Genomic DNA, 57276 nt, shown 5'->3' with positions numbered 1-57276 from the left:
CCGAACACTTCATCGGCATCGCCAATATCGTCTCCAAGGACGAAGCCGAAGTGGCCAAGGGCTACGAGCGCGTGATCCGCCCGCGCTTCGCCGATGCCAAGTTCTTCTTCGACGAAGACCTCAAGCAGGGTCTATCTGCGATGAACGACGGCCTGAAGACCGTGACCTACCAGGCCAAGCTGGGCAGCGTGGCCGACAAGACCGTGCGCGTCGCCGCGCTGGCTGAAATGATCGCGCCGCAGATCGGTGTGGATGCCGCACTGGCGAAGCAAGCCGCATTGCTGTCGAAAGCCGATCTGCAGTCGCGCATGGTCAACGAGTTCCCGGAACTGCAGGGCATCGCCGGTCGTGACTACGCGAAGCTCGATCCGGCGCTCGCCGATTTGTCCAACGAAGATCGCGCCTCGCTGGCGAACGCCCTCGACGAAGCCTGGCAGCCCCGCTTCGCCGGCGACGACATCGCCCTCTCGCCATTGGGCAAGGTGCTGGCGATCGCCGAGCGTCTCGATACCCTGGCCGGCGGCTTCGCCGCGGGTCTCAAGCCGACCGGCAACAAGGACGCGTTCGCGCTGCGGCGCAATGCGCTGGGGTTGGCGCGGACGTTGATCGAGAGCGGGTTCGATCTCGACTTGACGGACCTGATCGACAAGGCAGTCGTTGAACTGCCGGCAGCCGTCCAGCCGCATGCCGATCGGAACACCGAAACGCTCCGGCTCGATCTCTACGACTTCATCCTCGACCGCCTGAAGGGCTACTACGCCGACAAGGGCGTGACCGTGCAGCAGTTCAACGCCGTGGCCGCGCTGCAGCCGAAGTCGCTCTACGACCTCGACCGTCGCATCGACGCCATCGGCACCTTCGCCGCATTGCCCGAAGCGGCCGCCCTCGCCGCCGCCGACAAGCGCATCCGCAACATCCTGCGCAAGGCGGACATCACGATTCCGGGCACCGTCGATCCGGCGCTGCTGCGCGAGCCGGCCGAAGCCGCGCTGGCGGAGGCGGTGGAAGCCGTCCAGGCCGAAACGGGTCACGCGCTGGCCCATGGCGATTACGTCTCGGTGCTGACGCATCTGGCGCGGTTGCGTCCACAGGTCGACGCGTTCTTCGACGGGGTGATGGTCAACGCCGACGATACCGCGCTGCGCGCCAACCGGCTCGCGCTGCTCAAGCGGCTGTCCGAGCGGCTCGGCAGCGTCGCCGCGATCGAGCACCTGTCGAACTGACGTGCAGGCGGCGCCGGGCGGACCCGCGCAGCGGGACGTCCGGCCCGCTCATGCCGCGTACGCATCCGCGCGGAAGCGGCAACGCGCCGTCCCCGTTAATCGACTCTTGACGTGCCTCCGGTATCCTCGCGCGATGCCTCGTGTCTCCGTGTATCTCGCCGCCGCCCTCCTTCTGTTGTCGTCGGCCGCGGCGCAGGCCGCGCGTGTCGAACGCGTCGACATCGTGGGCCTCGACGAGGAAATGACCCAGAACGTCCGCGTCTCGCTCGCGCTCTACGACGCGATCGGCCGCGACATCTCCGGCCGGCGCATGGCGTATCTGATCCGCGAGGCGGAGCGCGAGACCCGCAAGGCACTCGAGCCGTTCGGCTACTACTCGCCCACCATCGACGTGCAGCGCGATCGCGCGGGCGACGTGATGGCGGTGCGGGTGGTCGTCGATCCGGGCCAGCCGGTGCGGGTGCGCAACAGCGACATCGCGATCATCGGCGAGGGCGGGCAGGACCGCTACCTGGCGCGTGACATCGCCCGCTTCGTGCCGAGCGAAGGCGCGGTGTTCAGCCATCCCGACTACGAGTCGAGCCGCAACCAGCTCAGCCGGCGCCTGACCGAACGCGGATATTTCGATGCCGAGTTCGCATCCCGCCGGGTCGAAGTGACGCGTGCCGATTTCGCTGCCGACATCGATGTGGTCTGGAACAGCGGCGACCGCTACAACATGGGACCGACCACGTTCGAGCAGACGCCCCAGCAGATCGTCAACGACGATCTGCTCGAGCGACTGGTCTATTGGCAGGAAGGCAGCTACTACCACCAGGGCCGTATCGATCGCCTGCGGTCATCGCTCGGGCGCCTGGATTACTTTTCCGACATCGACATCCAGCCGCAGGTCGATCAGGCCAACGAACGCCGCGAAGTGCCGGTCAAGGTCACGCTCACCCCGGCCAAGCGCAGCATCTACACCTCGGGCCTGAGCTACGGCACCGACAGCGGCGCCGGTATCCGGCTCGGCGTCGAGCGGCGCTACGTCAACATGCGCGGCCACAAGGCGCTCGCGCAGATCGACTACGCGCAGCGCCGCAAGACCGCGACGGTGCAGTACCGCATTCCGGCCTTCGCCTGGCTCGACGGCTGGTACACCGCCAGCCTGCAGGTCGCCGACGAACAGACCGACTACATCGACTCGCGCCGGGTCGAGCTGGTGGGCAGCCGCAGCGGCCAGTACAACGAGTTCCTGAACCTCATCGCCTCGTTCCATGTCCTGCGCGAGCGCTGGGCCTACGCGCCCGAAGAAGATCCGGACAGCCCGATTCGCGACGGCGACGAATTCGACGGCGCGCTGTATCGCTATGCCACGTTCGCCTATCCCTCGCTGCGCGCCGAATACATCGACGTCGACGACCGCCTGTTTCCGACCAGCGGCATCGGCGGTTCGGTGATGCTGCGCGGCGGCCTCGAAGGCGTGGGCTCGGATGCGTCGTTCGGACAGATCCATGCCCGGGCCAGCTGGTTCCGCGGCATCGGCGAGTCCAACCGTCTGATCGTGCGCGGTGAGCTGGGCCACACCTTCACCGATGCGCTGGTGGCGATACCGCCGAGCCTGCGTTTCTATGCCGGCGGCGACCGCAGCATCCGCGGCTACGACTGGCGCGAGGTCGGTCCGCGCATTCCCGCGCGCGATGGCCGCCGCGCATTCGCGATCGGTGCCAAGAACGTGGTCACGGCCAGTGTCGAGTTCGAGCGCTATTTCACCGACACGATCGGCGCGGCGGTGTTCGTCGACAGCGGCGACGCGTTCGACGGCAGTTCGCCGCAATGGCGCACCGGCGTCGGGATCGGTGCGCGCTACAAGTCGCCCGTGGGCCCGCTGAAACTCGATATCGCGCGCGGTCTCGACAATCCCGATTCGTCGTTCACGATCGGCCTGTCCATCGGCGCGGAGTTCTGACATGGCCTTCGGTCGCCACCGCCTGCCCAGTGACCTGACCCCGGAAGAGCGCGAGGTGCGCATCGCCGAGTTGCGCGCGCGTCGCCGCGCGCGGGCGCGCACGCTCGCCATTCGCAGCGCGATCGGCATCGCCGCGCTGGTCGTGCTGCTGATCATCGTCGTGTGGTGGCTGCTGACGACGTTCGGCGGCCGCGATTTCCTGCTGGGCCAGGTGGCCTCGCGTCTGCCCGCCGGCACCGAACTGACCTGGCGCGCGGCCGAAGGTCCCGCCTCCGGGCCGCTGACGATGGTCGACGTGCGTTACGTCCAGCGCAGCTGCCCGGACGTCGAAGAACAACCCGTGCCCTACGGCGAGTGCGACGAACCGCGCGTGCTGCTGTTCGAAGCGGCGCGCGTGACGGTGGATCCGGCGGTGATGCCGCTGGTCGGCCGCCGCCTGCGCCTGGATGTCCTCGACATCGACGATGCGGTGCTCTCGATGCCGCCGCCGGTCGAAACCCCGTTCGAACTGCCGCGCTGGCCGGATTCGCTGCCGCGCATCGATCTGCCGCTGTCGCTGCAGGCCGACACGATCCGCATCGACGGCTTCCGTGTCGAGCAGGCAGGCGAGTCCCTGATCGACATCCGCAGCGTGCGTGGCGGTCTCGACGCGCAGCAGGGCGAACTGAATTTCGCGAACGTCGTCGTCGACAGCGACCGCGGCCTGTTCGCCGCGAACGGCGTCTACGCGCCCGACGACGACTACCGCATGGACGTCACCGCCAGCGCGCTGATGCCCGCGCCGCCGGCGCGCACGCGTCCGCGGATCGGTCTGGTCGCGCGTGGCGATCTGTCGCGGCTGGACATCGCGGTGGTCGGCCATGTGCCGGAACCTCTGAAAGCCGTGTTGACCCTGCGTGGCCGCGAGAATCCCGGCTGGGCGCTGCGCGCCGACAGCACGCGCCTCGATCCCGCACTGCTGACGGGCGGCGGCGCGCCCGGCACGCCGCTGGCGTTCGACATCCGCGCCGATGGCCAGGGCGGCGCCGCCGACCTGCAGGGCACGGCCACGTACGGCGAGTCCGACGCCAACCCGATCCGCGTCGTGCTGCAGCCGTCCAAGGTGAAGCTAGAGGACCAGCGTCTGGACCTCGACCCGCTGGTCGTCGACATCTTCGACGGCCGCGTCACGCTGCGCGGTTTCGCCGACGTGACCGAACCGGGCGACGTGCGGTTCCGCTTCGCGACCAATGCGCGCGGCCTGCAGTTCGGCGCCGATCCCGACGCCGCCGAACCCGCACCGCCGATCACCGCCGACGCCGATCTGGGCTTCGCCGGCAGCACGGCCGCGTGGGCGGCGATCGGCAAGGCCACCGTCGAACGCGACGGCCTGCGGGCGAACGTGGATTTCGACGGGCGCGGCGATGCGGAGCGCATGCGCCTGCAGACCGCGCGCGTGACGATGCCGACCGGCACGCTCGATGCCAGAGGCGATGTGGCGTGGGCACCGTCGCTGCAGTGGGATCTCGACGCGACGCTGGCCGGCTTCGACCCCGGCTACTTCGCCCGCGACTGGAAGGGCGCACTCGACGGCACGTTCGCGACGACCGGCAGCACCCGCGACGACGGCGGCCTCGAAGTGGCGGTCGACGCCAGCGATCTGGGCGGTACGCTGCGCGGTCGCCGGCTCGATGGGCGTGCGACGTTCGCGATGCACGGCCCGGCCACCGATGCCGGCGACGCCGGCCGCACCGATTTCGAAGGCGAGGTCGCGCTGTCGCTGGGCGACAGCCGCATCGACGCGACCGCCCGCGTGACCGATCGCCTCGACATCGATGCGACGCTCGCACCGCTGCAGCTCGCCGATCTGCTGCCCGACACCGGCGGCGTGCTGCGCGGCACCGTCCGCGTGACCGGCGCGCGCACTGCGCCCGACATCGCCGCCGACCTCACCGGCAGCGCCCTGCGCTACGGCGACTACGCTGCCGCCAGCGCGCGCATCCAGGGCACGCTGCCGTGGCGCCGCGATACCGGTTCGCTCGATGTCGTCGCGACCGGCGTCAATGCGGGCGTCGCCCTCGACGAAGTACGCCTCGCCGCGCGCGGTGCGGTCGAGACGCTCCAGCTCGACGCCAGCGCGCGCGGCGAGATCGGCACGGTCGATCTGTCGGGCAACGCCGAGCGTCGCAACGGCAACTGGCAGGGCACGCTCGCGGACCTGCGTCTCGCGCCGGCCACCGGTGCGCGTTGGGCGCTGCAGTCGCCGGCGCAGTTCCGGCAGATCGGCACGCGCTACACGCTGGGCGAGAGCTGCTTCGCCTCCAGCGGCGGCGGCTCGCTGTGCGCGAGCGCCGACTGGCCGCGCCAGGGCGTGTCGATCACCGGCACCGGCCTGCCGCTCGCACTGGCCACGCCGTATCTGCCCGAGCAGGACGGCGGACGTCCGTTCGTGCTGCGTGGCGAGATCGCACTCGACGCCAGCGCACGTCCGGTCGGCAACGGCTTCGTCGGCAGCGCCAGCGTCCGCTCCGCCAGCGGCGGCGTGCGCACGTCCGAGCGCGCACGCAACGACGTGGTGACCTACGACGACTTCCGTCTCGATGCCGAGTTCGATGCCAACCGGCTCAGCGCCACGCTGTCGACGACGCTCAACGAGGTCGGTCGCGTGCAGGCCCAAGTGACCAACGGCTGGGATGCGTATGCGCCGCTGTCGGGCTCGCTGGTCGCCAACGTCGAGGACCTGACCTTCGTCGAGCTGTTCTCGCCCGACATCGTCGAGCCGACCGGCCGCCTCACCGCCGACGTCACGATCGGCGGCACGCGCTCGCAGCCGACGATCGGCGGCCAGGCGCGTCTCGCCGATTTCGCCACCGAAATTCCGTCGCTGGCGATCGCGCTCGAAGACGGCAACATCAACCTCGATGCGTTGCCCGACGGCACCGCGCGCCTCGCCGGCAGCGTGCGTTCGGGCCAGGGCACGCTGAACATAGGCGGCGGCATCGGCTGGCAGGGCGAAGGCACGCCGGTGGTGCTCACGATCAGCGGCACCGACGTGCTGGTCTCGGACACCAGCGACATGCACATCATCGCCTCGCCCGATCTGACCGTGCGCTACACCGCGCTGCAGCCGCTCAACGTCACCGGCAAGGTCTTCGTCGATGTCGCACTGCTCGATCTCGAAGGCCTGAGCGAGGGCGTCTCGGTATCGCCCGACGTCGTCGTGCTCGACCCGGTCGATCCGGAGGAGAACAGCACCGCATCGGCGCTCGAACTCGATCTGACCCTCACCGTGGGCGACAACGTCGGCCTGCGCGGCTTCGGTTTCGACGGCCGCATGAAGGGGGCACTGCGCGTCCGCGCGGTGCCGGGTCGCGAGATGACCGGCAGCGGCCGCCTCGCCGTCGATGGACGCTACAAGGCCTACGGCCAGGAACTGCGGGTCACCCGCGGCAACCTGATCTTCAACAACGGCCCCGTCTCCGACCCGCTGCTCGACGTGCGCGCCGAACGCCGCATCGAGGCCGAGGACATCACCGCCGGCATCGATGTCAGCGGCCGCGCCTCGGCGCCGAGCGTCAACGTCTGGACCAATCCGTCGAGCGATGCGTCGCAGGCGCTGTCGTATCTCGCACTGGGGCGTTCGGCCTCGAGCCTGACCAGCGACGAGGGCCAGCAGATCGACGCGGCCGCCGCCGCGCTCAATGCCGGCGGCAACCTGGTGGCCGGGCAGCTCGGCAGCAAGATCGGCCTGGACAACGCCGGCATCAGCCAGTCGCGCGCACTCGGCGGCAGCGTGCTCGGCTTCGGCAAGCAGATCTCGCCCAAACTCTACGTCGGCTTCGGCGTGTCGCTGCTGGGCACCGGCCAGGTGCTGACGCTGAAGTACCTGCTGCGCGCGGGCTTCGACGTGGAGATCGAATCGAGCACGCTGGAGAACCGCGGGTCGGTGAACTGGCGACACGAGCGCTGATCGGACACGCGGGGCCTGCGGCGCGCGCGCCGCGTCGCCACCGCGGCGTGTGTCCTTCGGGACCAGGGCCGCTCCCGCCGAAAGAGATCGATGCGCATCGCGCGTCAGGTGCGCGCCGACCCGTCCCTGACGCGATTACGACGCGCGTCCTCCGTCCGCTTTCCGGGTGCCCCGTTCGAGTACGGGACAGGTGCGTCGCCCGCAGGTAGAAACTCTCGTCCGACGTGAACGCGAACGCCCGGGCTCAACGCCCATCCGGTACCGCGAGCGCATCCTCGCGGAACACCGCGACATGCGGCACGCCGTCGGCGCCGATCCAGCCGCGGTACATGCCCGGCGTATTGAACGGAAACGCGACGCGGCCGTCGGCATCGAGTGCGATCGCGCCGCCGTTGCCGCCCGCGGCGGGAATCTCGCGGTCGATCACCGCGTCCGCCGCCGCGCGGATGTCGTCACCGCGCAGGCGCACGCGCGCGCAGATCTCGTGCGCGGCGGCAGCGCGGATGTAGTACTCGCCCCAGCCGGTGCCCGACACCGCGCAGCGCGCGTCCGCCCAGGTGCCGGCGCCGATGAGCGGTGCATCGCCGACCCGGTTGTAGCGCTTGTTGGTCATGCCGCCGGTGGAGGTGCCAGCGGCCAGCCGGCCGTCGGCGTCGAGCGCGACCGCTCCGACGGTGCCGAAATAGGGCCGCGCATCGCCGGTCAGCACCGTGGCCTGCGGCTGCGCGGTGCGCTCGGCCTCCAGTGCGCGCTGCAACTGCTGCCAGCGGCGCTCGGTGCGGAAGTACGCGGGATCGACCAGCGCGATGTCCTGCGTGGCCGCGAACGCCTCGGCGCCCGCACCGACCATCATCACGTGCGGCGAGGCTGTCATCACCGCATCGGCCAGCAGGATCGGGTTGCGCACGCGGGTCACGCCGGCGATCGCACCCGCCTGTCCACTGGCGCCATCCATCACCGCGGCGTCGAGCTCGTTGCGGCCGTCATGGGTGAACACGGCGCCCTTGCCGGCGTTGAAGCCCGGCGCATCCTCCAGCACGGTGATCGCGGCCTTGACCGCGTCCATCGCCGGCGCACCGGCCTGCAGCTTGGCGTGGCCTGCGCGCAGGGCGGTCTCCAGCGCCGCGCGCGCGTCTGCAAGCTCGGCCGCGTCGAGATCGCCGCGCTCGACGCCCGCGCCACCGTGGATCGCGAGGACCGGGGTGCGCACCGCCGGCGATACCGATGGGCCATCGTGCCCAGGCGTTGCGGCCTGGGCCGTTCCGAACGCGGCCAGGAGGGCCACCGCCAATCCAGCGCGCTGCATCCGCACGTATCCCGTCATATCCCGCTCCGTCCGCCTCTGTGGTGCGCGCACGCTAGCGCACAAGCCCGCCGCCTGTCGCGAGGCGGCGTGAGGCGGCACGTCGCAGGCGCGCGAGCGCGCGCCTACCCGGCGCGGCCCAGTGCCTGCCGCAGAAACGGCGCCGTCCGGCTCTTCTTCGACTTCGCCACCTCGGCCGGCACGCCCGCAGCGACGACCTGCCCGCCCGCGTCGCCCGCACCCGGGCCCATGTCGATCAGCCAGTCGCTGGCCGCGGCCACGCGCATGTCGTGCTCGACGACGACCACCGTGCTGCCCGCATCCACCAGCCCACTCAATTGCTGCATCAGTGTGTCGACGTCTTTCGGATGCAGGCCGGTGGTCGGCTCGTCGAGCACGTACACCGTGCCGCGGCGCTGGGCGCGCTGCAGTTCGCTGGCGAGCTTGATGCGTTGTGCTTCGCCACCCGACAGTTCGGTCGCCGGCTGGCCGAGGCGCAGATAGCCCAGGCCCACCTCCAGCAACACCTGCAGCGGACGCGCGATCGCGGCATCGTCGGCGAAGAACTCGGCGGCCTCGGCCACCGTCATCGCCAGCACGTCGGCGATGTGCTTGTCGCGCAGCGTGACCTCGAGCGTCTTCGCGTCGTAGCGGCTGCCGTGACAGGTCGGGCACGGCGCGTAGACGCTCGGCATGAACAGCAGTTCCACGCTGACGAAGCCTTCGCCGTCGCAGGTCGCGCAGCGGCCCTTGGCGACATTGAACGAGAAACGCCCGGCGTCGTAGCGACGGCGTTTCGCCGCCGGGGTGTCGGCGAAGCGTCTGCGCACGTGATCGAACAGGCCGGTGTAGGTGGCGAGGTTGGAGCGCGGCGTGCGGCCGATCGGCTTCTGGTCGACGCGCACCAGTCGTCTGATCGCCTCCGCGCCGCCTGCGATGCGACCCTCGAGCGGCACCTCGACGCCGCGCTCGAGCGGATCCAATGGCGTGTCCTCCTCGTCGCGCGCACCGCCCAGATGCGCGCCCAGCAGCTCGACCAGCGCCTGGCTCACCAGCGAGGATTTGCCCGAACCACTGACGCCGGTGACGGTGGTGAACACGCCGAGCGGAATGTCCACGTCGAGATCGCGCACGTTGTGGCGGTGGATGCCGCGCAGCTGCAGCCAGCCGTCCGGCGCGCGCGGGGCGTGCGCGATCGAGGCCGCGTCGTCGTCGAGATAGCGGCGCGTCGATGACGCTTCGATCCTGGACAGGCCCGCGCGCGGTCCGCTGTAGAGCACCTGCCCGCCGTGCTGGCCGGCCGCCGGCCCGACATCGACGATCCAGTCCGCGTGCCGGATCACTTCGATCTCGTGTTCGACGACGAACAGCGAGTTGCCGGCGGCGCGCAGCTGGTCGAGCGCACGCAGCAGCGCCTGGGTGTCGGCCGGATGCAGGCCGGCGGAGGGCTCGTCCATGACGTAGACCACGCCGAACAGCTGCGAGCGGATCTGCGTGCCCAGACGCAGGCGTTGCAGTTCGCCGGGCGACAGCGTCGGCGTCGCCCGCGCGAGCGTCAGATAGCCGAGGCCGAGGTCCTGCAGCACCCGGATGCGCGCGCGCAGATCCTGGGCGATGCGCTGCGCGGCCAGCGCCTGCTCGGGATGCGCCTTCGCATGGGTCCTGCCGGCCGCGGCCGGTGCCAGCAGTTCGGCGAGTTCGTCGAGTGGACGCTGCGAGAACGCGGCGATGTCGAGACCGGCGAACGTCACCGACAGCGCCTCGCGCCGCAGCCGCTTGCCGTCGCATTCCGGACACGCGGCGCTGACCAGGTACTGCGCGGCACGTTTCTTCTGCTGCGGGCTCTGGGTGTTGGCGAAGGTGTGCAGCACGTGGCGGCGTGCACTGGTGAAGGTGCCCATGTAGGCCGGTTCGGTCTTGCGCCTGAGCGCGTCCTTGACCTCGTCGAGATCGAAGCCGGGATACACCGGCTCCACCGGCTGCTCATCGGTGAACAGGATCCAGTCGCGGGTCTTCTTCGGCAGCTTCGACCACGGCACGTCGACGTCGATGCCGCGTGTGGTCAGGATGTCGCGCTGATTCTGGCCATGCCAGGCGCCCGGCCATGCGGCAACGGCGCGCTCGCGGATGGTCAGACTGCGATCGGGCACCATCGAGGCTTCGGTCGCGTCGTAGATGCGGCCGAGGCCATGACAGGTGGGGCAGGCGCCGGCCGGCGTGTTCGGCGAGAAGCCGTCGGCATAGATGATGGCCTGGCCGCGCGGATAGTCGCCGGCGCGCGAGTACAGCATGCGCAGGGAATTGGAGATCGTCGTCAGGCTGCCGACCGACGAGCGCGCGGTCGGCGTGCCGCGGGCCTGCTGCAGGGCGACCGCCGGTGGCAGGCCTTCGATCGAATCGACCTGCGGCACGCCGGCCTGGTCGATCAGCCGGCGCGCGTAGGGCGAGATCGAATCGAGATAGCGTCGCTGCGCCTCGGCGAACAGGGTGCCGAACGCCAGCGAGGATTTGCCGGAGCCCGACACCCCGGTGAACACCACCAGCGCGTCGCGCGGGATATCGACATCGACGTCTTTGAGATTGTGTTCGCGCGCGCCGCGCACGCGCACGCACCCGGAGACGGCGCGTGCGTCGGCATCTGGAGTCTTGGCAGTCATGGCGGTAATTATCGCTGCCGTCCGTCGCGTGTCTGTCGTCGAAGCTCAATGCGGACATTGCACGGCGCGCTCACGACCGGGCGCCCACGCTGGGCGTTCATCCCCCGGAGCCCTGCCCATGGCCAGCAAGACGCCAGCCCCTGCCACGTCCCGCAAACCGCCGTCGACCGGCAAGACACCTGCACGCGACGCCACCGATCTGCGCGGCGAAGGCGACGAGCTGCAGCAACAGGCCGGCGGTACGCATCCGCAGTTGACGACGAACCAGGGCATCCCGATCGCCGACAACCAGAACTCGCTCAAGTCCGGCGGTCCGCGCGGCCCGGCGCTGCTGGAGGATTTCATCCTCCGCGAAAAGATCACCCACTTCGATCACGAGCGCATTCCCGAGCGCATCGTCCATGCCCGCGGCACCGCGGCGCACGGCACGTTCGAGCTCACCAAGTCGCTGTCGCAGTACACCACCGCGCGCATCCTCACCGAAGTCGGCACGAAGACGCCGGTGTTCACGCGTTTCTCGACGGTCGCCGGCGGCGCCGGTTCGGTCGACACGCCGCGTGACGTGCGCGGGTTCGCGGTCAAGTTCTACACCCAGGAAGGCAACTGGGATCTGGTGGGCAACAACATCCCGGTGTTCTTCATCCAGGACGCGATGAAGTTTCCGGACGTGGTGCATTCGGTGAAGATGGAGCCCGACCGCGGATTCCCGCAGGCGGCCAGTGCGCACGACACGTTCTGGGACTTCATCTCGCTGACCCCTGAAGCGATGCACATGATCATGTGGGCGATGAGCGACCGCACGATCCCGCGCTCGCTGCGCACGATCGAAGGCTTCGGCGTGCACTCCTTCCGCCTGCTCGACCAGGATGGCAACAGCACGTTCGTGAAGTTCCACTGGCGTCCGACGCTGGGCATCCAGTCGACGGTGTGGGACGAGGCGCTGAAACTGCAGGCCGCCGACAACGACTTCCACCGCCGCGACCTGTTCGAGGCGATCCAGGCCGGTGACTTCCCCGCCTGGGACCTCGCGGTGCAGCTGTTCACCGAGGAAGAGGCCGATGCATTCCCGTTCGACCACCTGGACCCGACCAAGCTGGTCCCCGAGGAACTGGTGCCGCTGCAGGTCATCGGACGCATGACGCTCGACCGCTGGCCGGACAACTTCTTCGCCGAAACCGAGCAGGTCGCCTACTGCCCGGCCAACATCGTGCCGGGCATCGATTTCACCAACGATCCGCTGCTGCAGGGCCGTCTGTTCTCGTATCTCGACACGCAGCTCTCGCGCCTGGGCGGTCCGAACTTCCACCAGATCCCGGTCAATGCGCCGAAGTGTCCGTTCGCCAACAACCAGCGCGACGGCCACATGCAGATGCAGGTGCCCAAGGGCCGGGTGAACTACGAGCCCAGCTCGCTGCAGGGCGACAGCCCGCGCGCCTCGCGCGAAGCCGGCTACCGTCACCACGCGACCGTCGACGACGGCGTCAAGGGACGCGTGCGGCCCGACAGCTTCGCCGACCATTACAGCCAGGCGCGTCTGTTCTTCCGCAGCCAGAGTGCGATCGAGCAGGCGCACATGGCGAGCGCGCTGGTGTTCGAACTGTCGAAGGTCGAGACCGCGCACGTCCGCGAGGCGGTGGTCGGGCATCTGCGCCACGTCGATCCGTCGCTCGCGCAGCGCGTCGCCGATGGTCTGGGCATGGATGCGCTGCCGCCCGCTCCCGAGGCACGCGTCGCGCCGCAGGACATGCCGGCGTCGCCCGCGCTGCGGATCATCGACCGCATGCGTGACACGTTGCAGGGTCGCAGCGTCGGCATCCTCGTCCACGACGGGTCCGATGCCGCGACGGTGAAGGCCCTGCGCAAGGCCGCGGAAGGCGCAGGTGCGATGGTCAAGATCGTGGCGCCCAAGCTCGGCGGCGCCAAGCTGTCCGACGGCAAGCGCATGGCGGCCGACGGCCAGCTCGCCGGGACGCCGTCGACCGTGTTCGACGCGGTCGCCGTCGTGCTGTCGGCGGACGCCGGCAAGCAGCTGTCGCGCGAAGCGGCCGCGGTCGACTGGGTGCGCGATGCATTCGGACACCTGAAGGCGATCGCTGCCGACGACGGTGCCCAGGCCGTGCTCAAGGCCGGCGGCATCGCCAGGGATGCAGGCGTGCTGGATGCCGGCGATGCCAAGGGCTTCATCACCCAGGCCAAGACCCGGCAGTGGGATCGCGAGAAGAAGGTGCGCATGCTGGCCTGAGCCGGCATGTCGGGCGGGGCGTCGCCAGCCGGCGCGCCCCGGCTTTTCAATCACTCAAGACAAAAAGAAGGGTGCCTTGCGGCACCCTTTTTCATTCGTGTGATCCGGCATCGCGATCAGGCGGCTGCGGCGCCTGTCGCCAGCACAGAACCGCTCGGAGGCGCGACCGCCTCCGGGGCCGGAGCGGTCGGCGGATCGACCGGCTCGTAGCTGCCATCCGCATTGCGGATCCGCAGGATGCAGCCGCGTTCGATCACGCCCCGCACCACCTCGTCGCGCAGCGCCGTCGCCCGGCTCAGATACGTCGCCAGCGTCTGGCCCTGCGTGTCGGTGAGCACCCAGAAGCGCAGACCCATGTCGTATTGCAGCGTGTAGGTACTCATCCGTGTCTCCGCGATCATCAGCCGCGATCTTCGAATGCAGGGGATCGCCCAGGCGTGAATCCGCCGCGGTCATCTGCGATCGGCGCCGGTCGCGTTGTGCGACTGCGCGTGTCGTTCATCGCAACGCCCGTCGCAACGCATTGCGTGCCTGGCCTCACCGCTCGTGTGCCGCGCCTGCGGCGCGATGTCAGCACCTGGCCGACGATCGCGGTCGTCAGGATGCAGGCATTGGTGACGATGAAGACCGGACCAGCACGCTGTCGGTCACGACGCCCACCGATGTGTAACCCGGCCCACGAACAACCAGCGGGGACACCTTGCGCACTGCCGTCCCGGAGCTGCGTTGCGATCTCCGGATCAAGTTCGCCAGCAGCACCGCGGAAGCGGCCCAGCCGATGAGCTCAGGCGGCATGGGGGCCCGAACCCAGGTCGAAATCGGCGACAGGGGTCTCGAGCAGTGGCGACACCACTGCACGCGTACGCGCCTCGAGCGCGAGCAGGTAATCGGCGAAACCGCCTTGCGCCCGCGCGACGCGACGGGCGCTGGTGATCACCACCGGCGTGGCACGACGCGCGATGCGCGCGCCGGCGCGCTGCAGGGCATCGACCATCGCCACGTCCTCGTGCGCGGACAGCGGCGCGAATCCGCCGCAGCGCAGGTACATCGCCGCGCTGAAACCCATGTTCGCGCCGTGCACGTGCGGATGGCCGTCGCGCTGCGCATCCGGCGTTCCGAACTGCAGGCGCACGGTCTCGTCGTAATCCAGCCAGTCGTCGACGGTCACGATGCCGCAGAACGCATCCGCGTCGCAGGCGATCTGGCAGGCCAGCCAGTCCTGCGGCACGCGGGAATCGGCGTCGGTGCAGGCGACCCAGCGCGCGCCCAGGCCGATCGCGCAGGCAGCGCCCGCAGCGCGTGCACGGCCGACGTTGCCGTCGTGCAGCGCGACGCCGCGGACGCCGCAGCCGGCGACGATCTCGGCGGTGCGGTCGCTGCAGCGATCCAGCGCCACGACAATCTCGACCGCCTCGCCGGCGAGCGCCGCATGCCGCGCCGCGGCCTGCACCGACGCCAGGCACGCGGCGATGCCGGCCTCTTCGTTGTGGGCGGGAATGACGACGCCGATCACCGCAGGCCCGCCCGCTGCGCGACGGACGTGGCGTCCACCGCGAATCCGTCGAGCCGGATGTCCGCATCGGCGTATCCGAACACGCGCTGCAGGCCGAGCGCGCGGCGCAGCAGGCGATGCACGTCGCCACCGGATAGCGGCGCCTGTGCGAACGGCGCGAGCCAGTGACAGGCCACCAGCACGCCGTCGCCCTGCAGGCTGGCCGTCAGCCTGCGCGCCATGTGCGTCAGCGTGTCGGCATCGAGGTAGTAGCCCACTTCGCTGAAGACGATCAGATCGAACCGCCCCTCGGGCCAGGTGTCGGGATGGCGCGCCTGTTGCACGTCGACGTGTGCGTGCATCCGCGTGCGCCCGGTGGCGAGTGCGACCGCGCGGGCGCTCAGGTCGGTCGCCAGCAACCGGTCGCAGCGCGTGGCGAGCTCGGCCGTCAGTTCGCCGTTCGAGCAGCCGATCTCCCAGACGCGGCCGAAGCGTTTCGCCGGCAGGCTCGCGAGCAGCAGCGCACGCTTGCGCGCCTCGTACCAGCGCTCGCGATAGCCGAAGGGATCGTCGTCCGCGTAGATCGTGTCGAAGTACGCGTCCGGCGTAGCGGCGCTCATGCCAGCACCACTTCGAAATCGCGATCGAAGCGTTCGAGCACGTGCGGCGGCAGGATCGGGTCCGGCGTGCCGGGTCGGTCGTCGTGCAGCTGGGATACGAAACATCCGAGTGCGGCGGCCTTGGCGCGGCATGCGGCCGGGGTCAGCACGAGGCGCTGCGCGCCGGGTAATGGCGTCTGCGCCGCACCCGGCGACAGCCAGTGCCAGGCCCAGACCGGAAACTGCACCACCTCCGCGCCACGGCGCGCGGCCGCGCATTCGACCGCGCGCGCCGTGGCCTCATGGTCGGGATGGCCGTCGCCGCGCCAGGTCGTCAGCACGCGATCCCCCGTGTGCAGCAGCGGCGCGAGTGCATGCGCGAGTTCGGTTTCGCGCTCGGCGACGCGGCCGTCGCCGATGTCGAGCGTGTCGATCGCATCGATCTCGACGCCGAGTATCGCCAGTGCACAGTCGAGTTCCCGCCGGCGCACGGTGCGCAGCCGCTCTGCCGGCCACACAGGCGAGTCCGGATAGCAGGCCTCGCCATCGGTCACCGACACCACGTGCACCGGCAGACCCATCGCGCGCGCGGTGGCGATCAGCCCACCGCAGCCCAGCGCCTCGTCATCGGGATGCGGCGACACCACCACCACTCGCGAGGTGCCGGTGAGCCATGCCTGCGCGGGCAGTGCGGGCAACGCGGCCAGCCAGGCCGATCGACGCCACGCGGATTCCGGAACGCCGTCGCCTGCGATCCGCGGCGTGTCCGGCTGCGACGTCGGACTCACAGCCGCCATGTCGCATCCCGGCCTTGCGCCGCCGCGCCCAGGTCCGCCCAGTCGCGCTCGGCGTGACTCTGCCGCAGGAACGTCGTCAGATCCGCGCAGCGCTGCGCGTGCGCCGCGTCTTCGCACAACGGGCCCGGGCCCAGTGCGCGTCCGACGCGGTCGATGACGTCGCTGGCGGCGCGTTCGACCACGCTGCGCACGCGCGTGATCGCGGTGGCGTGCGGCGCGTCGGGTTCCAGGTCGATGACGGCGGCGGTGTCGCGCAACAGACTCGCGGCCGCGGACAGGGCCATGTCGATCGCTCCCAGGTGCGCCATCGCATGCGGGCTGTGGGCCGCGCGCGCGTGACGGCGCAAGGTCTCGGCAATCGCGGTCGCAGCACCGAACCAGCATGCGGCGATGCCGCCGCCGCCGTGCCAGAAGCCGGGCCGCGCGAGGTAGTCGCCGGCCGCGCCGATCTGCACCGCCGCGACGTTCTCGAACGCCAGGCGACCGCTGTCGACCCGCGCCATCCCGACCGCCTGCCAGTGCCCGGGCACCGGGGTGATGCCCGGCGCATCGCGCATGATCTGCACCAGCACGCGCGCGTCCCCATGATGCGCGGTGACCAGCGCCGCATCGACGAGATCGGCGCCCGAGCACCAGGCCTTGAGGCCGTCGAGCGTGCCGATGCCATCGGCGCCCGGCGTGAATGTCAGTCGTGCATCCGGCGGTTCGGCAGCCCAGACCGCATGCAGCAGCGCGCCGTCGAGCGCACGTTCCGCGGCGCCGAGTTCGTCGAGGATCGCGAGCGCGTCGTAGTGCGCCTCAAGCACCTTGATGCCGCAGACGTCCTGCGCCGCGATGTCGGCCAGATGCCGCCAGCGGCGCAGCGTGTCGCCATGGCCGGGCAGCGGGAGCGCGGATTGACGCGCCATCGCATCACGCACGAACACGTCCAGTGCGGGGAGGTCCGCGGACGTCGCCGCGACGTGCGGCGTGGAATCGGAAGGAGGCACAGCAGGTCCACGGAAGAGCGTGCGACCACGGTGCGCGTGCCACAGTGACAGCCACGCGAGTCGCGCGCGTTCATGCCGCCCCTGCGGGGCGCGCGCCATCGCGACATCACTTCAGCGCGTCTCCAATGTGCGGGACCGCACGCACGACAGCTGTCTGGAGACCGGCAGGTGTTGCGCGGGGCGCAATCGGACGGTCAGCGCACCACGCGCACGCCGCGCAGCGTCGGTGCGCCGTCGACCACATCGGTCCACACGACATAGGCCTGCCCGTTCACCGCCTGCAGCTGCGGAAAGCCGGTGCCGCGGCCCCGGCCCTGCGGACGCGCGACTTCGATGCGTTCGTACTCGGTCGCAAGGTCCGGACTGCGGCGCGACAGCCACAGCGACTGCGCACCAGCCGCGTCCTCGCGCAGCCACATCGCCCAGGCCTGCTGGCCATCGAGCGCGACGGCGACGCGTCCCTGCACGGCAGCGTCGCTGTCGAGCAAGACCGGCGCTGCGAACGTCGTGCCGGCGTCCTCGCTGCGGGCGATCTGCACCTGCGGCGTGCCGGTCGGTGCGCTGTACCAGCCCACGACGACGCCGCTGTCGAGCGCGGCCAAATCCGGGCCATTGACCGGACAGGCCGGCATCACCCAGTTGTCGGCGTGCACGGCCGTCGGCGTCGTCCAGGCGTCGCCCTCGCGGCGCGTGACCATGATGTCGCGCACCTCGCCGTCGCTGCGTCCGCGATAGACCAGCACCGGACCCTGCGCGGTGACCGCCGCGGCGGTCTGGCAGCAGTCGCAGACGCTGGCATCGATTTCCTGCTCGCCGGTCTTGCGCAGGCCTGCGTCGAAGGTCGCGGCCCGCAGCGTCATCGGCCGGCCTTCGCCGGGCGAGGCATGGCCGGCGGGCGAATCATGGCCTTCGTGACTCGCGCCCACCGTGTTGCGACCATCGAGCCAGGCCATGCCGATGCCGTCGGCCTGCGGCCACATCGACACGAAGCCGTGCTCGGTCTGCGTGCCGTCGTCGTGCGGCACGGTGTAGGCACCCCAGTTCGCGCCGCCGTCGCGCGAGCGCACCAGCGCGATGTCGTAGGCATACGGCGCATCGCCGTTCTTCTGCAGCCAGTGCGCCCACAGCGCGCCGTCGGCGGTGGCCTGCACGTGCGGGGTGTCGGCCCAGTTGACGAACATGCGGTTGCCGATCGCGATCGTCGTCGGCGCATTGCGCCAGCGCTGCTGCGCAGGATCGAAACGCGAGAACTGGAACACGTGCCGACGCCCTTCGCGCGAGTTCACCCAGCTCAGCATCAGCACGCCGTCCGGGCCGGCGACGAGATCGGGCGAGGCCGAGCCTGCGCCGGTTTCCGGCAGCGCCCAGTCGACGAGCTCGCTCGGCGCGGTCACATCCGTGGTCGCGGTGCGCGCGGCCGCCGGCTCGGGCGCGTCGCTGCCGCAGGCTGCGAGCAACAGTGCAGCGGTCGACACCGCGAGGACGTTGCGCAGGCGCGAGCGGCGTGCGGGACGATCGAAAGCAGACATGCGCCAGGCTCCACGTGAGCGTCGGATTCAGTGCGCAAGGTTACCCTCACCCGCATGTACGCGTGTCCACACAGCCACCCATGAGCGTCATCGTCGCCCGATATGCAGACCCGATCGAAGCGCAGATCGCCTGCGGCCTGCTGCAGGCCGAGGGCATCGACGTGCATCTGGGCGATGCCAACATGGCGCTGGCGAACTGGGAGTGGCGGCTGGCCATCGGCGGGGTGAAGTTGCACGTGCGCGACGACCAGCTGGCACAGGCCCAGGACCTCATCGGGCGGCTGGATGCCGGCGAGTTCCAGCTCGGCGCCGAAGACGATCCCGACGCGGACGCGCCGCTCCCGGCCACGCGCGAGAGCGGCTCCAGCCGCCTGGCGTGGATCGCGCTGATGCTGTTCCAGATTCCGTTGCCCTGGCGCCGGCGCCGCGACTGAGGCGCACGCGGACTGGACCCGCTTGTCAACGGGTACCGCCGATTGGACCGGGTTGCCACAATCGCCGCGCGGCGCTGCTGCCGCGAGCCCGTGTGGAACCCATGTCCAAGCCTGATGCCGCCCTCGCCCGTCGAATCGCCGACACCATCGCCGCCGAGATCGGCGCGCAGCCCGCGCAGGCGATCGCCGCGATCGCACTGCTCGACGAAGGCGCGACCGTGCCGTTCATCGCGCGCTACCGCAAGGAAGTCACCGGCGGCCTCGACGACACCCAGCTGCGCGATCTCGAAACGCGTCTGTCCTACCTGCGCGAACTCGAAGACCGCCGCGCGGCGATCCTGTCCAGCATCGACGAACAGGGCAAATTGACGCCCGAACTGCGCGCCGACATCGAAGCCGCCGACAGCAAGGCGCGGCTGGAAGATCTGTATCTGCCCTACAAGCAGAAGCGCCGCACGCGCGCGCAGATCGCCCGCGAAGCTGGACTGGAGCCACTGGCCGACGGCCTGCTGGCCGATCCGACCCAGGTGCCGGAGGAATTCGCCGCGGGTTTCGTCGATACCGACAAGGGCGTCGCCGATGCCAAGGCTGCACTGGAAGGCGCGCGCGCGATCCTGATGGAGCGCTGGGGCGAGGATGCGACGCTGCTTGGCGAGCTGCGCACCTGGCTCGAAGCCAACGGCGTGATCCGCGCCAGGGTCGCCGCCGGCAAGGAAGCCGCGGGCGAGAAGTTCCGCGACTACTTCGACCACGCCGAAGCGCTGGCGAAGATTCCCTCGCACCGCCTGCTCGCGCTGTTCCGCGGCCGGCGCGAGGAGTTCCTGACCCTCGAGCTCGAACCCGGCGCCGATCCCGAACAGGGCAACGCGTATGCGGAGGGCCGCATCGCGCGCCATGCCGGCATCGCCGCGCGGAATCGGAGTGCCGATACCTGGCTGCTCAATGCCTGCCGGCTCGCGTGGCGCGCGAAGATCCACCTGCATCTGATGATCGATCTGTTCGGCAAGGCGCGCGAGAAGGCCGAGGCCGAGGCGATCAACGTCTTTGGCGACAACCTAAAGGATCTGCTGCTCGCGGCGCCTGCCGGCCCGAAGACCGTGCTCGGTCTCGATCCCGGCATCCGTACCGGCTGCAAGATCGCGGTGGTCGATGCGACCGGCAAGCTGGTCGCGACTGACACGATCTATCCGCACGAGCCACGCAAGCAGTGGGACCAGTCGGTGCACACGCTGCGCAAGCTGTGCGCAGACCACGGCGTGCAGCTGATCGCGATCGGCAACGGCACGGCCTCGCGCGAGACCGATCGTCTCGCCGCCGACGTCATCAGGCTTTCGCCGGAGCTCAAGCTGCAGAAGATCGTCGTCAGCGAAGCCGGCGCGTCGGTGTATTCGGCGTCGGAAACCGCGGCCAAGGAATTCCCGAACCTCGATGTGTCGATCCGCGGTGCGGTGTCGATCGCGCGGCGTCTGCAGGATCCGCTGGCCGAGCTGGTCAAGATCGAGCCGAAAGCAATCGGCGTCGGCCAGTACCAGCACGATGTCGACCAGTACCGACTGGCGCGTGCGCTGGATGCGCGCGTCGAGGACTGCGTCAACGCGGTCGGCGTGCACGTCAACACGGCGTCGAGTGCACTGCTCGCGCGCGTCGCCGGCCTGTCGAGCGGCGTCGCCGAGAACATCGTCGTGCACCGCGATGCGAACGGCCCGTTCAAGCGCCGCAAGGATCTGCTCAAGGTGCCGCGCCTCGGCGAGAAGACCTTCGAGCAGTGTGCGGGCTTCCTGCGCATCGCCGACGGTGACGAACCATTGGATGCGTCGTCGGTGCACCCGGAAGCCTATCCGGTGGTCGAGCGCATCGCCGGCAGCAGCGGCCGCGACGTGCGCCAGATCATCGGCGACGGGGCGTTCGTGCGCGGGCTCAAGGCCGAACAGTTCACCGATGCGACGTTCGGCGTGCCGACGGTGCGCGACATCCTGAAGGAACTGGAGAAGCCGGGCCGCGATCCGCGTCCGGAGTTCAAGGCCGCGCAGTTCGCCGACGGCGTCGAGGACATCAAGGACCTGCAGATCGGCATGATTCTCGAAGGCGTGGTCAGCAACGTCGCCGCATTCGGTGCGTTCGTCGACATCGGCGTGCACCAGGACGGGCTGGTGCACATCTCGGCGCTGTCGGACACCTTCGTCAAGGATCCGCGCGACGTGGTCAAGGCCGGCGACATCGTCAAGGTCAAGGTGCTCGAGGTCGATGTGCTGCGCAAGCGCATCGCGTTGACGCGGCGGCTCGACGATGTGCCGGGCGAAAAGCCGGCGCGCGAGTCGCGCGAGGATCGCAATGCCAGCCGTGGTCCGGGCGATCCGCGTGGTGGACGTCCCGGCGGCAAGCCGCTGCAGACCGCGGCCGCGCCCGGCAACAATGCACTGGCCGACGCGTTCGCACGCGCCCGGGGCCGCTGAGCCGGTTTGCGAGGCCGCGGCGCGTGCCGCGGCCCCGCGCACGTCGCACAATGACGGACCGCCCCGACCGCCGATCGCCATGCCGACCCTCGCCACCCTCCACCGTCATGTCCGCACGATCGGCGTGCTCGCGATCGTGGTCTGCGCCGCCACCTGGGCGCTCGATCTGTCGGGCGTCGTCTACGTGTGTCCGTTCTGCCGCGCCCAGCGCAGCGTGATCGGCCTGCTCGGTCTGCTGCTCCTGTGCCCGGACCTGCGCGGCTGGGCGATCCGTTGGCTGGCCGGCGTACTCGGCGTATTCGGCGCGGTAGTGGCCGCCACCCAGCATTTCGCCGGCTGGCGCAAGATCAGCGCCGGCGAGTTCCGCTTTGCCGAGTCCTGGTGGGTGGATCCGTTCCTGCTGTCGGGCGCGGCCCTGTTCGCGATCGTCGGCCTCGTGCTGCTGCTGTGGTCCTGGCGGCCCGCATCACCCGCTGCACGTTGACGCAGCACCTGCGAGTCAGCGCAGCGCGCCGGCCGCCCGTCGTCTTCAGCGATTCGCGATGCGCCTGCTGCGCCGCCGGCTCCATCCAGCGATACCCGAGACCAGCGCCGCCGGAATCGACAGCACCGCCGCATACAGCACGCCAGCCAGCAGCAGTGGCCCTGCACCCGCGACGGCGATCACCACCGGCACCTGGGCGAACACGACGATCGGGCCCCAGAGCCAGGCGCGTGCCGGCATCGCGAAGCCGAGCACGGCGGAGACCAGCAGTGCCCCCGGATAGGCCAAGGTCCAGTACGCGGGTGCATCCCAGGGTTCGCCACCGCCCGTCATGCGGGACGCGACGGCCCAGTACGCGATGCCGATGACGGCGGCGATGCTTGCACCGAAGGTCACGGATCTTTGCGTCATGTCGGTCGTCCTGAGCGGTCGTCGCGCGTAACAGAGCACAGGCACGCGGAACACCGGATTATCGGGACGCGTGCGGGGAGGTCAACGCCCGCGTGTTCCGAAGCGCCTGCGCGCAGGCCGACAGCCCGCTCGATGCGCAACGCACGAGGTTGCGTAGGCGCACGCCGCCGCCTCGAAGTGAGGCGGCTACCGCGCGCCGTCAGGCCGCGCGCGTGCGCCGTGCGCGTTCCAGATGCACCAGCAGCAGCGAAATCGCGGCGGGTGTCATGCCTGGGATACGCTGCGCCTGGCCGACGGTGAGCGGTCGTACCTGGGTGAGCTTCTGCGCGAGCTCGGCGGAGAGGCCACGCACCTGCGCGTAGTCGAACTCCGGCGCGATCGCGGTGGTTTCCTGGCGCTGCTGGCGTTCGATCTCGACGCGCTGGCGCTCGAGATAGCCGGAATACTTGGCTTCGATCTCGACCTGTTCGGCGACATCGGCCGCTTCGACGCCCGGGCCGATCGCCTCGACGCGCATCAGATCGGCGTAGCCGAGTTCGGGGCGACGCAGCAGATCGATGCCGTTGCTCTCGCGGCGCAGTTCGATGCCCAGTGTCGCGACCGCATCACGGCCGATCGCGTTCTGCGGCGACGCCCACAACCCGCGCAGGCGCGCGGTCTCGCGCTCGACCGCTTCGCGCTTGGCATCGAAACGGGCCCAGCGCGCATCGTCGACGAGGCCGAGCGTGCGGCCCGCTTCGGTCAGGCGCAGATCCGCATTGTCCTCGCGCAGCTGCAGCCGGTATTCGGCGCGGCTGGTGAACATGCGGTAGGGCTCCTTGGTGCCGTGCGTGATCAGGTCGTCGACCAGCACGCCGATGTACGCCTGGTCGCGGCGCGGGGTCCACGCATCGAGGCCACGCACCTGGCGCGCGGCGTTGACGCCGGCGAGCAGGCCCTGCGCGGCGGCTTCCTCGTACCCGGTGGTGCCGTTGATCTGGCCGGCGAAATACAGGCCCGAAACGGTGCGCGTCTCCAACGTGTTCTTCAGCCCGCGCGGATCGAAGAAGTCGTATTCGATCGCGTAGCCGGCGCGGGTGATGTGCGCGGTCTCGAAGCCGACGATGCTGCGCACGAGCTCGAGCTGCACGTCGAACGGCAGCGAGGTCGAGATGCCGTTGGGATAGATCTCGGCGACATCGAGGCCTTCGGGCTCGACGAAGATCTGGTGGCTGTCCTTGTCGGCGAAGCGCACCACCTTGTCCTCGATCGACGGGCAATAGCGCGGGCCGATGCCTTCGATCTGGCCGGAATACATCGGCGAGCGGTGCAGCGCGCCACGGATGATCTCGTGCGTGCGTTCGGTGGTGCGGGTGATCCAGCACGGCACCTGGCGCGGATGGTCGTCGCGGCTGCCCATGAAGGAGAACACCGGGCGCGGATCGTCGCCCGGCTGGAGGGTCATGGCGGCGTAGTCGAGCGTGCGGCCATCAATACGCGGCGGCGTGCCGGTCTTGAGGCGGTCGACAACGAATGGACGTTCGCGCAGACGCGCGGCAAGCGTGGCTGCGGGCGGATCGCCCGCGCGGCCGCCGGCCGATTGCGCTTCGCCGATGTGGATGCGCCCGGCGAGAAAGGTGCCGGCGGTCAGCACCACCGCCGGCGCATCGAAGCGCAGGCCGGTCTGGGTGATCGCGCCGCGCACGGCGTCGCCTTCGATGACCAGGTCATCGACCGCCGACTGGAAAATCGTCAGGTTCGGCTGCGCTTCGACGGCGCGGCGCACGAACGCGCGATAGAGGTTGCGATCGGCCTGGCAACGCGTCGCGCGCACCGCCGGGCCTTTCGATGCGTTGAGCCGGCGCCACTGGATGCCCGCCGCGTCCGCAGCGCGCGCCATCACGCCACCGAGCGCATCGATCTCGCGCACCAGGTGGCCCTTGCCAATGCCGCCGATCGCCGGATTGCAGCTCATGACGCCGATGGTCTCGACGTTGTGGGTGAGCAGCAGCGTGCGGGCGCCGGCGCGCGCGGACGCCAGCGCGGCCTCGGTGCCGGCATGGCCGCCGCCGACGACGATGACGTCGTAGCTGTGGAAGTCGTTGGGCATGGCGACGATTATCCGCGAGTTCGGCGACGCACGGCAGTCACTGCGCCAGAGTTGGCACAGTTTCTGCGTGCGTCAGGGGGCACCCGCAGCGGCAAGCGTCGACAAAGGGGGGCGCGGCCGGAATTGGAACAGGGCTGGCCAAGCACGCTGCGGGGAAGCACGGGGCCGGATGTCGGGGGACATCCGGCCCCATCTTTTTGCGGCGCAGGCGCGGCGCGTCGAGACGACTGCGCGGATCAAGAGCCGACACCCGGCGGAGGCGGAACAGGGGGGATCCGGTATTCCCCCGCCGGGCATCGACAGTCGGTGTGACCATTTCGTCGGAAACCGACGCATCCGGTCACTCGGGCGCAAGCTTCCTCTCCCCTCACATCCAGCGCAAGGCTTAAAGCGGCTCGACTTCGCGGTGTGTGACCGTTGTCCTTCTTTCGCCGCGCGGACTCGGACGCGTCTCCGTGCGCGCCGGCGCCGGGCGGCTCACCGGCGCGGCCTGCGGCGGACGCTGGAAGCCCGGACGCGGCTGGCCTTCCGGTCGCGCCGGGCGCACACCCCCCGGACGCGGGCCCGGACGTGTCTGTCCCTCGCCACGGGGCGGTCGACCGCCCCACCCGCTACCGGGACGGCCCGGACGATCGGCATCGCCGCGATCCGGCGGACGCCCGCCGAACCCGGGACGCGGTCCGTCGGGGCGGCCGATACCCGGTCGGTCCGGACGGCCGTGGTCGGGACGCCCAGGGCGTCCATCCCCCCAGCCCGGGCGACCCGGATGGCCATGACCGTGCGGCGGCCGATCCGGCCGATGTCCGCCGGGACGACCGGGATACACCGGACGCACGATCACCGGCGGCGGCCGGTAATACCCGCCACCGTAGCCATAGGGATACCGGTTCCAGGCGTCGTAGCGCCCGTAGGGAACGCCGTATCGCGCGCCGCCGTACCAGCCATAGCCACGGCCATAGCCGAGACTGCCGTAGGGCGCGCCGTAGTGCCGGTAGGTGGTGCCGGGCGAGCCGTAGTAGTAGTCGCCGCTGCCGCCGCGGTAGCCATAGGTCGCGCAGCCGGCCAGCGTCATGCAGGCAACGAGCAGAAAAGCCTTGCGGATCATGTCGGTCCCCCCTGTCGATCAGAGGTCCACAATCCGCCCGCGGCATTGAATCGGCCCTTAAGCGTGCCGGGCGCGCGCAGGCCGCTTCATCCTGCCGTCGGCCTGTGAATCCCGGTGGTCGCTCCGTTACGCTTGCGCCATGACGGACACGATTTCCCTGCCGACACCGGACGCCGTGCGCGCCGCGGCTGCGCGCATCGCCGGCAAGGCGCATGTCACGCCGGTGCTGCAGGCCCGCACGCTCGACGATGCGGCGGGCTGCGCGCTGCATTTCAAGGCCGAGCATCTGCAACGCGCGGGCGCATTCAAGTTCCGCGGTGCCAGCAACGCCGTGTGGTCCCTCGACGACCCGACCGCCGCCCGCGGGGTGGTCACCCACTCCTCGGGCAACCATGGCGCCGCACTGGCACTCGCCGCGGCTGCGCGCAGCCTGGTCTGCCATGTGGTCGTGCCGGAAGGCGCCGTGGCGGCGAAGCTGGCCGCGATCGCAGGCTATGGCGCGGTGCTGCACCACTGCGCGCCGACACTGGCCGCGCGCGAGGCCGCCTGCGAGCGGTTGCGCGCACAGACCGGGGCGACGCTGATCCATCCCTACGCCAATGCCGACGTGATCGCCGGCCAGGGCACGGCGGCGCTCGAGCTGCTGCACGCGGCCGGGCCGCTGGACGTGCTGGTCGTGCCGGTGGGCGGCGGCGGACTGGCGGCCGGCACGGCGCTGGCACTGCAGGTCGCGTCGCCGTCCACGCACCTGATCCTGGCCGAGCCGCGCGGCGCCGACGACGCGTTGCGCTCGCTGCAGGCCGGCGCGCGCGTCGACGATCTCGAGCCGGAGACCGTCTGCGATGGATTGCGTGGCCTGCTCGGCGCGCCCAACTTCGAGATCCTGCACGCCCACCGCAGCAGCGACGGCACGCCGGTCGAGGTGATCGCGGTGGACGATGCCGACACGGTCGCGGCGATGCGGCGGATCGCGGTGCACACCAAGCAGCTGGTCGAGCCGTCGTCGGCGATCACGCTGGCCGCCGTGCTTGCCAACCGCTCGCGCTTCGCCGGTCTGCGCGTGGGCCTGGTGCTCAGCGGCGGCAACGTCGATCCCGACCGCCTGCCGTGGCTGGCGTGACGGACGCATGGCTTCCATGACACGCAAACGCCAGCCGGTGCGGCGTTTCTTCCGCCTGGTGGTCTGGCTGGTGCTGTTGCTGGCGATCTGGCTGCTGGGCGTGGCGGCGTGGATCGTCCACGTCGGCAATCGCGACGAGGCCGGCCCGGCGGACGCCATCGTGGTCCTCGGCGCGGCCGCCTACGACGCGCAACCTTCGCCGGTGTTCGAGGCGCGCATCGATCACGGTCTCGATCTCTACCGCGCCGGCCACGCGAAGACGCTGATCTTCACCGGTGGCTACGGCGGCGCGAAGGCGCGCTTCTCCGAATCGCAGGTCGCGCGGCGCTATGCATTGCGGCGCGACATTCCCGAGTCCGCGATCCTGATCGAGTCGCGCTCGCGCACGACGCAGGAAAATCTCGTCGAAACCCGGCGCCTGCTGCAGGACCACGGCCTGCACCGCGTGATCATCGTCAGCGATCCGCTGCACATGGCCCGTGCATTGCGCGCCAGCGAACGGCTGGGCATCGACGCACTGGGCTCGCCGACGCCGTCCACCCGCTTCCGCACGTTCCGTACCCAGCGCGAGTTCCTGCTGCGCGAGGTGTACTTCTTCCATCGCGACCTGTGGGACGCGGCCCAGGAGACCTTGCGTTGACGCACGAGACCACCCTGCAGCTGGTGCACGACTACTACGCCGCATTCAACGCCGGCGACCGCGCGACGATGCTCGCGCTGTTGACCGACGACGTGGCGCACGACCTCAACCAGGGCGCACGCGAAACCGGGCGCGAAGCGTTCGTCGCGTTCATGCGCCGCATGGATGCGTCCTATCGCGAACGGCTGGACGACATCGTCGTGCTGGCGTCGTCCGACGGGACGCGGGCCGCCGCCGAATACGTGGTACATGGCGAATATGTGGCCGATGATGCCGGCCTGCCGGCGGCGACCGGGCAGCGTTACGTGCTGCCGGGCGGTGCGTTCTTCGACATCCGCGACGGCCGCATCGCGCGCGTCAGCAACTACTACAACCTCGAGGCCTGGCTGGCGCAGGTCGGCTGAGCCCGACGCGGTGCCCGCAGTCGAGCGGACACCTGACGCGGCGACTCATCCCGGCGGCGACTGTCCATCGGCGACCAGCGTCAGGCCCTCGTTGAGCAGCCAGCGCGTCGCCAGCACGCGCTGCGGCTGCGGCTGGTCCTTGAGCACGTCGACGACCTGCCGGAACGAACGGCAACGGGCCTGGCGGCTTGCGTCGTCCGTGCCGGTGGCGGTCAGGCCGAGCATGAAACCGTCGTGCAGCAGCGTGGCGGTGATGGCCGCGGAGCGCAGGACCTGTTGCGCGACCGCGGGATCGTAGGGCTGCGGCTGACCCTGCAGGCCGCTCATGGCGACGTTGGTGAAGGCGTTGGCGAAGCGGTTGCGGCTCGCGGGGCCCAGCGTGTCCACGGTGCGCTGGAATGCGGCGAGGTCACGCCGCGCGTCGGGTTCGAACAATGCGCACAGCGCGCGCGATTCCTTCGGCTCGCGCGACGCGTGCAGTACCGCCTGGAACAGGTCGTCGACCGACTGTCCCGATGCGCGGCGCAGGACGTCGCCCCCGGTGGAGAGCACGGCGGCGGGGTCGAGTCGAGAAAGATCGATCTCGTACTGCTGCGCGGACGCCAGGCCCGGCGCGGCGAGTGCGAGACACAGCAGGGCGGGCGTGACGAATCGGCGCATCGCAGGGCATCCGTGGACCGGCAGGGTCGATGCTGCCGAGTCTAGGCGCGAACGCCTGAATATCCAGGGGCGCGGCGCCGGGGCGGGACGCACTGGCATCTTCTGCGTCGAGCCCTTGCAAGGTTGCGCGCAGCGGGCTCACGCGCCCATGTAGCGCCCGGGCCTGTGGTTGAACAGCAGCACGAGATTGAGCACCAGCACGCCGAGCGCGGAGTAGAGCACCTGCGCCGGCGGCACGATCGCAAGCGCGACCAGCATCAGAATGCTGTCGAAGCCCATCTGCAGCTTGCCGGCGCTCCAGCCGCGACTGCGCTGCAGCCAGACCACCACGATGCCCACGCCACCGAGGCTCGCGCGGTGACGGATGAAGGACAGGATGCCCATGCCGACCAGCGCGCCGCCGAAGATCGCCGAGAACGCCGGATGCATCGATTCGAACGGCGCCCAGCGCGGAATCGCGTCGGCGACGAAACCCGTCACACCGACCGCGAGAAAGGTCTTGAGGGTGAACTCCCAGCCCATGCGCCGCACCGCGATCCAGTAGAACGGCAGGTTGATCAGCACGAACAGCAGGCCGAAGTTCCAGCCGCTCGCGTAGTGCACCAGCAGCGAGACGCCGGCGATGCCGCCGACCAGCAGGCCGCCCGTCGCGAGGATCGACATCCCCAGCGCGCCGACCAGGCTGGCAAGCACCAGGCCCTGCACGTCCTCGATCAGCGTATGCCGCTGCGGCGAGGCTTCGGGCGCGGCGACGGCGATCGCAGCGGCGGCCTCGGCGGCGTCGTGCGGATCGGGTTGGGACGGCTTGGCGTGGATGGCGGACACGGATCGGCGGGCTTGATGTTGCGTTGCAGCATACCCGACCGGCGTGGAACCGCCGGTAACGCGACCCTACCGGCGACGTGTGCCGTTGTGACTAGCGCTGCGAGCTCGCGTACGCACGCGGTGCCGAAACACTCTGAACGCGCTAAATGTAATGTTATTACATGATAGAGTGCCGGCCCCGTTCAGCAGGCCCGGTCCGTCATGAAGCGTTGCCCCCTCACCGTCGCGATCCTCGCCACCGTCGCGACCCTGGCCGCGCCGCTCGCCCAAGCGCAGTCCCAGGGCGCCACCACGACGATGGGCACGGTGCAGGTGCAACAGGCGCGCGGCCAGCTGACCGCGCACGAGGTGCTGACCTCGGTGGATGTGCTCGGCGCCGAGCAGATCGAGGACAAGACGGTGACGCAGAGCTGGGAGCTGCTCGGGCAGATGCCCGGCATGCAGCTGACGGAGACGCGGCAGGGCGCGGAGTCCGGCAAGGTGAGCTTCCGCGCCTTCAACGGCGAGGGCTACCTCAACGCGATCAAGACGCTGATCGATGGCATCCCCAGCAACGTCAACAGTGGCAACCAGCGCTTCATCGACATGCTGTTCCCGCTGGAAATCGACTACATCGAAGTCGTGCGCGGCACCAACGATCCGCGCTACGGCCTGCACAACATCGGCGGCAACATCAACTTCGGCACCCGCCAGGGCGGCGAGTACACCGATGCGCGACTGGCCTACGGCAGCTTCGACACGCGCGAAGCACAGATCGCGGTGGGTCGGGAGCATGGCGGTTTCGCACAGAACTACTTCATCGGCACGCAGGCCTCCGACGGGTATCGCGACCACGATGCATCGGAGAAATATTCGCTGGGCGGCAAGTGGTTCTATGGCGACCTCGACGACGGCATGCGCATCGGCCTGACCGCGCGCGCCTACAAGCAGCACGCCGAGGAACCCGGCTTCATGACCGCTGACGAACTCGCGGCGAACCGGCGCGGTTCCGAGCGCCGCAATGCCAACGACGGCGACGATCGCGAGATGCGCCAGATCGGCCTGCACATGGATCTCAAGCTCGCCGAGAACCTCGTGTTCGGCAGCAAGCTCTACGACAACCGCTACGAGGACGATCGCCGCGTCACCTTCAGCGATCCGCCCACCGGCAACGCGCCGCGGCAGCGTCGCATCTGGGACGAGGCGCAGACCGGCCTGCTCACCACGCTGACCTGGGTCGCCAGCGACACCCTCACACTCGAAGGCGGCGCCAACCACGAGCAGCAGCGCAACCGCTACACGCGCCTGCGCTTCAACTACGCCGAGCCGACCGATTTCGAAGCGCCGCCGGCGCGCGTGCAGAACGACGACCGCCACAGTTTCGACAACACCGGCGCGTACGTGCAGGCAATCTGGCAACCGGTCGATGCGCTGAAGATCGTGCCCGCCTACCGCGTCGACCGGTTCGCCGGCACGACGCAACTGCCGGGCGGCGTGCGCGCGCCGCTGCAGGACTACGGCACCATCGGCCAGCCCAAGCTCAGCGTGGTCCATGCGCTGTCGCCCGAGACCAACATCTACGCGAACTGGGGCCGCACCTTCCAGGTGCTGACCGGGTCCACGCCGCCCGCGTATCTGACGCCGGGACAGGCGGCGATCCGGCCCTCGACCAACACCGGCATGGAAGCCGGCCTGCGTTTCCGCCCGTTCACCGGCAGCCAGGCCCGCATCGCGGTGTGGCAGCAGGATGCGGAGAACGAGGTCTCCAACATGCCGGCCACCGGCACGACCGTGGTGCTGGGCAAGACCCGCCGCCGCGGCGTGGACGCGCAGATCGATGCGCAGCTGGGCGAACGCTGGACGGTGCGGGCATCGCACGCCTACCAGGAAGCGAAGATCGAACGCGATGGCCGCGCGCCGGGACTGTCGATCGAAGGCAACGAGGTCGCGGCGACCCCGCGCACCATCAGCAATCTCGGCGTGGACTACCGGGCGAGCGACGCACTCGCATTCGGCCTGCAGGCACGCGCGCAGGGTGACTACTATCTGGAGGAGCGCAACGAGACCGGGAAGTTCGGCCAGTTCGCGGTGCTCGATCTCAGCGCGAAGTACCAGATCACGCCGCGCCTGCGCCTCGACCTGCAGGTCCGGAACCTCACGGATCGCGAATACGTCTACGCGTGGTACGACAGCTTCTTCCAGGACGAGGCACAGCCGATGTTCTCACCGGCGCCGGGGCGCAGCGCGTTCCTGTCGCTCAGCCTGCGGCTGTAACAGTCACACAGGCAAAGCACACGACGCCGTGCACCACCTGGGATGCACGGCGCGCTGCAGGCCTGTCAGTCAAAAGTTGTATTTCACGTGCGTATGCACGCGCTGCAGATCGCCTTCGAGGCCGTTCTCCAGGCGGCGGTCGGCCCAGCTGATCTCACCGCCGATGTCGAGCTTCGGCGCCGGCGAATAGATCATGTTCACGCGGAACGATTGCGCGCGTTCGGTGACGAAGCCGCCGGTGAGCAGTGCATCGTTGTCGAGCGAGGCGATCGAGTAGACGACGTTGCCGCGCAGCTTCGCATTGAACGCATGCCGCCACGCGGCGAATCCGCCGTAGCCGCTCTGGCTGTGCAGTCCGCCGTCCGCATCGAGCACCGTGTCGGTGCCGAGGGCGAAGCCAAGATAGCGGCCGATACCGTCGCCACCGCTGACCATGTAGCGGATGTCGTCATTGGCACCGAGGTTGAAGCGGCCGGAGACACTGAGCGCCGCGCCCGACGCGGTCGCATCGCCATTGCGGAAGCTGCGCGCAAGGCCCGCGACAGTGAAGTGTCCCCAGTCGCCGCGGGTGATCCAGCGCGCGGTCACGTCAGGCGCGCGGTTGTCGCCGCTGTTGAAGCGCGCGGCCTGCGACAGGTAAGGCGTCACCGTCGTCTGGGGATTTTCCACCGAGACCGACCACGGTCCGCGCGTGTAACGCACCTGCGCCTGGCGGCTGAACACCGTGCCTTCGGAGGGGCCGGTGAAGTCGACGGTATCGGGCAACGCCGCCACGTCCTGGAAGTTCGACCAGGTCTGGCCCGCGAGCCAGCCGTTGTAGCTGACGTAGGCCTGCCGCAGCGTCAGCGCATAGGTGTTGGTGATGGTCTCGTTGCCGGCCAGCGCGTTGCTGCCGCCGCCGTACATGTCGGCCTCGATATAGGCCTTGAGGGTGTTGCCGCTGTCGGTCCGCGTGTCGGCGCTGAACGCGAAGCGCGAGAACTGCGCATGGATGTCGCTGTAGGTGCTGCGCTCGCCCTGTCCGTCCGCCGCCACCGGCGTGGCGCCGGGGAAGTAGAACAGGCGACCGGCCGAGCCGTCGGCGATCTTGCCGTCACTGGTGCTCGTGGTCATCGCATCGAGCTTGATGAAGCCGCCGAAGGAGAAGGTCGTGCCGGGCGCCGCGCCCGGCATCGCCACAGTCTTCTGCGTCGGCGCTGCAGCCACGGGGGCGGACGCGGTGGCGGGCGTCGTGGCAACAGGCGCCGACGACTGCGCGACGGCAGGCGACACGGCCGTGCCGCCATGCGCTTCAAGCAGCGCGCGCAACTCGCGCATCTCCTGCTCCATCTGGCCCAGACGCGCTTCGACCGCGGCGACGTCAATGTCCTGCGCCGCAGCCGGCGCAGCGCAGGCGGCCGCGAGGGCCAGGGCGAGCGACAGGCGCGCGCCCTTCCGGTTCGATCTCAACATGAAGCTCCCCTCCCAGGGCGACAGCCGGCGCCGGAATGGCGCCGGACGGAACGTGTGTCGTGGATTCAGACGAAGCGCAGTCCGGTCGAACCGAGGCCGTCGATGCGGACCTGGACGTGGTCGCCGCCCTCGACCGCGACTGCGGCCGTGATCGCGCCCGACAACACCACGCTGCCGGCGGGCAGCGACTGGCCGCGCGCATGCAACATGTCGACCAGCATCGCGACCGCGCGCGCGGGATTGCCGAGCACCGCGGCGCCCGCGCCGACCTCGACCACCTGGCCATTCTTCTCGAGCACGACGCCGATCGATTCCAGATCGCGGCCGTCGACAGTCGCGGCCTTCGAGCCGATCACGTAACGCGACGCAGAGGTGTTGTCGGCGATGACGCTCGGCAGATCGAATCGGAAATTCTCGTAGCGCGAATCGATGACTTCGATGGCCGGGAGCAGGCAAGCGGTGGCCGCGAGCACCTGCTCGACCGTGCAGTCCGGGCCCTGCAGGGCGTCGCGCATGACGAAGGCGATCTCGGCTTCGACCTTGGGATGGATCAGCGCCGCGGTCTCGACCGCCGCGCCGTCGTCGACCGCGTTGTCGCTGCCGAGAAAGCCGTAGATCGGCGTGTCGACGCCCATCTGTTCCATCTTGGCAAAGGACGTCAGGCCCATCTTCATGCCGACCAGTCGCACGCCGCGCGCGAGCTTGAGGGCGCGCAACGCGTCCTGCACGCGGTAGGCCGCTTCGGTGTCGAGATCCGGCTGCGCGTCGGTGACCTTCACCACATCGCGCACGTCGCGCTCGGCGTCATGCAGCAACGTGGCGATCTCTTCGATGGTGGCGGGTAACAGGCTCATGCTGTCACCTCCGGCTGCGCGGCCGCCGTGCCACGTGCGCGCGCCACGTCCAGGGCGACGTCGACGATCATGTCCTCCTGCCCGCCGACCATGCGTCGCTTGCCGAGCTCGACCAGGATGTCGACGGCGCTGATGCCGAAGCGCTGCGCCGCGGATTCCGCATGCCGCAGGAAACTCGAATAGACGCCGGCATAGCCGAGCGCCAGGGTTTCGCGATCGACGCGCACCGGACGTTCCTGCAGCGGACGCACGATGTCGTCGGCGGCGTCCATCAGCGCATACAGATCGCAGCCGTGCTGCCAGCCGAGCTTCGAGGCGGCGGCGATGAACACTTCCAAGGGTGCGTTGCCCGCGCCAGCGCCCATGCCGGCGAGGCTGGCGTCGATGCGGTCGCAGCCTTCCTCCACGGCGACGATCGAATTCGCCACGCCCAGCGACAGGTTGTGATGGGCGTGCATGCCGGTCTGCGTGGCACTGTCCAGCACGTCCTTGAACGCGCGGAAGCGTTCGCGGATCTGGGTCATGCCCATCGCGCCGCCGGAGTCGACCACGTACACGCACGACGCGCCGTAGGACTCCATTTTCTTCGCCTGCGCGGCGAGCGCCGCCGGCTCGGCCATGTGGCTCATCATCAGGAAGCCCACGGCGTCCATGCCCAGCGCATTCGCCGCTTCGATGTGCTGGCGCGACACGTCGGCCTCGGTGCAGTGCGTCGCCACGCGCACCACGCGTGCGCCGGCGGCGTAAGCGTCCTTCAGGTCGTGCACGGTGCCGATACCGGGCAGCAGCAGCGTCGCGACCCGGGCGTGCTGCACGGTCTCGGCGACGGCCTCGATCCATTCGAGATCGGAATGCGCGCCGAAGCCGTAATTGAACGACGCGCCCTGCAGGCCATCGCCATGCGCGACTTCGATGGAATCCACCCCGGCGCTGTCGAGCGCGGCCGCGATCTGCCGCATCTGGGCGACCGTGTACTGGTGGCGCACGGCGTGCGAGCCATCGCGCAGGGTGACGTCCGAGATGTAGAGCGTCTTGTCGATCATGCCGGCGTCTCCTGAGATGCGGCCTGCAGCTGCGCGGCGATGCGTTCGCCGGTCGCGAGCGCGGCCGAGGTCATGATGTCGAGGTTGCCGGCGTAGGCCGGCAGGTAATGCGCGGCGCCTTCGACTTCGAGAAACACCGACGTCTTGAGGCACGTCACGGGCCCGAGTCCCGGCACGTTGACCGGCTGTTCGATGCGCTCGAACTGCACCGTCTGCTTCAGGCGATAGCCCGGCACATCACGCGCAACGCGCGCCACCATCGCTTCGATCGCCGCTTCGACGCGCGCGGTGTCCACGTCGTCGGACAGCACGTAGACCGTGTCGCGCATCAGCAGCGGCGGCTCGGCCGGATTGAGCACGATGATCGCCTTGCCCTTGCGCGCACCTCCGACCGCTTCGATCGCGCGCGAGGTGGTTTCGGTGAATTCGTCGATGTTCGCGCGCGTGCCCGGGCCGGCCGAACGGCTCGAGATCGACGCGACGATTTCCGCGTAATGCACGGTGGCGACGCTCGCGACCGCAGCGACGATCGGAATCGTCGCTTGCCCGCCGCAGGTCACCATGTTGACGTTGCCGGCGTCGAGGTGCGCATCGAGATTCACCGACGGCACGCAGTAGGGGCCGATTGCTGCCGGTGTCAGGTCGACGACGCGGATGTCCGGCCGCGATGCGCGCAGCACGGCGTCGTTGTGGACGTGGGCCGCGGCGGAGGTCGCATCGAACACGATCTGCACGTCGTCGAACGCGGGCGACATCGTCAGTCCGTACACGCCGGCATCGCAGGTCTCGACGCCCATCGCGCGGGCACGCGCGAGGCCGTCGGACTCCGGATCGATGCCCACCATCGGGCCCATGGACAGGGCCTGGCCGTGGCGCAGGATCTTGATCATCAGATCGGTGCCGATGTTGCCGGAACCGATGACGGCTGCCTTGACGGGCATGTGTGACTCCTCGAAACGATGAAGGATCCGGACGCGCGACGGCGCCCGAAGAAAGCGCGATCGATGCGCGTCAGACGAAGTGCAGGTCCACGGCGCCGATGCCACCGACGCGCAGACGCAGGTGATCGCCGCGGACGACCGGCGTCAGCGGCACGAGTGCGCCGGAAAGGATCGTGTCGCCGGCTTTGAGGCCACTGCCCAGCCGGCCCAGCTGGTTCGCCAGCCACACCACGCAGTTCAATGGCGAGCCGAGCGCGGCGGCGCCGGCGCCGGTCGAGAGCAGCGCGCCGTTCTTCTCCAGCGCCATGCCGCAGGTCCCCAGATCGAGTCCGATCGGTGACACGCGCGCGTTACCGGTGACGAAAGCCGCGGCGGATGCGTTGTCGGCGACGGTGTCGAGAATGCCGATCTTCCAGTCGCGGATCCGCGAGTCGACGATCTCGAAACACGCCGACACCGACTCGGTCGCCAGCAGCACGTCGTGCAGCGTGATGCCCGGACCGGCGAGGTCGCGCTTGAGATGGAATGCGATCTCGCCTTCCGCACGCGGCGCGATCATGCCGTCGACGGGAATGGCGCCAGTGCGCGAATGGTCCATGCGATCGGTCAGCACGCCGAAGTCGGGCTGGTCGACGCCGAGCATCCGCTGCACGGCGACGCTGGTCAGACCGATCTTGCGACCCACGACGGTCTCGCCCTCGGCGAGCCGGTGGGCGATGCCGGCCTGCGCGATCGCGTAGGCGCCGGCGAGATCGAGTCCGTCGACGCGACCGGTCAGCGGATCGATCGGCTGGCCGCTGCGCAGCGCCGCGTGCAGGGCATCGGCGTGCGTCGAGATCGCCACACTCATGCCGCACTCTCCGGCGCCGGATCGCTCTTGAGCCGTGTGCCGACGGCGAAGCGGTTCGCCGGCACTTCGTGAACCATGACGCGGATCGACGGCAGCGGCGCGTCGAGGGTCTCGCTGACGACGCGCGCGACCTCGCGGATGCAGGCTTCGACGCGTTCGGAATCGCGGCCTTCGACCACGGTGATCTGGATGACGGGCATGGGGTTCTCCAATCGGTGTCGGGTCAGGCGAGCTCTTGGCCCTTGGTCTCGGGCAGGAACACCCAGACGATCAGGCCGGCCAGCGCGAAGAACGCGGCCGTCGTCACCAGTCCGCTGGTGACGCCGTAGCGCGTGGAAATGAAGCCGATGAGGAACGGCGCGATGGCGGCGATCGCGCGGCCGCCGTTGTAGACGAAGCCCTGCGCGGTGGCGCGGATGGTCGTCGGGAACAGCTCGGCGAATGTCGGTGCGAAGCCGCTGTAGAAGCCGGTACCGAAGTAGGCGACGACCACGCCGAACACCATCAGCATGTCGGGAGAGCGGATGGTCGCGAAGACCGGCACGACGACGGCCGAGGCGAGGAAGAACAGCAGGAACGCCTTCTTGCGACCGATGCGGTCGGCGATGTAACCGAAGGTGATGAAGCCCGCCGCGGCGCCGACCTGCATGATCACGATCCAGATCGTCGACTTGACCAGATCCAGACCGGGGCCGCCTTCGGCGACCGGCGTGGCCAGATACGTCGGGATCCAGGTGAACAGTCCCCAGTAGCCGCACATCGCCGCGGTGGTGAATGCCAGACCGATCCAGGTGTTGCGCGCGTAGGGGCCGCCGAACAGCTCGCGCACCGTTTCGCCGAACGTCAGCCGCCTGGTCTGGCTCAGCCATATCTCCGGCTCCTTGACGTGGCGGCGCACGTAGAACGCCAGCAGCGCCGGCAGCAGACCGACTGCGAACACCCAGCGCCAGCCGGCCACCGGAATCACCAGTGCCGCGACCACCGCGGCGGCCGCGTAGCCGGCCGCGAATGCGCTCTGTACCCTGGCCATGACCTTGCCGCGATGCTTCGCCGGCCAGGTTTCGCTGACCAGCGCCGAACCCGCCGACCATTCGCCGCCGACACCGAGGCCGACGATGACCCGGAACAGCATCAGCTGGCCGAGCGTGTCGGCCAGACCGCACAGCGCGGTGCCCACCGAGTAACAGATGATGCTGAGCATCATCGAACGCGCGCGTCCGAGACGGTCGGCGAGGAAGCCGAACACCAGACCGCCCGCGGCCGTCGCCATCAACGTCGCCGACATCACCAGGCCGGCCGAGGACTTGTCCATGCCCAGGTCGACGATCACGTACTTGATGACCATCGCGAACAACATCAGATCCATGATGTCGAGCATCCAGCCGAGATAGGCCGAATTGAACGCGCGCCACTGCTGTTTGCTGGCGCCCTTCCACCAACGCCCGCCGTGGGCGTTGCTTCCCATCTCCGCACTGTTGTCTTGAGACATCGCACGCCCTCCCGAGCGAGTTGGCAGCAGGTCCGCGCCTGCATGACGGGTGTGTCACATTTGTATCGTTGATCGATACTCGTGTATCAATATACAATAAGTCTCGATCAATGATCCACATCATTCATATCGTATCGACTATCGATACGATATGTGGCCCACAAGGAGTTGTTGCATGCGCGCGCTGACCCTGCGTCTCTACGAAGACCTGTTGCCCGACGGCTGTCCACCGGTCTATCTGCCCGCGACGCCGCGTGCGCTGTACGTGGTGGATGGCGGTCTGATGGTGGAAGGTCCAGACGATGGCCAGTGGTTGACCACCGGGACGGCACGCGTCTCGCAGGACAGCACGACGCTGATCGCCGAGCGCAGTGAAGCGCGGATCTGGCGCTGGGAGCTGACGGCCGCATCGACGCCCGCAGATCACGCCTTGCTGTCGGCGCCTTCCACGTCGACCACACTGAAACTGGAAGCGGAGATCGAACTCGATCCACGTTTCGATTGGTTGATGCGCTGCGACGAAGTCGGCTTTCCGCCCGGTGGCGTCGCGCTGACCCACGTGCATCAGGGCCCGGGCATCCGCATCTGTGCGAGCGGCGAGATCTCGATCGAAACCCAGGGCAAGCGACACACGCACGCACCGGGCGAGGCCTGGTTCGAGCTCGGACCTGCACCAGTGCTCGCGCCGACCACCGAACGCACGTCGACGCACTTCGTGCGCTGCTTCCTGCTGCCGCGCGCCGTGCGGAGCCGCAGCTCGATCCGCTACGTGCGCCCCGAAGACGCGGACGCGCCGAAGGTGCAGACGTATCGCGTATTCGCCGAGCGCGACATCGACCTCCCTGCCTGAAGGCGCGCGGGTTAACCTCCGACGGCGCACGTCGCGCGATCGACTCCCAGAGCCACGCCACCGCCTCATGCAGAACGCTGACCCAGCCGCCGATCTCGGCGATGCCGCCCTTCCGACCGCCGTCGTCTCGCTGAAAGTCATCGAGGCGCTGGCCAACGCGCCGCAGGGCCTGGGCGTGACCCAGCTGTCCAACCTGCTGGGCATGCCGAAGGCACGCGCGCACAGACATCTGAGCGCACTGCGCGAACACGGCTACGTGACCCAGGACGCGACCAGCAACCACTACCGGGTCGGCTGGCAGCTGTACCTGCTGGGCCGCGCGTGCGTGGGCCGCTTCGATCTGATGACGCTCGCCAAGCCGGCGCTGCAACGCCTGCGCGACGAGGTCGGACAGACGATCGTGATCGCGTCGTACGCCGACGACTCGGTGATCGTCATCGACTTCCTGCGCGGCACCTCGCCGATCGAGATTACGCTGCGACCCGGCAGCCGCTTTCCGCACAACACCAGCGCCCAGGGCAAGGTGGTGCTGGCATTCGGTCCTGACGACGTGCGCGACGGCTTCCTGTCCGCGCCGCTGCCGCAGAGCACGCCGCTGTCGATCACCGATGCGAACGCACTGCGCGTGGAGATCGACACCGTCCGCGCACGCGGCTGGTCCGATGCACCCGAGCAGTTGTTCACCGGCATCAACGCCCTCGCCGCGCCCCTGTTGCAGGCCGACGGTTCGCTGTTCGGCACGCTCGCGATCGTCGGCTCGATCCATTACCTGCCGGCATCGCCCGATCCGCAGCACGTTGAATCCCTGCTGCGAACCTCACGCGAGATCTCGGCGATGCTCGGCTTCCAGGCGGACTGACGTCACCGATCGACGGGATTGCCTATGTGCAGGGGCGATCGCCGCCGCTGTGTTCAATCCGTCTTGCGGCGCCGCACCGGAATCGAGCCCGCATCGAAGCGCGCCAGCTCTTCCGCGCCTTCGCGGATCGGTGCGCCGTGCGGTGGTGACCAGGCCATCGCGGTGATCCATTCCCAGCTGGCCGGGAGGCCTTCGGGCGTGCGGAACTGCTCGTAGTGCGCGGCAGCGGCGGCGAAGCGCGTGCGACCGGTGAGTGCGCGCCGGCGATCGGCGCGTGCATTGGTCGCGCCGATCGCGCGTTGCTCGCGCATCAGTGCGGTCATGTCCGGATGCCAGTGCACGGCGACATCGCGGTCGAGCACCGGATTGCGGAAGCCGGCGCGCATCAGCGCATCGCCGAACTCGGCGATCGAGGCGAACGGGCTGACGTGCGCGATAGCGTCGGCGACGCCGAAGGATTCGCGCAGTTCGATCAGCGTCTGCGGACCGAAAGTCGACACCAGCAGCAAGCCATCGGGCTTGAGCACGCGGCGGAAGCCCGCGAACGCGGCCGGCAGATCCTCGACCCACTGCAGGCACAGATTGGAGAACAGCACGTCGACGCTGTTGTCGGCAAAGGGGAGCAAGCGCAGATCGGCGCACACGCGATCGACCGGCTTCTGCAGGCCGAGACGATCGCGCCAACCGGTGCGTACCGGCGCCTGCTGCAGCATCGACAGCGAGAGATCGACTGCGACAATGCGCGACTTCGGCCAGCGCTGCCGCATGGCGAGCGCTGCATGCGCCGGGCCACTGCCGACATCGAGCACGACGCCCGGCACGCGGTCGTCGAGATACTCCAGCGATTCGAGCAGCTGCGCTTCCACGCCGCGCTGCAGGGCGGCGGCGCCGGCGTAGCTCGTCGATGCGCGCGAGAACGCGCGGCGGACCTGGCGGGGATCGAAGATCGGTTTCATGGTGCGTTGAGGAACTCGAGCAGCCGCGCGGCGACCGCGTCGGCGTGGGTCAGGAATGGCGCGTGGCCGGCGTGCGCCACGGTGTGGGCGACGGCGCCGGGCACGCGCGCGGCCGCGGCCTCCATCGCACGCGGATCGACGAGCCTGTCACGACGGCCGGACATCCACAGACTGGGGACCGACAGCGCCGGCAGGTGCGCGCGCAGATCGGATGTCTCCAGCAGCCCCAGACCATCGGCCAGCACGTGCGCAGCCGGCTCGCCGCGCGCGAACACTTCCGCGCGGAGCGCGCGCAATTCACCGCGCGCATCATCGGAGCCGAAGGCTTCCAGCGCGATGAAGCGGTCCAGCGTGCCGCGGTAATCGCTGCGCAGGCCTTTCGCGAAATCGCGGAAGATCTCCGGCGACATCCCATGCGTCCAGTCGCTGCCGCGTACGAAACGCGGGCTGGCGCACAGCATGACCAGCGCGGGTACGCGATCGGGATGCAGCGCTGCGGCCTGCAATGCCATCAGGCCACCGAGCGACCAGCCGAGCCACGGCGCGGTCGGCAGGACATCGACCAGCGCATCGACGACGGGATCGATCGCCAGCGGCAAGGTGCTGTCGCGGCTCAGTCCGTGGCCCGGCAGGTCGACCAGGTACAGCGTGCGCTGCGCGCGCAGGCGTTCGACCAACGGTGCGAACACGCCGCCGTGCATCGCCCAGCCATGCAGCAGCACCAGAGGCGCGCCCTCGCCCGTCACTTCGATGTGCAGGCCGTGCGGATTGTCCAATGTGTTCATGCGCCCTTGTCTCCACGCAAGGCTTGTGTACGACGCGCGCTACCGGCCGCGGGGCGTGCAACGGCGATCGCGAACGCCACGATGCCGAGCGTCACCACGACCGCACCGATCAACGCGCGGCCCTGCGGCCACGCCTCCTGCAGGAACAGCGCCCCGAGCAATGCCGCGAACAGCAGCTCGGCCGCCTGCATCGCTTCGGCGGCGCCCAGCGCAGCGGGGTGATTGCGAACCATGCCGGTGGCCTGGAAGAACAGGATGGTCGCGATCACGCCCGCGCTCAGCGCCACGCCGGCCACCAGCCACACCTGGGGCATCGCCGGGGTGCCGGCCTCGGCGTACGCGAACGCTGCGACCAGCAGCCACAACGGCTGGCTGGCGAGCGTGAGTCCGAACACACGTTGGGTCGCATTGAGGTCTTCGCCGGTGCGCTCCAGGTGCAGCAGCAGCAGGCGATTGCCGAGCGGATACGCGACCGCCGCGGTCAGCACGCACAGCAGCGCGATCCACCCCACGCGATCGAGACTAGGCCCACCGTGGCCGAACTGCATCAGCAGCACGCCCACGAGGATGGCTGCGGCGATGCCCAGCGCGGCGGGTGGTACGCGCCGGCGCGCATCGCGGTACAGCAACGGCGCGCACAACATGCCGGCGATCACCGTGAACTGGAAACTGCCGGCGACCAGCCACGCTGGCCCGCTCGATGCCGCGAACGACAGCGCGCAATAGAACAGCAGGAAGCCGATCGCACTGCAGCGCAGCCACGCCCAGGGATGTGCGGCGATCGCGCGCAGCACCGGCCCCGCTCCGCCCTGGAAGGGCATCAATGGCAGCAGCAGCGGCAGGGTGATGAAGTAGCGCAGGCACGCCGTCCAGGCCCAGTGCCCACCGCCGCTCGCGCTCGCGCGATTCAGCACGTAGGTCAGGGTGAAGAACAACGCGGAGGCGAGTGCGATCCCGACCGCGAGCAGGGCGCGGCGGGCGTCGTGCTGCGGATCGGTCATGGCGTGGGGACGGCTGCGGCAGTGTCGGTGTGCAGCGCATGGGCGCCGGGCGCATGGACATCGCGCGCAGCGGCCAGTGCATCGACGAGTGCATCGACATCGTGGTCGGCATGCGCAGCGCTGAGCGTCACACGCAGGCGCGCCTGGCCCTCGGGCACGGTCGGCGGGCGGATGGCGGCAACCCAGAAACCCGCCGCGTCCAGTGCGCGCGACATCGCCAGCGCCGTGACGTTGTCGCCGCAGCGCAGCGGCTGGATCGGCGTATCGGACGGCATCAGCTCGAGGCCGCGCTGCCGCGCGCGCAGGCGGAAGCGCTGCACCAGGGCGGCCAGCCGTTCGCGACGCCAGTGCTCCTGACGCGCGATCCGCACGGCGGCCAGCGCGGCGCCCGCCACCGCGGGCGGCAGCGCGGTCGTGTAGATGTAGGGACGCGCCGTCTCGGCGAGATGGCCAATGAGGTCGGCATCGCCCGCCAGCACCGCACCACAGCCGCCGAGTGCCTTGCCCAGCGTGACCAGCTGCAACGGCACCGCGTCGATGCCGAGCCGCGCGTCGGCGACACTGCCGCGCCCGTCCGGTCCCAGCACGCCCACGCCATGCGCGTCGTCGACGTACAGCAGCGCCTGCTGCACGCGCGCAACGATCGCCAGTTCGCGCAGCGGCGCGACATCGCCGTCCATGCTGAAGACGCCATCGGTCGCGAGGATCGCGGCGCCCTCGGGCAGGGTGCGCAGCTGGCGCAATGCACCCTGCGCATCGGCATGCGGATAGCGGCGCAGGCGACAGCCGGCGAGCCGCGCGGCATCGATCAGGCTGGCGTGATTCAAGCGGTCCTGCACGCAGGCGTCGCCGTCGCCGAGCAGGCCCTGCAGCACCGCGAGATTCGCGGTGAATCCGCTGCCGAACAGCAACGCCGCCGGCACCTGCAGCCAGTCGGCGATCTCGCGCTCCAGCGCGTCATGCAGGGCGTGGTGGCCACTGACCAGATGCGAGCCGCCGCTGCCGGCACCGTGCAGGGCGGCCGCGTCCTGCAGCGCACCGGAGACCTGGAAGTGCGAGGCCAGACCGAGATAGTCGTTGCCGCAGAAATTTAGCAGCCAGCGGCCGGAACCCGCGCCGTCGACGACCTCGCAACGCACGCCGTCGCGGCGCGCGACCGTGCGCCGCACGCGACGCGCCTGCGCCTGCGTGCGGGCCTCGCACGCGTCCCTTGCCCGCGCGCGCAGATCGGGCCGCTCAGGCGCCACGGCCGGACCAGATCGCCAGTGCGCCCATCGCGATCGCGGGCAATACGACGAGACCATTGATGGCCACGCCGATGCGGGCCGAGCGGTCGAGCTGTATGCGCGCGGCGTCCTGTGCATCGGACACGCTCTTGTGCGCGAGCAGCAGCACCGCGACGAACAGCGCCCCGGCGAACAGCAGATGCGCGCCGCGGTCACGGAAGAACAGCACGACGCCCCACATCAGCACGCCGACCGCGGCCAACCGCGCGATCGCCAGCAGCTTCGACTGCCCGTCGCGCACGGTCAGCGCGAATCCGCTCAGACCCACCAGCGCCAGCAGCACCAGATAGGCCCAGGCGAACCACGGGATCATGCAGCGAAGCTCCGCGGGTGCTGCGGCAGCTCGATGATGTCGACGTGGGCCGTACCGGGGTGATCGTGGTGCTCGGCATCCACGTGCACCTGCATCGGCCGCAGGCCCAGGCGCGCGAACAGTGCCATGTCGCGCTCGGTGTCCGGATTACCGGTCGTCAGCAGCTGCTCGCCGTAGAAGATCGAGTTGGCGCCGGCGAGGAAGCACATCGCCTGCAGCTCGTCGCTCATGTCCTGACGACCGGCCGACAGGCGCACCATCGAACGCGGCATCAGGATGCGCGCGACCGCGATCGTGCGGACGAAATCGAACGGATCGATCTCCTCGGTGCCGTGCAGCGGCGTGCCTTCGACCTGGACCAGGCGGTTGATCGGCACCGAATCCGGATGCGAGGGCAGATTCGCGAGCGTGCGCAGCAGTCCGGCGCGCTGGCGCCCGGTCTCGCCCATGCCGACGATGCCGCCGCAGCAGGTCTTGAGCCCCGCGTCGCGCACGTGTTCCAGCGTGGTCAGGCGGTCCTGGATCTCGCGGGTCTGGATGATCGAATCGTAGAACTCGGGATCGGTGTCCAGGTTGTGGTTGTAGTAGTCGAGGCCCGCGTCCTTCAGCGCGCGCGCCTGGTCGCCGGTCAGCATGCCGAGCGTGGCGCAGGTCTCCAGCCCCAACGCCTTGACCTCGCGGATCATCGCCGCGACCTTCGGCACATCGCGATCTTTCGGCGATCGCCAGGCGGCGCCCATGCAGAAGCGCGTGGCGCCGGCGGCCTTGGCCTGGCGGGCCTTCTCCAGCACCGCATCGGTCTCCATCAGCTTCGTCGCCTCTACACCGGTGTGGTAGCGCTGCGCCTGCGGGCAGTAGCTGCAGTCTTCCGGGCAACCGCCGGTCTTCACGGACAGCAGCGTGCTGACCTGGACTTCGGCCGGATCGAAATGCTGGCGATGCACGCTGGCCGCGCGGAACAGCAATTCGGGCATCGGCAGCGCGAACAGCGCTTCGATTTCGCTGCGCGACCAGTCGTGACGAAGAGGAGTGGGCTGGCCGGCGGCTTCGCGGGCGTGGCTGACAACGGACATGGCGATCTACCGACGGTGACGGCGGGACAAGCCCGGCAGTCTGGAAAGCATGCCCGATGCTGTCAACCAGATTCCAGCCCCAGCGGTTGACGGCACCTGGCGGCGATGGCTCCAGACCCTGCTGCGCGGCGCCCTTCCCGGGCGATGCCTGGTGTGCCGCGAGCCGGGCGCGGGCGGCCTGGACCTGTGTCCGGCCTGCACCGCGGCCCTGCCCTGGATGCCGCACGCCTGCAGACGCTGCGCGCAACCGCTGCCGACAGGCGACCCGGTCTGCGGTGCCTGCCTGCGGCGCCCGCCACCGCTGGACACGGTGATCGCCGCGTTCGATTACGGGTTCCCCGTCGACCGGCTGCTGCCGCGCTTCAAGTTCCATCGCGATCTCGCCGCCGGCGCCCTGCTCGGCGCGTGCCTCGCGCGTGCGACCGTCGCGGCGGCGCGGCCCGTGGCCCTGGTGCCGGTGCCGTTGCATCTCGCGCGACTGCGCGCGCGCGGGTACGACCAGGCGCTGGAACTGGCCCGCCTGCTGGCCCGCCACCATGCGCTGCCGCTGCGCGGCGACCTGCTGCACCGGGTGCGCCCGACCGCGCCGCAGTCGCGACTCGATGCGAAGGCGCGGCGGCGCAACGTCCGCCACGCGTTCGCCGTGCGATGCCCGTCCGAGGTGCCCGCGCACGTGGTGTTGATCGACGACGTCATGACCACCGGCGCCACGCTGCACGCCGCCGCGCAGGCGCTGCGGCGCGCGGGCGTTGGTCGTGTCGATGCGTGGGTCTGCGCGCGGGTGAGATGACGCCGGGTTCGGCCCCGCGCCCGCTGGCGGTCAGCCCGCCAGCGCGGTCACCGGGGGCAGCGCATAGTGCGCGGCGATGCCGGCGAAGATCGTCATGCCGACCCAGTGGTTGTGCAGGAACACCCGGAAGCAGGCCTCGCGCTCGCGGTGGCGGGCGACCACGAATTCCCAGATGACGAGCAGTGCGGCGAGCGCAAGGCCGAGCCAGTAATTCGGCCCCAGCCCCGCTTCGCGCCCCACCAGCGCGAGCGCCGCGAATGCGAGTGCATAGAGCACGCCCTGGGCGACGAGATCCAGATCGCCGAACAGGATCGCCGTCGACTTCGAACCGGCGCGGATGTCGTCCTCGCGGTCGACCATCGCGTACCAGGTGTCGTAGCCGGTGGTCCAGAAGATGTTGGCGACGAACAGCACCCAGCCGATCGGCGGCACCGTGCCCTGCACGGCCGCGAACGCCATCGGGATGGCCCAGCCGAACGCGAGGCCCAGATACACCTGCGGCAGATAGGTGTGGCGCTTGAGATAGGGATAGCTCGCGGCGAGCAGGACACCGACGACGCTCATCGCGATGGTCAACCGGTTCATCGTCAGCACCAGGGCGAACGCCACGAGCATCAGCGCCGCGAACAGCAGCAGCGCCTCGCGCCCCCGCACCGCGCCGCTGGCCAATGGCCGGTCCTTGGTGCGTTCGACATGCGGATCCAGCCAGCGGTCGGCGTAGTCGTTGATCACGCACCCGGCCGAGCGCGTCAGCCAGACACCGGCACTGAACACGCACAGCGTCCACAGCGGCGGCACGCCTTCGGCCGCGATCCACAACGCCCACCACGTCGGCCACAGCAACAACAGCCAGCCGATCGGCCGATCCCCGCGCACCAGCGCCCAGTACTGCCGCAGGCGCTCGCGCCAGCGTGGCACGGCGGGTTCGGCGAAACGTTCGTAATCGTGCATGGCGGCAGCAGGATACCAGCGCGTCGCGGCCACCCGATGCCACGCGGTCCCCTTGCGGTATGCGTCGCGAAGCCGACACATTGCCGCACTAGCATCGCCGCGAGCTCCCGCCGGACACGCGCATGCGCATCGCCATCGCCGGCACCGGCTATGTGGGCCTCTCCAACGCGCTGCTGCTGGCGCAGCACCACACCGTGGTCGCGCTGGACATCGATGCCGAGCGGGTGGCCGCGCTTAACCGGCGCGAATCGCCGATCGACGACGCGGAAATCCGGACCTACCTCGCGCGGCCCGAACTCGACTTCAGAGCGACGCTGACTCCCGCGGAGGCATTCGTCGGGGCGGCCTACGTGGTCATCGCCACGCCGACCGACTACGACCCGGCGACCAACACCTTCAATACACGTTCCGTCGAAGCGGTGATCGCCAACGTGCTGGCGATCGAGCCGCACGCCACGATGATCATCAAGTCGACGGTGCCCGTCGGCTACACCATGCGCGTGCGCGCGATGTTCGGCACGGACAGGATCATCTTTTCGCCCGAGTTCCTGCGCGAAGGTCGCGCTCTGCACGACAACCTGTATCCGAGCCGGATCGTGGTCGGCGAACAGTCGGAACGCGCCGCACGATTCGCCGCACTGCTGTGCGAAGGCGCGCGCAGTCCCGACGTACCGGTGCTGTTCACCGGATCGACGGAAGCCGAGGCGATCAAGCTCTTCGCGAACACGTATCTCGCGATGCGCGTGGCGTACTTCAACGAGCTCGACAGCTACGCCTGCACGCACGGCCTCGACACGCGCCAGATCATCGAAGGTGTCTGCCTCGATCCACGGATCGGCGACCATTACAACAATCCCTCGTTCGGCTATGGCGGGTACTGCCTGCCGAAGGATTCGCGCCAGCTGCTCGCGAACTACGATGCGGTGCCGCAGAACCTGATCCAGGCCATCGTGTCGGCGAACACGACACGCAAGGATTTCATCGCCGCCGACATCGTGCGCCGCAATCCGAAGGTCGTCGGCATTTATCGCCTCGTGATGAAGGCCGGCAGCGACAACTTCCGTGCGTCCGCCATCCAGGGCGTGATGAAACGGATCAAGGCCAAGGGCATCGAGGTGATCGTGTACGAGCCCGTCCTCGACGCGCCGGATTTCTTCCGCTCCCGTGTCGTCGACGATCTCGTCGCGTTCAAGCAGCAGGCCGATCTGATTCTGGCCAACCGGATGACCGAAGATCTTCGCGATGTCGCGGACCGGGTCTACACCCGGGACCTGTTCGGCGCAGATTGATCCGGCGTACGGCGGCGAGGGCTGTGCCTTCGGACTGGCCGGTGCGGATCCCGCGCCCTGCCTCGGCTCGCCGACCGGTATGACAACGCTGCTGCCCGGATCCAGTGTGAGCGCTCTGCACACGCGCACTTTTCGCTACAATGCGCGACCGCCCTGCCCGTTGTTCCGGCTCGGCGTGGACGATGCGCCTGTAGCTCAGCCGGATAGAGTAGTGGCTTCCGAAGCCATTGGTCGGGGGTTCGAATCCCTCCAGGCGCACCATTTCTGCGATGTTCGACGCGGTGTGATCCCGCGGTCGATGACCTGTCGCGGTGGAAATCCCGTTCCCATAGCGTTCGCCGCGGCACTGCGCGCCGCACAGGCGCCGCCATCGCGCGGCGCGTGGCCGGTGATGCGCCCGGGCTGACGACGGCGATCATCGCGTCGCTGCGCCCCGGAACAGTCCGGGGCCACAGGACGTCGGCCCGATCAGGGCGTGGGCGGCTCGGCGGCGTCGGGTGCCGGCTCTGCTGCAGGCGCTTCCGCATCCGATGTCGTGTCCGCCGGCGTGGCAGGGTCTGCCTCGGGCGCGGGATCGCCGGTCGACGCCGGCGCTGCTTCGGGAGCCGGCGCTGTGGCAGGCGCCGCCCCGGCGGCCGGCGGTGCGGTCGCCGGCGCATCGGCCGGCGTCGTGTCCGCCACCGGGACCTGTGCGGTCGGCACCCAAGGCTTCTTCAGTTCGGCCAGGGCGGCATTGATCGGCGCGTCGCCGGGCAGCGCTTCGCCGCCGGTTGAGCCGTCTTCCTCGTCGCCCTGCAGATGGCCCGGCAGATTGGCCTCGGTGTAGACGGTCGCAGCGCGCGGCGCGTCGTCGGCCGGCGCATTCTCGGGACGCAGCACGGTGTCGGGATCGATACCGCGGGCCTGGATCGAGCGACCGCTCGGCGTGTAATAACGCGCGGTGGTGAGCTTGACCGAATCGCCGTTGTCGAGCGGCAGCACGGTCTGCACCGAGCCCTTGCCGAAGGTGCGGCTGCCGATGACGCGGGCGCGGTTGTTGTCGCGCAGTGCGCCAGCCAGCACTTCCGAGGCGCTGGCCGAGCCGACGTCGACGAGCGCGATCACCGGCGCGCCGTCGAGCAGGTCGCCCGGGGTGGCGCTGAATTCGGCATCGCTGATCGGGATGCGGCCGCGGGTGCTGACGATCTTGCCGCTGTCGAGCAGGTCGTCGGCGATCTGCACCGCGGAGGTCAGCAGACCGCCCGGATTGCTGCGCAGGTCGATCACCAGGCCGCGCAGCGCGCCGCCACTCTGCGCCTTCAGTTCACCGACGATGCGGTTGAAATCGGCTGCGGTGTCCACCTGGAACTGGCTGAGGCGGATGTAGCCGTAGCCGGGCTCGAGCATGCGCCCGCGGACGCTGACGACGCGGATGGTCTCGCGGTCGACGCGGAGTTCCAGCGGCGCGGTTTCGCCGTCGCGCAGCACGCCGAGCATCACCGAGGTGCCGGGCGCACCGCGCAACGGGCCGGGGCCGTCGTTGTCGGAGGGCGTGAGCGTGCGGCCATCCACGCTGACGATGACGTCGCCCGCACGGATGCCGGCCTTGGCGGCGGGCGTGCCGTCGATCGGTGCGATGACGCGCATGCTGCCGTCGCCCAGGTACATCACCTCGACGCCGATGCCGTCGTACGCGCCTTCCGTGCCTTCGTCGAAGGCCGCGGCGGTGTCCTTTTCCATGTAGACGCTGTGCGGATCGAGATCGAGCAAGAGGCCGCGGATCGCCGAGGACATCAGCTTGCGGTCCTCGACGGGCTCGACATAGGCCTCGCGCACCGCGTTGAAGACACCGACGTAGCGGCGGATCTCCTGCAGCGGCACGCGGTTGGAGGCCTGCTCCATGGCGTCGGGGTCGTCGCTGGCGGCGACCGGGATTTCGGCGTCGTCCATCACCGACGGTGCGTCGGCCGGCGCGGTGGCAGGCGGCTCGGGCGGCGTGGGTTCCGAGGCATCGCCCGGCGCCCGGGATGGCGCGTCGACGGGCGACGGGTCCTGCGCGAATGCGGCTGGCGACAACAGCAGGGACAGGGCCAGCGTCAGTGAACTCACGCGCATGCAGGACTCCGGGATAAGGCGGGCGACACGCGCGGTCGCGTGTCGATCGATTATGCGGGCAGGGTGCGTGAATGCGTTAAGGACGGGCGGGGGTGTTCAGTTCTGTGGGTGGGGTGGATGGCGGCTCGTTCGGAGGTGCGCGCATGACGTCGCACGAACAGAAGGTGCTGAGGTCGGCGACCCTCGCCTCAACCCCTCTCCCGGTGGGACAGGGGCTTGCGTCTGCGCAAGCGTTCTGTCCTACCCAGTTGACCGACGAAAGGCCGCTCAACGCAGCTTGAGCCCCTCTCCCTTCGGGAGAGGGGTTGGGGTGAGGGCGACGCGCGCGAGGATGACTTCGAGCACAGACTCCGTGCGCACCAGGACATCGTGATTCCAGAAGCGCAACACGCGGTAGCTACGACGTTCCAGGAAGCGTGTACGGTCCGCATCGACCGCTTCCTGATGCTGGGAGCTGTCAACTTCGACGATCACTGCGGCTTCGACACTCAGAAAGTCGACGATGAAAGGGCCGACGGGTTGCTGCCGTCTGAACTTCGCTCCGAGACGCCGGTCGCGCAGGTGGAACCACAGCAGGCGTTCGGCGTCGGTGGATTCGCGGCGGAGGTGGCGCGCGAACTGAAGTTGGGCGGAGGTGCACTGCATGCGCCGGACTCCAGGGGATCCGGCTGCAGTGTTGCGGTGCGCGTGTGTGGGTGAGCTCGGGGGAGGTGGGATCGCGCCGTGGGGAATTACCGCGGTTTTTCCGCGTAGGCCCAAGAGACGGTGCATCTTGAGCGACCACCCTCACCCCAACCCCTCTCCCGGGGGGAGAGGGGCTCGTACAGTTGGAGCGCCGGGGACTTCGTCCCTCTCCCTTCGGGAGAAGGGTTGGATGAGGGCGCTTCCAGCTGGCCAGACAGTTGCCAGCCCTTATGCGCACTCACCGCCGCTGCAACCACGTCGTCGGATTCACCGGCGCGCCGTTCTGGCGCAGCTCGAAGTACAGACCGCTGCGGCCCTGGCCGCCGGAACTGCCGACACTGGAGACGGTGTCGCCGCGACGCACGGTATTGCCGACGCTCTTGAGCAGACCGTCGTTGTGCGCATAGAGGCTCATGTAGCCGTTGCCGTGGTCGACGATCAGCAGCATGCCGTAGCCGGTCATCCATTCGGCGAAGACCACGGTGCCGTCGGCAACGGCTTTCACCGCGGTGCCGGCGGGCGCGCCGATCAGGATGCCGGTACTGCTGCGGCCGTCGGGCAACTTGCCGCCGTAGGCGGTGAGCAGGCTGCCGCTGACCGGCCAGCCGAGGCCGCCGACCTGCGGTGCATTGGTGCGCGCGACCTGGGTGGGCGGGCGCGGCGGCGGACGCGGTCGTCCCGCGGCGGTCGCTTCCCGGGCCTCACGCGCTTCGCGTTCGCGCGCGGCCGCGGCCGCAGCGCGACGTTCGGCTTCGGCGCGGCGCGCGGCCTCGCGCAGCTGGCTGAGCACGCGTTCGAGCGAGCGTGCGTCGCGGCCGAGCGCCTTCTCGCGGGCGCTGCGATCACTGAAGCGCGACTCGATGCCCTTGACGGCTTCGGCGCGCTGGCTGCGATCGGTTTCCACCTTGGCCAGCTGCGCGCGCTGCTCGGTCTGCGCGGCTTCGAGCGCGGCGCGACGATCGTGGATCGCCGCTTCGATGCCATCGAGTTCCGCCGCTTCCGCACGCAGTTCGGAAATGCGCGTGCTGCGCTGCTGCTGCAGGTAGCGGTGATAGGTCAGCAGTCGGCCGGCATCGGCGACGCGGTCCTGCGCGAGCATCAGCTTGAGCGCGGCTTCGTCGCCGACGGTGTAGGCGGCGCGCACCAGCGCGGCGAGTTCGGCGCGGCGTGCGTCCACCGTCGATTCGAGTTCGACCCGGCGCGCCTGCAGTTTCTCCAGCGCGATCTGTTCTTCGGCGAGCTTGATGCGCGTGTCGCGCAACGCGCGCGCCGACGTGGACACCTGTTCGTCGGCCGCGCGCAACTCGCGCGCCGCAGCGCCGCGTTCGCCTTCGAGACGGCGCCGTTCGGCCGCGACATCACGCAGCTCCTTGCGTACGCGCTCGAGCCGGCGCTCGGTCTCGCGGCTGGTCTGCGCCGCGGCGTCGAGCACGGGCAACGTCGCGACCAGCAGCGCGACCAGCAGCAGCGCGCGGCTGCGGGACATGTTCAGCCGGCAGCCTGCAGCAGGCTGCGGCCGGTCATTTCGGCCGGCTGTTCGACGCCGATCAGATCGAGGATCGTCGGCGCGAGATCACGCAGGGCGCCGCCGCCCCGCAGCGGCACGTCGCGACTGCCGACGTAGACCAGATCCACCGGGCCGACGGTGTGCGAGGTGTGCGGCTCGCCAGTTTCCGGGTCGCGCATCATCTCGACGTTGCCGTGGTCGGCGGTCACCAGCAGCTCGCCCCCCTGCGCGCGCACGGCCGCGACGATCTCGCCGACTGCGGTGTCCACCGTTTCCACGGCCTTGATCGCGGCGGACAGCACGCCGGTATGGCCCACCATGTCGGGATTGGCGAAATTGCAGATCACCACGTCGAAGCGCTGGTCGCGCACGGCCTGCACGAGCTTGTCGCAGACTTCGGGCGCGCTCATTTCCGGCTGCAGGTCGTAGGTCGCGACCTTGGGGCTCGGCACCAGGATGCGGTCCTCGCCCGGATAGGGATCCTCGCGACCGCCGCTCATGAAGAACGTGACGTGCGCGTACTTCTCGGTCTCGGCGATGCGCAGCTGGGTCAGACCGTGCGCACCGAGCACTTCGCCCAGCGTGTTCGGCAGCGTGTCGGGCGCGAACGCGAGCGGCGCCGGCAGGCGCGCGTCGTATTCGGTGAGGCAGACGAAGCGCGCGAGCTGCGGACGACGCGCCTCGAATCCGGCGAACGCGGGATCGACGAACGCGGCCGTCAGCTGACGCGCACGGTCCGCGCGGAAGTTCATGAAGACGACCGCGTCGCCATCGGCCATCGGCGTGGCGCCGTCGATGACGGTCGGCAGCACGAACTCGTCGTTCTCGTCGCGCGCATACGCGGCCTGCAATGCGGCGACCGCATCGGGCGCGTGGTGCGGGGATGTCGCATCGACCACCGCGTCCCAGGCCAGGCGCACACGCTCCCAGCGATTGTCGCGGTCCATCGCGTAATAGCGGCCGGACACGCTGGCGACGTGCGCGTTGCCGAGCGCGGCGCAGTGATCCTGCAGCGCGCGCAGGCTGGGTTCGGCCGAACGCGGCGGCATGTCGCGGCCGTCGGTGAACGCATGCACGGCGACACGGGCGACGCCGCGTTTCGCGGCCAGATCCAGCATCGCGGCCAGATGCGCTTCGTGGCTGTGCACGCCGCCGGGCGACAGCAGACCCATCACGTGCAATGTGCCGCCGTCGCGTACCGCGTCGCAGGCGGCCAGCAGTTCGGCATTGTCGAAGAAGCTGCCGTCCTCGATCGCCGCGTCGATGCGGGTCAGGTCCTGGTAGACGATGCGGCCGGCGCCGATGTTCATGTGGCCGACTTCCGAATTGCCCATCTGTCCGTCCGGCAGGCCGACGTGGCGGCCTTCGGTATGGATCAGCGTGGTCGGGTGCTCGGCCAGCAGGCGGCGCCAGTTGGGGAGCTCGGCGATCGCCAGGGCGTTGTCGCGCGGGTCGTCGCGGTGCCCCCAGCCATCGAGGATCAGCAGGACGACGGGGCGCGGACGGGGAGAGCTGGCGGCGTGCGGCACGACGATCGACCCAGTGACCAAAGACAGATGCGATTGTAGCGAAGCGGGGGCAAGCTACCTGTCGACGGGTTCCGGCCCGCCCTTCCATTCACGAGGTCACGGCCATGTCCCTTGCCCCTGCGCGCCACCGCTCCGCTCCCCTGCTGCTCGCCGCCGCCCTTGCGCTGGCCACCGGCGCCGCGTTCGCGCAGGAGGACATCTCCAAGGTCAACGGGGGCGTCGAGGCCGAGGCCGGCCAGACCTATCGCGACCTGAGCACGGTCAACGGCGGCATCCGCATCGGCGACGGCGCCAGGACGCGCGACGTGGAAACCGTCAACGGCGGTATTCGCGCAGGCGACGGCATCCAGGTCGAGGACATGGAAACCGTCAACGGCGGCATCCAGATCGGTGCGCGCGCGCAGGCGAAATCGCTGACCACGGTCAATGGCGGCATCCGCGTCGGCACCGATGCGCAACTCGGCGGCAACGTCGAAAGCGTCAGTGGCGGCGTGTTCGTGGACCGCGGCGGCCGCGTCGACGGCAACGTGAGCACGGTCAACGGGGCGATCGGCATGGTCGGCACCGAGGTCACCGGCGACGTGAAGACCGTCAACGGCGACGTCACCATCGGCGCCGGCTCGCGCGTGCGCGGCAAGCTGGCGATCGACAAGCCGTCGTCGAGCTGGTTTCCGGTGACGATCAGCCGCCGCAACCCGCGCGTGATCATCGGCCCGGACGCAGTGGTCGACGGCCCGCTGGAGTTCAAGCGCGAGGTCACCCTGTACGTCCACACGAGCGCTAAGACCGGCGCGATCAGCGGCGCGACGGCGGTGCCCTACGACACGGCGCGGGCGCCGCAGGAGTAAGCACACAGCGTGATCTGTGGGCTGCGTGTCGTACTGCACATCGCGCTCTCGGGCGAACTCGCGGAACGCGCGCAGCACAGGCATCACGCAGGTCTCCCCGGGGAGAGCGCCTGCCCCGGGCGTGACCCGGGGGTCGACGTGCGTCGCGCTTCGGGTGCGGGCTGAGTTCGACGCAAGGCGCTCGAAGCGCGCCCTCACCCCAGCCTTCGCCTCGCGCCCAGCCCTCGCACTGGCGACAGGACGTTCGTCGGCACGCGGGCCGATGGCTCACAGGTGTGCCGACGCAACCAAAGGGGAAAGGGGCGCAAAACCCACAGCAGGAAACCGCCCGAAGGCGTCGCCTCCTGAACGCACGTATAGTGCGGCCTCCACGATTTTCCGGAGACTCCAGGATGCGCAAACCCCTTCTGCTGCTGGCACTGCCGGCTGCGCTGGTGCTCGCCGCGTGTAGCGACAAGACCGCCACGCCGGATGCTGCCACGCCGCCCGATGCCCAGGCCGCCCACACGTTCTCGCCCGACATCACCACCGGCGATTTCGACGAAATGGTGCGCATGCTGGCGTCCGATGAATTCGAAGGACGCGCGCCCGGGACCGCCGGCGAGGACAAGACGGTCGAATACATCAAGGCCCAGTTCGAGCGCATCGGCCTGCAGCCGGGCGGCGACAACAACGACTGGTACCAGACGGTGCCGATGGTCGAGACCACCGCCGATCCGTCGACCGTGCTGCGCTTGCGCAACGACGCCGGCGCGCGTGAGCTGAAATTCGGCGACGAGATGGTGATCGGCACGCGCACCGGCCAGCCCGAGATCAACGTCGTCGACAGCGAACTGGTGTTCGTCGGTTACGGCGTCGATGCGCCCGAGCAGAACTGGAACGACTACGCCGGCCTCGATCTCAAGGGCAAGACCGTCGTCATGCTGGTCAACGACCCGGGCTTCCACGCCAACGACGCGACGCTGTTCGACGGCGAGAAGATGACCTACTACGGTCGCTGGACGTACAAGTTCGAGGAAGCCGCGCGCAAGGGCGCGGTGGCGGCGCTGATCATCCACGACACGCCGGGCGCCTCGTACGGCTGGGACGTGGTGAAGAACTCCTGGTCGGGCGCGCAATTCGACCTGCGCGCGGAGGACGATCCGGAACCGCGCCTGCCGGCGCAGGGCTGGATCACCGGCGACGTCGCGAAGCAGCTGTTCGCCGACGCCGGTCTCGACCTCGACGAGCAGATCAAGGCCGCCAACACGCGCGGCTTCAAGCCGGTGCCGCTCAACGCGACGGTCGGCTTCGATCTCAAGAGCACGATCGCCGAGAAGAGCTCGCGCAACGTGGTCGGCATCCTGCCGGGCACCGAAGCGCCGGACGAGTCGATCCTCTATCTCGCGCACTGGGATCACCTCGGCAAGCACGAGGGCGAAGGCGACACGATCTACAACGGTGCGATCGACAACGCGACCGGCGTGGCCGGCATCATCGAGATCGCCGAGAAGTTCGCCACCGCCGAACCCAAGCCGAAGCGCTCGCTGGTGTTCCTGGCCGTCACGCTCGAAGAGTCGGGTCTGCTGGGCAGCAAGTACTACGTGGCGCAGCCGAGCATGGGTCTGGCGCAGACGGTCGGCGTGATCAATCTCGATGCGATGAGCGTCGCCGGTCCGTCGCGTGACTTCGTCGTCACCGGCATGGGCAACTCGGAACTCGAGGACATCCTCAAGACCTATGCCGACCAGCAGAACCGCACGCTGGTGGAAGAAGGCAATACGGCCGGCGGCTTCTACTTCCGCTCCGATCACTTCAACTTCGCCAAGGCCGGTGTGCCGGCGCTGTATGCGAAGGGCGGCAACGATCTGGTCGACGGCGGCGCAGCCGCGGGCAAGGCTGCGACCGACGACTACGCCACGCGTTACCACCAGCCCAGCGACACTTACAACCCGGACTGGAACCTCGACGGTGTTGTGCAGGATCTCGAAGCGCTGTACGGCGTGGGCCGCACGCTGGCCGACGACGGCCAGTGGCCGAACTGGTACGAAGGCAACCCCTTCAAGGCCGCGCGCGACCAGATGCGCAGCGAAGCGGGTGGCGCGCCGTAAGGCATCGTCTGCAATGATGTAATTTGAAAGCGGCGACAGTGATGTCGCCGTTTTTTTTGAGCAGAGTGGTCCGCGCTTCACGAGATCGAAAGCCCTCCCCCGTCCACGGGGGAGGGTTGGGTGGGGGCGACCTGTC

General features: G+C 69.4%; 48 protein-coding genes and 1 tRNA gene (1 of these 49 only partly in view). 18 read left to right on the top strand and 31 right to left on the bottom strand.

Annotation, left to right across the window (positions count from 1 at the left end; translation table 11 throughout):
• From glyS to CURTO8I2_RS12220, 3 genes are all read left to right on the top strand, one after another.
• Positions 1 to 1223, top strand: the 3' portion of a protein-coding gene (gene glyS / locus CURTO8I2_RS12230) for a glycine--tRNA ligase subunit beta (protein ID WP_159681334.1). The gene continues 895 nt to the left of window position 1, outside the view; only the last 1223 of its 2118 coding nucleotides appear in the window; its start codon lies off the left edge, out of view; it ends in the stop codon at positions 1221 to 1223.
• A 133-nt stretch (positions 1224 to 1356) separates the two neighbouring features.
• Complete coding sequence (locus CURTO8I2_RS12225) at positions 1357 to 3171, top strand: autotransporter assembly complex family protein (RefSeq protein ID WP_159681333.1); 1815 nt, start codon at positions 1357 to 1359, stop codon at positions 3169 to 3171.
• A 1-nt stretch (position 3172) separates the two neighbouring features.
• Entirely contained in the window at positions 3173 to 7120 is a 3948-nt protein-coding gene (locus CURTO8I2_RS12220; protein WP_159681332.1) for a translocation/assembly module TamB domain-containing protein, read from the top strand.
• Between the two features lie 244 nt (positions 7121 to 7364).
• On the opposite strand, the gene CURTO8I2_RS12215 is transcribed toward CURTO8I2_RS12220, so the two are convergent.
• Both CURTO8I2_RS12215 and CURTO8I2_RS12210 read right to left on the bottom strand, forming a co-directional pair.
• Positions 7365 to 8426, bottom strand: coding sequence for an isoaspartyl peptidase/L-asparaginase (locus tag CURTO8I2_RS12215; protein WP_159681686.1), 1062 nt, complete (start codon positions 8424 to 8426; stop codon positions 7365 to 7367).
• A gap of 122 nt (positions 8427 to 8548) precedes the next feature.
• Positions 8549 to 11080: an excinuclease ABC subunit UvrA gene (locus tag CURTO8I2_RS12210; protein WP_159681331.1), complete on the bottom strand. Its 2532-nt coding sequence runs from the start codon at positions 11078 to 11080 to the stop codon at positions 8549 to 8551.
• Between the two features lie 118 nt (positions 11081 to 11198).
• Here CURTO8I2_RS12210 and CURTO8I2_RS12205 point away from each other — a divergent pair, with 118 nt between their 5' ends.
• Positions 11199 to 13322 (top strand): catalase, encoded by a 2124-nt coding sequence (locus CURTO8I2_RS12205; protein WP_159681330.1) that lies wholly within the window; start codon positions 11199 to 11201, stop codon positions 13320 to 13322.
• A 116-nt stretch (positions 13323 to 13438) separates the two neighbouring features.
• Here CURTO8I2_RS12205 and CURTO8I2_RS12200 read toward each other — a convergent pair whose 3' ends face one another.
• The 6 genes from CURTO8I2_RS12200 to CURTO8I2_RS12175 form a co-directional block, all read right to left on the bottom strand.
• The gene (locus tag CURTO8I2_RS12200) at positions 13439 to 13705 is read right to left on the bottom strand and encodes a hypothetical protein (protein WP_159681329.1); all 267 of its coding nucleotides are present in this window, start codon (positions 13703 to 13705) and stop codon (positions 13439 to 13441) included.
• Between the two features lie 401 nt (positions 13706 to 14106).
• Positions 14107 to 14835, bottom strand: coding sequence for a glycosyltransferase (locus CURTO8I2_RS12195; RefSeq protein ID WP_159681328.1), 729 nt, complete (start codon positions 14833 to 14835; stop codon positions 14107 to 14109).
• Positions 14832 to 15434: an SAM-dependent methyltransferase gene (locus tag CURTO8I2_RS12190; protein WP_159681327.1), complete on the bottom strand. Its 603-nt coding sequence runs from the start codon at positions 15432 to 15434 to the stop codon at positions 14832 to 14834. The genes CURTO8I2_RS12195 and CURTO8I2_RS12190 overlap by 4 nt, the downstream gene beginning before the upstream one ends.
• The gene (locus tag CURTO8I2_RS12185) at positions 15431 to 16210 is read right to left on the bottom strand and encodes a PIG-L family deacetylase (RefSeq protein WP_159681326.1); all 780 of its coding nucleotides are present in this window, start codon (positions 16208 to 16210) and stop codon (positions 15431 to 15433) included. Before CURTO8I2_RS12185 ends, CURTO8I2_RS12190 begins: the two co-directional genes overlap by 4 nt.
• On the bottom strand, positions 16198 to 17199 hold the full coding sequence (locus tag CURTO8I2_RS12180) for an acyl-CoA dehydrogenase family protein (protein WP_343161351.1): 1002 nt from the start codon (positions 17197 to 17199) through the stop codon (positions 16198 to 16200). Before CURTO8I2_RS12180 ends, CURTO8I2_RS12185 begins: the two co-directional genes overlap by 13 nt.
• 194 nt (positions 17200 to 17393) lie before the next feature.
• Positions 17394 to 18728, bottom strand: a complete 1335-nt coding sequence (locus CURTO8I2_RS12175; protein ID WP_159681325.1) for a sialidase family protein — start codon at positions 18726 to 18728, stop codon at positions 17394 to 17396.
• 80 nt (positions 18729 to 18808) lie between these two features.
• Between CURTO8I2_RS12175 and CURTO8I2_RS12170 the strand changes: the two genes are divergently transcribed.
• The 3 genes from CURTO8I2_RS12170 (at position 18809) to CURTO8I2_RS12160 (ending at position 22099) form a co-directional block, all read left to right on the top strand.
• Positions 18809 to 19162 (top strand): DUF2007 domain-containing protein, encoded by a 354-nt coding sequence (locus tag CURTO8I2_RS12170; protein ID WP_159681324.1) that lies wholly within the window; start codon positions 18809 to 18811, stop codon positions 19160 to 19162.
• 101 nt (positions 19163 to 19263) lie between these two features.
• Positions 19264 to 21615: a Tex family protein gene (locus tag CURTO8I2_RS12165; RefSeq protein ID WP_159681323.1), complete on the top strand. Its 2352-nt coding sequence runs from the start codon at positions 19264 to 19266 to the stop codon at positions 21613 to 21615.
• Between the two features lie 79 nt (positions 21616 to 21694).
• Positions 21695 to 22099, top strand: coding sequence for a hypothetical protein (locus tag CURTO8I2_RS12160; protein ID WP_159681322.1), 405 nt, complete (start codon positions 21695 to 21697; stop codon positions 22097 to 22099).
• A gap of 45 nt (positions 22100 to 22144) precedes the next feature.
• On the opposite strand, the gene CURTO8I2_RS12155 is transcribed toward CURTO8I2_RS12160, so the two are convergent.
• The 3 genes from CURTO8I2_RS12155 to CURTO8I2_RS15535 all read right to left on the bottom strand — a co-directional run bounded on the left by CURTO8I2_RS12155 (position 22145) and on the right by CURTO8I2_RS15535 (position 25704).
• Positions 22145 to 22510, bottom strand: a complete 366-nt coding sequence (locus tag CURTO8I2_RS12155) for a hypothetical protein (RefSeq protein ID WP_159681321.1) — start codon at positions 22508 to 22510, stop codon at positions 22145 to 22147.
• Between the two features lie 199 nt (positions 22511 to 22709).
• Positions 22710 to 24599 (bottom strand): tRNA uridine-5-carboxymethylaminomethyl(34) synthesis enzyme MnmG, encoded by a 1890-nt coding sequence (gene mnmG, locus CURTO8I2_RS12150; RefSeq protein ID WP_159681320.1) that lies wholly within the window; start codon positions 24597 to 24599, stop codon positions 22710 to 22712.
• Between the two features lie 385 nt (positions 24600 to 24984).
• Positions 24985 to 25704 (bottom strand): hypothetical protein, encoded by a 720-nt coding sequence (locus CURTO8I2_RS15535; protein WP_305067729.1) that lies wholly within the window; start codon positions 25702 to 25704, stop codon positions 24985 to 24987.
• A 139-nt stretch (positions 25705 to 25843) separates the two neighbouring features.
• Between CURTO8I2_RS15535 and CURTO8I2_RS12140 the strand changes: the two genes are divergently transcribed.
• The 3 genes from CURTO8I2_RS12140 to CURTO8I2_RS12130 are packed head-to-tail and all read left to right on the top strand — an operon-like array spanning position 25844 to position 27868.
• Positions 25844 to 26824, top strand: coding sequence for a pyridoxal-phosphate dependent enzyme (locus CURTO8I2_RS12140; RefSeq protein ID WP_159681319.1), 981 nt, complete (start codon positions 25844 to 25846; stop codon positions 26822 to 26824).
• A 16-nt stretch (positions 26825 to 26840) separates the two neighbouring features.
• Positions 26841 to 27464, top strand: coding sequence for a YdcF family protein (locus CURTO8I2_RS12135; RefSeq protein WP_236551096.1), 624 nt, complete (start codon positions 26841 to 26843; stop codon positions 27462 to 27464).
• Positions 27461 to 27868 (top strand): ketosteroid isomerase-related protein, encoded by a 408-nt coding sequence (locus tag CURTO8I2_RS12130; protein ID WP_159681317.1) that lies wholly within the window; start codon positions 27461 to 27463, stop codon positions 27866 to 27868. The genes CURTO8I2_RS12135 and CURTO8I2_RS12130 overlap by 4 nt, the downstream gene beginning before the upstream one ends.
• Before the next feature lie 45 nt (positions 27869 to 27913).
• Here the strand turns inward: CURTO8I2_RS12130 and CURTO8I2_RS12125 are convergent, their stop codons facing one another.
• On the bottom strand, positions 27914 to 28528 hold the full coding sequence (locus CURTO8I2_RS12125) for a hypothetical protein (RefSeq protein WP_159681316.1): 615 nt from the start codon (positions 28526 to 28528) through the stop codon (positions 27914 to 27916).
• 138 nt (positions 28529 to 28666) lie between these two features.
• The gene (locus CURTO8I2_RS12120; RefSeq protein WP_236551144.1) at positions 28667 to 29287 is read right to left on the bottom strand and encodes a YitT family protein; all 621 of its coding nucleotides are present in this window, start codon (positions 29285 to 29287) and stop codon (positions 28667 to 28669) included.
• A gap of 267 nt (positions 29288 to 29554) precedes the next feature.
• Between CURTO8I2_RS12120 and CURTO8I2_RS12115 the strand changes: the two genes are divergently transcribed.
• On the top strand, positions 29555 to 31606 hold the full coding sequence (locus CURTO8I2_RS12115) for a TonB-dependent receptor (RefSeq protein ID WP_159681315.1): 2052 nt from the start codon (positions 29555 to 29557) through the stop codon (positions 31604 to 31606).
• A gap of 69 nt (positions 31607 to 31675) precedes the next feature.
• Here CURTO8I2_RS12115 and CURTO8I2_RS12110 read toward each other — a convergent pair whose 3' ends face one another.
• The 7 genes from CURTO8I2_RS12110 to CURTO8I2_RS12080 all read right to left on the bottom strand — a co-directional run bounded on the left by CURTO8I2_RS12110 (position 31676) and on the right by CURTO8I2_RS12080 (position 38211).
• Positions 31676 to 33058 (bottom strand): DcaP family trimeric outer membrane transporter, encoded by a 1383-nt coding sequence (locus CURTO8I2_RS12110; protein ID WP_236551095.1) that lies wholly within the window; start codon positions 33056 to 33058, stop codon positions 31676 to 31678.
• A gap of 65 nt (positions 33059 to 33123) precedes the next feature.
• On the bottom strand, positions 33124 to 33912 hold the full coding sequence (gene dmpH, locus CURTO8I2_RS12105; RefSeq protein ID WP_159681314.1) for a 2-oxo-3-hexenedioate decarboxylase: 789 nt from the start codon (positions 33910 to 33912) through the stop codon (positions 33124 to 33126).
• Positions 33909 to 34955 (bottom strand): 4-hydroxy-2-oxovalerate aldolase, encoded by a 1047-nt coding sequence (gene dmpG, locus CURTO8I2_RS12100; protein WP_201295512.1) that lies wholly within the window; start codon positions 34953 to 34955, stop codon positions 33909 to 33911. Before dmpG ends, dmpH begins: the two co-directional genes overlap by 4 nt.
• A complete protein-coding gene (locus CURTO8I2_RS12095; protein WP_159681313.1) occupies positions 34952 to 35896 on the bottom strand; it encodes an acetaldehyde dehydrogenase (acetylating) in 945 nt (314 codons plus the stop codon). The genes dmpG and CURTO8I2_RS12095 overlap by 4 nt, the downstream gene beginning before the upstream one ends.
• Positions 35897 to 35966: 70 nt before the next feature.
• Complete coding sequence (locus CURTO8I2_RS12090; RefSeq protein WP_159681312.1) at positions 35967 to 36746, bottom strand: fumarylacetoacetate hydrolase family protein; 780 nt, start codon at positions 36744 to 36746, stop codon at positions 35967 to 35969.
• Positions 36743 to 36946, bottom strand: a complete 204-nt coding sequence (locus CURTO8I2_RS12085) for a tautomerase family protein (RefSeq protein WP_159681311.1) — start codon at positions 36944 to 36946, stop codon at positions 36743 to 36745. The genes CURTO8I2_RS12090 and CURTO8I2_RS12085 overlap by 4 nt, the downstream gene beginning before the upstream one ends.
• Before the next feature lie 23 nt (positions 36947 to 36969).
• Complete coding sequence (locus CURTO8I2_RS12080) at positions 36970 to 38211, bottom strand: MFS transporter (protein WP_201295511.1); 1242 nt, start codon at positions 38209 to 38211, stop codon at positions 36970 to 36972.
• A 199-nt stretch (positions 38212 to 38410) separates the two neighbouring features.
• Here CURTO8I2_RS12080 and CURTO8I2_RS12075 point away from each other — a divergent pair, with 199 nt between their 5' ends.
• Entirely contained in the window at positions 38411 to 39085 is a 675-nt protein-coding gene (locus tag CURTO8I2_RS12075) for a hypothetical protein (protein WP_159681309.1), read from the top strand.
• 67 nt (positions 39086 to 39152) lie between these two features.
• Entirely contained in the window at positions 39153 to 39944 is a 792-nt protein-coding gene (locus CURTO8I2_RS12070; protein WP_159681308.1) for an IclR family transcriptional regulator, read from the top strand.
• Between the two features lie 53 nt (positions 39945 to 39997).
• On the opposite strand, the gene bioC is transcribed toward CURTO8I2_RS12070, so the two are convergent.
• The 6 genes from bioC to bioB are packed head-to-tail and all read right to left on the bottom strand — an operon-like array spanning position 39998 to position 45358.
• Positions 39998 to 40900 carry a malonyl-ACP O-methyltransferase BioC gene (bioC, locus tag CURTO8I2_RS12065; RefSeq protein ID WP_159681307.1) on the bottom strand — a complete coding sequence of 301 codons (903 nt, stop codon included), beginning with the start codon at positions 40898 to 40900 and terminating at the stop codon, positions 39998 to 40000.
• Complete coding sequence (gene bioH / locus CURTO8I2_RS12060) at positions 40897 to 41658, bottom strand: pimeloyl-ACP methyl ester esterase BioH (protein WP_159681681.1); 762 nt, start codon at positions 41656 to 41658, stop codon at positions 40897 to 40899. The genes bioC and bioH overlap by 4 nt, the downstream gene beginning before the upstream one ends.
• Positions 41659 to 41681: 23 nt before the next feature.
• The gene (locus tag CURTO8I2_RS12055; protein WP_159681306.1) at positions 41682 to 42686 is read right to left on the bottom strand and encodes a multidrug resistance efflux transporter family protein; all 1005 of its coding nucleotides are present in this window, start codon (positions 42684 to 42686) and stop codon (positions 41682 to 41684) included.
• Positions 42683 to 43990, bottom strand: coding sequence for an 8-amino-7-oxononanoate synthase (gene bioF, locus CURTO8I2_RS12050; RefSeq protein ID WP_159681305.1), 1308 nt, complete (start codon positions 43988 to 43990; stop codon positions 42683 to 42685). Before bioF ends, CURTO8I2_RS12055 begins: the two co-directional genes overlap by 4 nt.
• Complete coding sequence (locus CURTO8I2_RS15470; RefSeq protein ID WP_159681304.1) at positions 43923 to 44285, bottom strand: hypothetical protein; 363 nt, start codon at positions 44283 to 44285, stop codon at positions 43923 to 43925. Before CURTO8I2_RS15470 ends, bioF begins: the two co-directional genes overlap by 68 nt.
• Entirely contained in the window at positions 44282 to 45358 is a 1077-nt protein-coding gene (gene bioB, locus CURTO8I2_RS12045; RefSeq protein WP_159681303.1) for a biotin synthase BioB, read from the bottom strand. The genes CURTO8I2_RS15470 and bioB overlap by 4 nt, the downstream gene beginning before the upstream one ends.
• A 49-nt stretch (positions 45359 to 45407) precedes the next feature.
• Here bioB and CURTO8I2_RS12040 point away from each other — a divergent pair, with 49 nt between their 5' ends.
• Positions 45408 to 46148 (top strand): ComF family protein, encoded by a 741-nt coding sequence (locus tag CURTO8I2_RS12040; RefSeq protein WP_159681302.1) that lies wholly within the window; start codon positions 45408 to 45410, stop codon positions 46146 to 46148.
• 30 nt (positions 46149 to 46178) lie between these two features.
• Here CURTO8I2_RS12040 and ubiA read toward each other — a convergent pair whose 3' ends face one another.
• Positions 46179 to 47099, bottom strand: coding sequence for a 4-hydroxybenzoate octaprenyltransferase (gene ubiA / locus CURTO8I2_RS12035; protein WP_159681301.1), 921 nt, complete (start codon positions 47097 to 47099; stop codon positions 46179 to 46181).
• Between the two features lie 122 nt (positions 47100 to 47221).
• Here ubiA and CURTO8I2_RS12030 point away from each other — a divergent pair, with 122 nt between their 5' ends.
• Together CURTO8I2_RS12030 and CURTO8I2_RS12025 are read left to right on the top strand one after the other, a co-directional pair.
• A complete protein-coding gene (locus CURTO8I2_RS12030) occupies positions 47222 to 48388 on the top strand; it encodes a nucleotide sugar dehydrogenase (protein ID WP_159681300.1) in 1167 nt (388 codons plus the stop codon).
• Between the two features lie 184 nt (positions 48389 to 48572).
• Positions 48573 to 48649 (top strand) — tRNA-Arg (locus tag CURTO8I2_RS12025).
• Positions 48650 to 48856: 207 nt separating this feature from the next.
• Here the strand turns inward: CURTO8I2_RS12025 and CURTO8I2_RS12020 are convergent.
• The 4 genes from CURTO8I2_RS12020 to gpmI all read right to left on the bottom strand — a co-directional run bounded on the left by CURTO8I2_RS12020 (position 48857) and on the right by gpmI (position 54202).
• Positions 48857 to 50482: a S41 family peptidase gene (locus tag CURTO8I2_RS12020; protein ID WP_159681299.1), complete on the bottom strand. Its 1626-nt coding sequence runs from the start codon at positions 50480 to 50482 to the stop codon at positions 48857 to 48859.
• A 267-nt stretch (positions 50483 to 50749) separates the two neighbouring features.
• Entirely contained in the window at positions 50750 to 51127 is a 378-nt protein-coding gene (locus CURTO8I2_RS12015; protein WP_159681298.1) for a DUF559 domain-containing protein, read from the bottom strand.
• A 277-nt stretch (positions 51128 to 51404) separates the two neighbouring features.
• Positions 51405 to 52652 carry a peptidoglycan DD-metalloendopeptidase family protein gene (locus CURTO8I2_RS12010; RefSeq protein WP_159681297.1) on the bottom strand — a complete coding sequence of 416 codons (1248 nt, stop codon included), beginning with the start codon at positions 52650 to 52652 and terminating at the stop codon, positions 51405 to 51407.
• A 2-nt stretch (positions 52653 to 52654) separates the two neighbouring features.
• Positions 52655 to 54202 carry a 2,3-bisphosphoglycerate-independent phosphoglycerate mutase gene (gene gpmI, locus CURTO8I2_RS12005; protein WP_159681296.1) on the bottom strand — a complete coding sequence of 516 codons (1548 nt, stop codon included), beginning with the start codon at positions 54200 to 54202 and terminating at the stop codon, positions 52655 to 52657.
• Positions 54203 to 54306: 104 nt separating this feature from the next.
• Here gpmI and CURTO8I2_RS12000 point away from each other — a divergent pair, with 104 nt between their 5' ends.
• Positions 54307 to 55050: a hypothetical protein gene (locus CURTO8I2_RS12000; protein ID WP_159681295.1), complete on the top strand. Its 744-nt coding sequence runs from the start codon at positions 54307 to 54309 to the stop codon at positions 55048 to 55050.
• Between the two features lie 392 nt (positions 55051 to 55442).
• A complete protein-coding gene (locus CURTO8I2_RS11995; protein WP_159681294.1) occupies positions 55443 to 57140 on the top strand; it encodes a M28 family metallopeptidase in 1698 nt (565 codons plus the stop codon).
• The last annotated feature ends 136 nt before the right edge of the window (positions 57141 to 57276 follow it).

It is taken from the genome of Luteimonas sp. 9C (genome assembly GCF_902506295.1).
Taxonomy (GTDB): Bacteria; Pseudomonadota; Gammaproteobacteria; order Xanthomonadales; family Xanthomonadaceae; genus Luteimonas.
This window is presented reverse-complemented; position numbering and strand designations above follow the sequence as displayed.

Coding starts and splice junctions, on each gene's coding strand:
- CURTO8I2_RS12185 (WP_159681326.1), bottom strand. CDS start 16,210: ATGGCGGCTGTGAGTCCGACGTCGCAGCCGGACACGCCGCGGATCGCA.
- CURTO8I2_RS12010 (WP_159681297.1), bottom strand. CDS start 52,652: ATGTCCCGCAGCCGCGCGCTGCTGCTGGTCGCGCTGCTGGTCGCGACG.
- ubiA (WP_159681301.1), bottom strand. CDS start 47,099: ATGCACGATTACGAACGTTTCGCCGAACCCGCCGTGCCACGCTGGCGC.
- CURTO8I2_RS12205 (WP_159681330.1), top strand. CDS start 11,199: ATGGCCAGCAAGACGCCAGCCCCTGCCACGTCCCGCAAACCGCCGTCG.
- CURTO8I2_RS12075 (WP_159681309.1), top strand. CDS start 38,411: ATGCGCGCGCTGACCCTGCGTCTCTACGAAGACCTGTTGCCCGACGGC.
- CURTO8I2_RS12200 (WP_159681329.1), bottom strand. CDS start 13,705: ATGAGTACCTACACGCTGCAATACGACATGGGTCTGCGCTTCTGGGTG.
- CURTO8I2_RS15535 (WP_305067729.1), bottom strand. CDS start 25,704: ATGATCCGCAAGGCTTTTCTGCTCGTTGCCTGCATGACGCTGGCCGGC.
- bioC (WP_159681307.1), bottom strand. CDS start 40,900: ATGAAACCGATCTTCGATCCCCGCCAGGTCCGCCGCGCGTTCTCGCGC.
- CURTO8I2_RS12090 (WP_159681312.1), bottom strand. CDS start 36,746: ATGAGTGTGGCGATCTCGACGCACGCCGATGCCCTGCACGCGGCGCTG.
- CURTO8I2_RS12175 (WP_159681325.1), bottom strand. CDS start 18,728: ATGTCTGCTTTCGATCGTCCCGCACGCCGCTCGCGCCTGCGCAACGTC.
- CURTO8I2_RS15470 (WP_159681304.1), bottom strand. CDS start 44,285: ATGATCCCGTGGTTCGCCTGGGCCTATCTGGTGCTGCTGGCGCTGGTG.
- CURTO8I2_RS11995 (WP_159681294.1), top strand. CDS start 55,443: ATGCGCAAACCCCTTCTGCTGCTGGCACTGCCGGCTGCGCTGGTGCTC.
- CURTO8I2_RS12155 (WP_159681321.1), bottom strand. CDS start 22,510: ATGACGCAAAGATCCGTGACCTTCGGTGCAAGCATCGCCGCCGTCATC.
- CURTO8I2_RS12020 (WP_159681299.1), bottom strand. CDS start 50,482: ATGCGCGTGAGTTCACTGACGCTGGCCCTGTCCCTGCTGTTGTCGCCA.
- CURTO8I2_RS12170 (WP_159681324.1), top strand. CDS start 18,809: ATGAGCGTCATCGTCGCCCGATATGCAGACCCGATCGAAGCGCAGATC.
- CURTO8I2_RS12190 (WP_159681327.1), bottom strand. CDS start 15,434: ATGAGCGCCGCTACGCCGGACGCGTACTTCGACACGATCTACGCGGAC.
- CURTO8I2_RS12085 (WP_159681311.1), bottom strand. CDS start 36,946: ATGCCCGTCATCCAGATCACCGTGGTCGAAGGCCGCGATTCCGAACGC.
- CURTO8I2_RS12015 (WP_159681298.1), bottom strand. CDS start 51,127: ATGCAGTGCACCTCCGCCCAACTTCAGTTCGCGCGCCACCTCCGCCGC.
- CURTO8I2_RS12040 (WP_159681302.1), top strand. CDS start 45,408: ATGCCCGATGCTGTCAACCAGATTCCAGCCCCAGCGGTTGACGGCACC.
- CURTO8I2_RS12125 (WP_159681316.1), bottom strand. CDS start 28,528: ATGCGCCGATTCGTCACGCCCGCCCTGCTGTGTCTCGCACTCGCCGCG.
- CURTO8I2_RS12140 (WP_159681319.1), top strand. CDS start 25,844: ATGACGGACACGATTTCCCTGCCGACACCGGACGCCGTGCGCGCCGCG.
- CURTO8I2_RS12215 (WP_159681686.1), bottom strand. CDS start 8,426: ATGCAGCGCGCTGGATTGGCGGTGGCCCTCCTGGCCGCGTTCGGAACG.
- CURTO8I2_RS12115 (WP_159681315.1), top strand. CDS start 29,555: ATGAAGCGTTGCCCCCTCACCGTCGCGATCCTCGCCACCGTCGCGACC.
- dmpG (WP_201295512.1), bottom strand. CDS start 34,955: ATGATCGACAAGACGCTCTACATCTCGGACGTCACCCTGCGCGATGGC.
- CURTO8I2_RS12080 (WP_201295511.1), bottom strand. CDS start 38,211: ATGGGAAGCAACGCCCACGGCGGGCGTTGGTGGAAGGGCGCCAGCAAA.
- dmpH (WP_159681314.1), bottom strand. CDS start 33,912: ATGAGCCTGTTACCCGCCACCATCGAAGAGATCGCCACGTTGCTGCAT.
- bioF (WP_159681305.1), bottom strand. CDS start 43,990: ATGGTCTCGTCGTATTGCCCGCGATCGCGATGGGCGCACTGGCGATCT.
- CURTO8I2_RS12135 (WP_236551096.1), top strand. CDS start 26,841: ATGACACGCAAACGCCAGCCGGTGCGGCGTTTCTTCCGCCTGGTGGTC.
- CURTO8I2_RS12110 (WP_236551095.1), bottom strand. CDS start 33,058: ATGTTGAGATCGAACCGGAAGGGCGCGCGCCTGTCGCTCGCCCTGGCC.
- CURTO8I2_RS12210 (WP_159681331.1), bottom strand. CDS start 11,080: ATGACTGCCAAGACTCCAGATGCCGACGCACGCGCCGTCTCCGGGTGC.
- CURTO8I2_RS12055 (WP_159681306.1), bottom strand. CDS start 42,686: ATGACCGATCCGCAGCACGACGCCCGCCGCGCCCTGCTCGCGGTCGGG.
- CURTO8I2_RS12030 (WP_159681300.1), top strand. CDS start 47,222: ATGCGCATCGCCATCGCCGGCACCGGCTATGTGGGCCTCTCCAACGCG.
- CURTO8I2_RS12000 (WP_159681295.1), top strand. CDS start 54,307: ATGTCCCTTGCCCCTGCGCGCCACCGCTCCGCTCCCCTGCTGCTCGCC.
- CURTO8I2_RS12070 (WP_159681308.1), top strand. CDS start 39,153: ATGCAGAACGCTGACCCAGCCGCCGATCTCGGCGATGCCGCCCTTCCG.
- CURTO8I2_RS12160 (WP_159681322.1), top strand. CDS start 21,695: ATGCCGACCCTCGCCACCCTCCACCGTCATGTCCGCACGATCGGCGTG.
- CURTO8I2_RS12225 (WP_159681333.1), top strand. CDS start 1,357: ATGCCTCGTGTCTCCGTGTATCTCGCCGCCGCCCTCCTTCTGTTGTCG.
- mnmG (WP_159681320.1), bottom strand. CDS start 24,599: ATGCCCAACGACTTCCACAGCTACGACGTCATCGTCGTCGGCGGCGGC.
- CURTO8I2_RS12095 (WP_159681313.1), bottom strand. CDS start 35,896: ATGCCCGTCAAGGCAGCCGTCATCGGTTCCGGCAACATCGGCACCGAT.
- CURTO8I2_RS12220 (WP_159681332.1), top strand. CDS start 3,173: ATGGCCTTCGGTCGCCACCGCCTGCCCAGTGACCTGACCCCGGAAGAG.
- CURTO8I2_RS12165 (WP_159681323.1), top strand. CDS start 19,264: ATGTCCAAGCCTGATGCCGCCCTCGCCCGTCGAATCGCCGACACCATC.
- bioB (WP_159681303.1), bottom strand. CDS start 45,358: ATGTCCGTTGTCAGCCACGCCCGCGAAGCCGCCGGCCAGCCCACTCCT.